This window comes from Amycolatopsis sp. NPDC031561 (genome assembly GCF_055580625.1).
In genome coordinates this window covers 1,031,451-1,087,778 of the sequence record NZ_JBVILA010000001.1, presented here as the reverse complement: position 1 = coordinate 1,087,778, position 56,328 = coordinate 1,031,451, and the positions used below count along the sequence as shown (strand labels likewise).

At 68.4% G+C, this 56,328-nt stretch carries 51 protein-coding genes; 25 read left to right on the top strand and 26 right to left on the bottom strand.

Annotated features, from left to right (window positions below; genetic code table 11):
- The first annotated feature begins 143 nt into the window (after positions 1-143).
- The 5 genes from pqqA to pqqB all read left to right on the top strand — a co-directional run bounded on the left by pqqA (position 144) and on the right by pqqB (position 3,237).
- Positions 144-239, top strand: coding sequence for a pyrroloquinoline quinone precursor peptide PqqA (gene pqqA, locus ACZ5IK_RS05240; RefSeq protein ID WP_101613483.1), 96 nt, complete (start codon positions 144-146; stop codon positions 237-239).
- Positions 240-342: 103 nt separating this feature from the next.
- Positions 343-1,023: a pyrroloquinoline-quinone synthase PqqC gene (gene pqqC / locus ACZ5IK_RS05235; RefSeq protein WP_465486711.1), complete on the top strand. Its 681-nt coding sequence runs from the start codon at positions 343-345 to the stop codon at positions 1,021-1,023.
- Between the two features lie 2 nt (positions 1,024-1,025).
- Positions 1,026-1,298 (top strand): pyrroloquinoline quinone biosynthesis peptide chaperone PqqD, encoded by a 273-nt coding sequence (gene pqqD, locus ACZ5IK_RS05230; protein ID WP_465486632.1) that lies wholly within the window; start codon positions 1,026-1,028, stop codon positions 1,296-1,298.
- The gene (pqqE, locus tag ACZ5IK_RS05225; protein ID WP_465486631.1) at positions 1,289-2,377 is read left to right on the top strand and encodes a pyrroloquinoline quinone biosynthesis protein PqqE; all 1,089 of its coding nucleotides are present in this window, start codon (positions 1,289-1,291) and stop codon (positions 2,375-2,377) included. The genes pqqD and pqqE overlap by 10 nt, the downstream gene beginning before the upstream one ends.
- Positions 2,374-3,237, top strand: coding sequence for a pyrroloquinoline quinone biosynthesis protein PqqB (pqqB, locus tag ACZ5IK_RS05220; RefSeq protein ID WP_465486630.1), 864 nt, complete (start codon positions 2,374-2,376; stop codon positions 3,235-3,237). The genes pqqE and pqqB overlap by 4 nt, the downstream gene beginning before the upstream one ends.
- Here pqqB and ACZ5IK_RS05215 read toward each other — a convergent pair.
- On the bottom strand, positions 3,234-4,208 hold the full coding sequence (locus ACZ5IK_RS05215) for an aldo/keto reductase (protein WP_465486629.1): 975 nt from the start codon (positions 4,206-4,208) through the stop codon (positions 3,234-3,236). The genes pqqB and ACZ5IK_RS05215 overlap by 4 nt on opposite strands.
- Before the next feature lie 108 nt (positions 4,209-4,316).
- Here ACZ5IK_RS05215 and ACZ5IK_RS05210 point away from each other — a divergent pair, with 108 nt between their 5' ends.
- Together ACZ5IK_RS05210 and ACZ5IK_RS05205 are read left to right on the top strand one after the other, a co-directional pair.
- Complete coding sequence (locus tag ACZ5IK_RS05210) at positions 4,317-4,835, top strand: ArsR/SmtB family transcription factor (protein WP_465486628.1); 519 nt, start codon at positions 4,317-4,319, stop codon at positions 4,833-4,835.
- Positions 4,832-6,052, top strand: a complete 1,221-nt coding sequence (locus ACZ5IK_RS05205) for an MFS transporter (protein WP_465486627.1) — start codon at positions 4,832-4,834, stop codon at positions 6,050-6,052. The genes ACZ5IK_RS05210 and ACZ5IK_RS05205 overlap by 4 nt, the downstream gene beginning before the upstream one ends.
- A 43-nt stretch (positions 6,053-6,095) precedes the next feature.
- On the opposite strand, the gene ACZ5IK_RS05200 is transcribed toward ACZ5IK_RS05205, so the two are convergent.
- The gene (locus ACZ5IK_RS05200; RefSeq protein WP_465486626.1) at positions 6,096-7,472 is read right to left on the bottom strand and encodes an amidase; all 1,377 of its coding nucleotides are present in this window, start codon (positions 7,470-7,472) and stop codon (positions 6,096-6,098) included.
- A gap of 7 nt (positions 7,473-7,479) precedes the next feature.
- Positions 7,480-8,409 carry a D-2-hydroxyacid dehydrogenase gene (locus ACZ5IK_RS05195; protein WP_465486710.1) on the bottom strand — a complete coding sequence of 310 codons (930 nt, stop codon included), beginning with the start codon at positions 8,407-8,409 and terminating at the stop codon, positions 7,480-7,482.
- A gap of 160 nt (positions 8,410-8,569) precedes the next feature.
- On the opposite strand from ACZ5IK_RS05195, the gene ACZ5IK_RS05190 reads away from it, so the two are divergent.
- The 3 genes from ACZ5IK_RS05190 to ACZ5IK_RS05180 are packed head-to-tail and all read left to right on the top strand — an operon-like array spanning position 8,570 to position 10,820.
- Positions 8,570-9,310, top strand: coding sequence for a maleate cis-trans isomerase family protein (locus ACZ5IK_RS05190; protein ID WP_465486625.1), 741 nt, complete (start codon positions 8,570-8,572; stop codon positions 9,308-9,310).
- A gap of 43 nt (positions 9,311-9,353) precedes the next feature.
- Positions 9,354-10,124, top strand: a complete 771-nt coding sequence (locus ACZ5IK_RS05185; protein ID WP_465486624.1) for a maleate cis-trans isomerase family protein — start codon at positions 9,354-9,356, stop codon at positions 10,122-10,124.
- Positions 10,125-10,127: 3 nt separating this feature from the next.
- Positions 10,128-10,820, top strand: coding sequence for a GntR family transcriptional regulator (locus ACZ5IK_RS05180; protein WP_101610340.1), 693 nt, complete (start codon positions 10,128-10,130; stop codon positions 10,818-10,820).
- Positions 10,821-10,824: 4 nt separating this feature from the next.
- Here ACZ5IK_RS05180 and ACZ5IK_RS05175 read toward each other — a convergent pair whose 3' ends face one another.
- The 3 genes from ACZ5IK_RS05175 to ACZ5IK_RS05165 all read right to left on the bottom strand — a co-directional run bounded on the left by ACZ5IK_RS05175 (position 10,825) and on the right by ACZ5IK_RS05165 (position 14,400).
- Positions 10,825-11,301, bottom strand: coding sequence for a DUF4262 domain-containing protein (locus ACZ5IK_RS05175; RefSeq protein WP_465486623.1), 477 nt, complete (start codon positions 11,299-11,301; stop codon positions 10,825-10,827).
- Between the two features lie 550 nt (positions 11,302-11,851).
- Entirely contained in the window at positions 11,852-12,940 is a 1,089-nt protein-coding gene (locus tag ACZ5IK_RS05170) for a tartrate dehydrogenase (protein ID WP_465486622.1), read from the bottom strand.
- On the bottom strand, positions 12,937-14,400 hold the full coding sequence (locus tag ACZ5IK_RS05165; protein WP_465486621.1) for an NAD-dependent succinate-semialdehyde dehydrogenase: 1,464 nt from the start codon (positions 14,398-14,400) through the stop codon (positions 12,937-12,939). The genes ACZ5IK_RS05170 and ACZ5IK_RS05165 overlap by 4 nt, the downstream gene beginning before the upstream one ends.
- Before the next feature lie 88 nt (positions 14,401-14,488).
- Between ACZ5IK_RS05165 and ACZ5IK_RS05160 the strand changes: the two genes are divergently transcribed.
- Both ACZ5IK_RS05160 and ACZ5IK_RS05155 read left to right on the top strand, forming a co-directional pair.
- The gene (locus ACZ5IK_RS05160; RefSeq protein ID WP_101610344.1) at positions 14,489-15,739 is read left to right on the top strand and encodes an aspartate aminotransferase family protein; all 1,251 of its coding nucleotides are present in this window, start codon (positions 14,489-14,491) and stop codon (positions 15,737-15,739) included.
- Positions 15,739-16,236 (top strand): DUF3830 family protein, encoded by a 498-nt coding sequence (locus ACZ5IK_RS05155; protein ID WP_038508763.1) that lies wholly within the window; start codon positions 15,739-15,741, stop codon positions 16,234-16,236. Before ACZ5IK_RS05160 ends, ACZ5IK_RS05155 begins: the two co-directional genes overlap by 1 nt.
- A gap of 62 nt (positions 16,237-16,298) precedes the next feature.
- On the opposite strand, the gene ACZ5IK_RS05150 is transcribed toward ACZ5IK_RS05155, so the two are convergent.
- Positions 16,299-17,285, bottom strand: coding sequence for a hypothetical protein (locus ACZ5IK_RS05150; protein ID WP_465486620.1), 987 nt, complete (start codon positions 17,283-17,285; stop codon positions 16,299-16,301).
- Between the two features lie 149 nt (positions 17,286-17,434).
- Between ACZ5IK_RS05150 and ACZ5IK_RS05145 the strand changes: the two genes are divergently transcribed.
- Positions 17,435-20,422, top strand: coding sequence for an AfsR/SARP family transcriptional regulator (locus tag ACZ5IK_RS05145; protein ID WP_465486619.1), 2,988 nt, complete (start codon positions 17,435-17,437; stop codon positions 20,420-20,422).
- Here the strand turns inward: ACZ5IK_RS05145 and ACZ5IK_RS05140 are convergent.
- The gene (locus ACZ5IK_RS05140; protein ID WP_465486618.1) at positions 20,406-21,194 is read right to left on the bottom strand and encodes a Calx-beta domain-containing protein; all 789 of its coding nucleotides are present in this window, start codon (positions 21,192-21,194) and stop codon (positions 20,406-20,408) included. The genes ACZ5IK_RS05145 and ACZ5IK_RS05140 overlap by 17 nt on opposite strands.
- Before the next feature lie 189 nt (positions 21,195-21,383).
- Between ACZ5IK_RS05140 and ACZ5IK_RS05135 the strand changes: the two genes are divergently transcribed.
- Together ACZ5IK_RS05135 and ACZ5IK_RS05130 are read left to right on the top strand one after the other, a co-directional pair.
- Positions 21,384-22,766 carry an FAD-binding oxidoreductase gene (locus ACZ5IK_RS05135; RefSeq protein ID WP_465486617.1) on the top strand — a complete coding sequence of 461 codons (1,383 nt, stop codon included), beginning with the start codon at positions 21,384-21,386 and terminating at the stop codon, positions 22,764-22,766.
- Between the two features lie 12 nt (positions 22,767-22,778).
- On the top strand, positions 22,779-24,332 hold the full coding sequence (locus tag ACZ5IK_RS05130; RefSeq protein WP_410662366.1) for an acetolactate synthase large subunit: 1,554 nt from the start codon (positions 22,779-22,781) through the stop codon (positions 24,330-24,332).
- Positions 24,333-24,400: 68 nt separating this feature from the next.
- Here ACZ5IK_RS05130 and ACZ5IK_RS05125 read toward each other — a convergent pair whose 3' ends face one another.
- From ACZ5IK_RS05125 to ACZ5IK_RS05105, 5 genes are all read right to left on the bottom strand, one after another.
- Positions 24,401-25,828 (bottom strand): MFS transporter, encoded by a 1,428-nt coding sequence (locus tag ACZ5IK_RS05125; RefSeq protein ID WP_101610349.1) that lies wholly within the window; start codon positions 25,826-25,828, stop codon positions 24,401-24,403.
- A gap of 57 nt (positions 25,829-25,885) precedes the next feature.
- Entirely contained in the window at positions 25,886-26,389 is a 504-nt protein-coding gene (locus ACZ5IK_RS05120; RefSeq protein ID WP_465486616.1) for a DUF3761 domain-containing protein, read from the bottom strand.
- Between the two features lie 72 nt (positions 26,390-26,461).
- Entirely contained in the window at positions 26,462-26,605 is a 144-nt protein-coding gene (locus ACZ5IK_RS05115) for a hypothetical protein (RefSeq protein WP_465486615.1), read from the bottom strand.
- A gap of 142 nt (positions 26,606-26,747) precedes the next feature.
- On the bottom strand, positions 26,748-27,635 hold the full coding sequence (locus tag ACZ5IK_RS05110) for an SRPBCC family protein (protein WP_465486614.1): 888 nt from the start codon (positions 27,633-27,635) through the stop codon (positions 26,748-26,750).
- Positions 27,628-28,185 (bottom strand): ArsR/SmtB family transcription factor, encoded by a 558-nt coding sequence (locus ACZ5IK_RS05105; RefSeq protein WP_465486709.1) that lies wholly within the window; start codon positions 28,183-28,185, stop codon positions 27,628-27,630. Before ACZ5IK_RS05105 ends, ACZ5IK_RS05110 begins: the two co-directional genes overlap by 8 nt.
- A 67-nt stretch (positions 28,186-28,252) precedes the next feature.
- On the opposite strand from ACZ5IK_RS05105, the gene ACZ5IK_RS05100 reads away from it, so the two are divergent.
- The 3 genes from ACZ5IK_RS05100 (at position 28,253) to ACZ5IK_RS05090 (ending at position 32,203) form a co-directional block, all read left to right on the top strand.
- The gene (locus ACZ5IK_RS05100) at positions 28,253-29,329 is read left to right on the top strand and encodes a sensor histidine kinase (RefSeq protein ID WP_465486613.1); all 1,077 of its coding nucleotides are present in this window, start codon (positions 28,253-28,255) and stop codon (positions 29,327-29,329) included.
- A complete protein-coding gene (locus ACZ5IK_RS05095) occupies positions 29,326-29,994 on the top strand; it encodes a response regulator (protein ID WP_465486612.1) in 669 nt (222 codons plus the stop codon). The genes ACZ5IK_RS05100 and ACZ5IK_RS05095 overlap by 4 nt, the downstream gene beginning before the upstream one ends.
- A gap of 109 nt (positions 29,995-30,103) precedes the next feature.
- On the top strand, positions 30,104-32,203 hold the full coding sequence (locus tag ACZ5IK_RS05090; RefSeq protein WP_465486611.1) for an MMPL family transporter: 2,100 nt from the start codon (positions 30,104-30,106) through the stop codon (positions 32,201-32,203).
- A 66-nt stretch (positions 32,204-32,269) separates the two neighbouring features.
- Here ACZ5IK_RS05090 and ACZ5IK_RS05085 read toward each other — a convergent pair whose 3' ends face one another.
- The 6 genes from ACZ5IK_RS05085 to ACZ5IK_RS05060 all read right to left on the bottom strand — a co-directional run bounded on the left by ACZ5IK_RS05085 (position 32,270) and on the right by ACZ5IK_RS05060 (position 39,509).
- The gene (locus ACZ5IK_RS05085) at positions 32,270-32,686 is read right to left on the bottom strand and encodes a S26 family signal peptidase (protein ID WP_465486610.1); all 417 of its coding nucleotides are present in this window, start codon (positions 32,684-32,686) and stop codon (positions 32,270-32,272) included.
- The gene (locus ACZ5IK_RS05080) at positions 32,683-34,512 is read right to left on the bottom strand and encodes an ABC transporter ATP-binding protein (protein WP_465486609.1); all 1,830 of its coding nucleotides are present in this window, start codon (positions 34,510-34,512) and stop codon (positions 32,683-32,685) included. Before ACZ5IK_RS05080 ends, ACZ5IK_RS05085 begins: the two co-directional genes overlap by 4 nt.
- A complete protein-coding gene (locus ACZ5IK_RS05075; protein ID WP_465486608.1) occupies positions 34,509-35,051 on the bottom strand; it encodes a TlpA family protein disulfide reductase in 543 nt (180 codons plus the stop codon). Before ACZ5IK_RS05075 ends, ACZ5IK_RS05080 begins: the two co-directional genes overlap by 4 nt.
- 2 nt (positions 35,052-35,053) lie before the next feature.
- On the bottom strand, positions 35,054-35,605 hold the full coding sequence (locus ACZ5IK_RS05070) for a MauE/DoxX family redox-associated membrane protein (protein WP_465486607.1): 552 nt from the start codon (positions 35,603-35,605) through the stop codon (positions 35,054-35,056).
- Positions 35,606-36,115: 510 nt separating this feature from the next.
- The gene (locus ACZ5IK_RS05065) at positions 36,116-38,287 is read right to left on the bottom strand and encodes a 3-hydroxyacyl-CoA dehydrogenase NAD-binding domain-containing protein (RefSeq protein ID WP_465486606.1); all 2,172 of its coding nucleotides are present in this window, start codon (positions 38,285-38,287) and stop codon (positions 36,116-36,118) included.
- A gap of 10 nt (positions 38,288-38,297) precedes the next feature.
- Positions 38,298-39,509 (bottom strand): acetyl-CoA C-acetyltransferase, encoded by a 1,212-nt coding sequence (locus ACZ5IK_RS05060; RefSeq protein WP_465486605.1) that lies wholly within the window; start codon positions 39,507-39,509, stop codon positions 38,298-38,300.
- Positions 39,510-39,665: 156 nt separating this feature from the next.
- Here ACZ5IK_RS05060 and ACZ5IK_RS05055 point away from each other — a divergent pair, with 156 nt between their 5' ends.
- The 5 genes from ACZ5IK_RS05055 (at position 39,666) to ACZ5IK_RS05035 (ending at position 46,041) form a co-directional block, all read left to right on the top strand.
- Positions 39,666-40,856: a TetR/AcrR family transcriptional regulator gene (locus ACZ5IK_RS05055; protein ID WP_465486604.1), complete on the top strand. Its 1,191-nt coding sequence runs from the start codon at positions 39,666-39,668 to the stop codon at positions 40,854-40,856.
- A 38-nt stretch (positions 40,857-40,894) separates the two neighbouring features.
- Positions 40,895-42,100 carry a low temperature requirement protein A gene (locus ACZ5IK_RS05050; RefSeq protein WP_465486603.1) on the top strand — a complete coding sequence of 402 codons (1,206 nt, stop codon included), beginning with the start codon at positions 40,895-40,897 and terminating at the stop codon, positions 42,098-42,100.
- A 261-nt stretch (positions 42,101-42,361) separates the two neighbouring features.
- On the top strand, positions 42,362-43,657 hold the full coding sequence (locus ACZ5IK_RS05045) for an acyl-CoA dehydrogenase family protein (protein ID WP_101610360.1): 1,296 nt from the start codon (positions 42,362-42,364) through the stop codon (positions 43,655-43,657).
- 18 nt (positions 43,658-43,675) lie between these two features.
- Positions 43,676-44,884, top strand: coding sequence for an acyl-CoA dehydrogenase family protein (locus tag ACZ5IK_RS05040; RefSeq protein ID WP_101610361.1), 1,209 nt, complete (start codon positions 43,676-43,678; stop codon positions 44,882-44,884).
- Between the two features lie 92 nt (positions 44,885-44,976).
- Positions 44,977-46,041, top strand: coding sequence for an MASE1 domain-containing protein (locus ACZ5IK_RS05035; protein WP_465486602.1), 1,065 nt, complete (start codon positions 44,977-44,979; stop codon positions 46,039-46,041).
- 3 nt (positions 46,042-46,044) lie between these two features.
- On the opposite strand, the gene ACZ5IK_RS05030 is transcribed toward ACZ5IK_RS05035, so the two are convergent.
- The 7 genes from ACZ5IK_RS05030 to ACZ5IK_RS05000 form a co-directional block, all read right to left on the bottom strand.
- The gene (locus ACZ5IK_RS05030) at positions 46,045-47,100 is read right to left on the bottom strand and encodes an alpha/beta fold hydrolase (protein ID WP_465486601.1); all 1,056 of its coding nucleotides are present in this window, start codon (positions 47,098-47,100) and stop codon (positions 46,045-46,047) included.
- 118 nt (positions 47,101-47,218) lie between these two features.
- Positions 47,219-48,082 (bottom strand): SDR family oxidoreductase, encoded by an 864-nt coding sequence (locus tag ACZ5IK_RS05025; RefSeq protein ID WP_465486600.1) that lies wholly within the window; start codon positions 48,080-48,082, stop codon positions 47,219-47,221.
- 132 nt (positions 48,083-48,214) lie between these two features.
- Positions 48,215-48,727, bottom strand: coding sequence for a GNAT family N-acetyltransferase (locus tag ACZ5IK_RS05020; protein WP_465486599.1), 513 nt, complete (start codon positions 48,725-48,727; stop codon positions 48,215-48,217).
- Between the two features lie 51 nt (positions 48,728-48,778).
- Positions 48,779-49,933: an acyl-CoA dehydrogenase family protein gene (locus ACZ5IK_RS05015; RefSeq protein ID WP_076159909.1), complete on the bottom strand. Its 1,155-nt coding sequence runs from the start codon at positions 49,931-49,933 to the stop codon at positions 48,779-48,781.
- Positions 49,930-51,915, bottom strand: a complete 1,986-nt coding sequence (locus ACZ5IK_RS05010) for an acetyl/propionyl/methylcrotonyl-CoA carboxylase subunit alpha (protein WP_465486598.1) — start codon at positions 51,913-51,915, stop codon at positions 49,930-49,932. The genes ACZ5IK_RS05015 and ACZ5IK_RS05010 overlap by 4 nt, the downstream gene beginning before the upstream one ends.
- A gap of 175 nt (positions 51,916-52,090) precedes the next feature.
- Positions 52,091-53,704 (bottom strand): carboxyl transferase domain-containing protein, encoded by a 1,614-nt coding sequence (locus ACZ5IK_RS05005; RefSeq protein ID WP_465486597.1) that lies wholly within the window; start codon positions 53,702-53,704, stop codon positions 52,091-52,093.
- Positions 53,705-53,865: 161 nt separating this feature from the next.
- Entirely contained in the window at positions 53,866-54,675 is an 810-nt protein-coding gene (locus ACZ5IK_RS05000; RefSeq protein WP_465486596.1) for an SGNH/GDSL hydrolase family protein, read from the bottom strand.
- A gap of 151 nt (positions 54,676-54,826) precedes the next feature.
- On the opposite strand from ACZ5IK_RS05000, the gene ACZ5IK_RS04995 reads away from it, so the two are divergent.
- Entirely contained in the window at positions 54,827-55,417 is a 591-nt protein-coding gene (locus ACZ5IK_RS04995; protein WP_465486595.1) for an SACE_7040 family transcriptional regulator, read from the top strand.
- 57 nt (positions 55,418-55,474) lie between these two features.
- Positions 55,475-55,972, top strand: coding sequence for a hypothetical protein (locus tag ACZ5IK_RS04990; protein WP_101610370.1), 498 nt, complete (start codon positions 55,475-55,477; stop codon positions 55,970-55,972).
- Positions 55,973-56,328 lie beyond the last annotated feature (356 nt).

The following is a 56,328-nucleotide window of genomic DNA, read 5'->3' as shown; positions in this document are numbered from 1 at the left end:
GAAACTTTACAAAATGGCTTCGGAACTTGGTCCTTACGTCTGGTCAGAATCGGTGGCCCGCTTCTAGGGTGGCGGGGCTCGGCCCGGTTCGTTCCCATGTGGACGTTCCGGGGATGAAGGTCAGCGATCCGAGGAGTGAGAAAATGATCGAAGCCATCGAGGTATGGACCACACCCGACTTCGTCGAGTACGAAACTCCCATGGAGGTCACCGCTTACGCGGCCCGCATGGAGGACTGATTTCCCACCCGGTGGTGGGGGCCGTCCCCCACCACCGTGCCGCCGTCCCGATCAGCGAGCCGTTGGAGGCAGCACCGTGTCTCTTCCTCTTTCCGCCGCGCCGATGTCGTCGGCGGAATTCATCGCGGCCTTGCGGGGGCTTTCCCACCGCTACTGGGGCACGCATCCGTTCCACCACCGGATGCACGGCGGCGAACTGTCCGAGCACGAACTGAAGATCTGGGCCGCGAACCGCTGGTACTACCAATGCGTGCTCCCGCAGAAGGACGCGGCGATCATCAGCAATTGCCCCTTGCCCGAGATCCGCCGTGAATGGCTCGATCGCATCGTCTACCACGACGGGACGAAAGCCTGGGACGGCGGAACCGAGCGGTGGCTCCGTTTGTGCACCGCGGTCGGGCTCGACCGTGAAGAGGTTCTCGATCAGCGGCACGTCGCCCCCGGCGTCCGGTTCGCCGTCGACGCCTACGTGAATTTCGCCCGCACGAAACCGTGGCTCGAAGCGGTCGCTTCGGGGCTGACCGAAATGTTCGCGGGGCACCTCATGCAGCGACGCGTCGCCGACATGCTGGCGAACTACTCGTGGATCGCGCGGGAGGACCTCGCCTACTTCACCAATCGCATCGACAAGGTCTCGGGCGAGGGCAAAGGAACACTCGACATCGTCGTGCGGCACGCCGTCACCCGCGAACAGCAGGAGAAGGCGATCGCCGCGCTGTCGTTCAAGACCGACGTGCTCTGGTCCATGCTCGACGCCATCGAGCGCGCCGCGGCCAAGGAGTAGCGATGACCACCATCACCACCGGTTCCGTGCCGCGGCTGCGGCGCGGAGTCCGGCTGAGTTATGACCAGACAAGGGAAACTCACGTCCTCCTGTTCCCCGAAGGCGTGCTCGTCCCGAATCCGACCGCCGCCGCCGTGCTCGGACTCTGCGACGGCGCGGCGGATGTCGCCGCGATCGCGGCCGCGCTGCGCGAGCGTTATTCCGGTGTGCGCGAGCAAGAAATCCTGGACGTCCTGACCCGGCTGGGAGATCGGCGGATCGTCGAATGGACCTGAACACCTCCACCGCCGCGCCGCCCCTGGGCATGCTGGCCGAGCTGACCCATCGCTGCCCGCTGCACTGCCCTTACTGCTCGAACCCGGTCGAAATGATCGCCCGCGACGGCGAACTGTCCACAGAGGAATGGCTTTCCGTGCTCTCACAGGCGCGGGAACTCGGCGTGCTCCAGGTGCACATGTCCGGCGGCGAACCGCTCGCCAGGCCGGACCTGCCCATCCTGGTCGAGCACGCCACGAAACTCGGCTGCTACGTCAACCTGGTGACGTCCGGCCTCGGGCTGACCGAGCCCAGATTGGACGATCTCGTCGAACGCGGTATCGCGCACATCCAGTTGTCCGTCCAAGGCGCGACCGCCGAACGCGCGGACCGGCTCGCGGGTGCCCGGGCCCACGACCGGAAACTGGTCGTCGCCGGGCTGATCAAGAAAGCCGGGCTGCCGCTTTCGGTGAACGTCGTCCTGCACCGGCGGAACCACGACCAGCTCGCCGGGATCATCGACCTGGCCGAGCAGATGGGCGCGGACCGGCTCGAACTGGCCAACACGCAGTACTACGGCTGGGCGTTGCGGAACCGCGACGCCCTGATGCCGACCAGGCGGCAACTCGACGAGGCGGAGCCGATCGTGCGCGCGGCGACCGAACGGTTGCGCGGCAGCATGGAAATCATCTACGTCGTCGCCGACTACTACGAGCGGTACCCGAAGCCGTGCATGTACGGCTGGGGCGCGCGACAGCTGACCGTGGCACCCGACGGGAACGTGCTGCCGTGCCCCGCGTCGACCGCGATCGAGACCTTGACGTTCGACAACGTGCGGGACAAGCCACTGGCGTGGATCTGGTACGAATCCGGTTCCTTCAACGCCTATCGCGGCGAGGACTGGATGCCGGACACCTGCGGCACCTGCGACAGGCGCTCGATCGACTTCGGCGGCTGCCGGTGTCAGGCGTTCCAGTTGACCGGCGACGCGGCGGCGACGGATCCGGTGTGCTCGCGTTCGCCGCGTCGCGACGTCGTCGATCTCATCCTCGCCACGCCCCCGAAAACGGACGAGCTCGTGATGCGGGCGCCGCGATGAGGGTGATCTTGCTCGGCACCGCCGCGGGAGGTGGCTTCCCGCAATGGAACTGCGCCTGCGCACTGTGCACTTCGGACGCACCGCCCCGGACCCAGGACTGTGTCGCGGTGAGCGCGGACGGCGAAGGCTGGTATCTGCTCAACGCGTCTCCGGACATCCGCGCGCAGATCCTGGCCACGCCACCGCTTCGCGCCGGTCCCGGGCCGAGGGAGATCCCGCTGCGCGGCGTGCTGCTCACCGATGCCGAGCTCGATCATTCGCTCGGTCTGCTCCTGCTGCGGGAAGCCGGCGGGCTGCCGGTGTGGGCACCGCAAGCGGTACTCGGCGCGCTGTCGGAGCAGTTCCCCGCGCGGTCGATCATCGACGGCTACGGCGGCTGGGACTGGCTGCCGAACTCGGAGATCGCCATCGACGGACTCCGCGTGAGCGCGCTTCCCGTCAGCGACAAGAAGCCGAAGTACGCGCGTTCGTCCACTGAGGACGGTCCGTGGGTGGTGGCGTACCGGATCGAAGACGTCCAGACCGGCGGGGTGTTCGTGTACGCGCCTTGCCTGAAGAGCTGGCCGGACGGGTTCGACGCCTTCACCGAGGGCGCGAGCCTGGTTCTCTTGGACGGCACCTTTTACGCGCCGGACGAGATGTCGGGCGCCACGGCGGCCGAGGTCGGCGACGGTGCCCAGCTGGCGATGGGGCATCTGCCGATCACCGGCAGTCTCGCGAAGCTCCGGCCCGGCCCCCGGTGGGCGTACACCCATCTGAACAACACGAACCCCGTCGTCGACCCGTCGTCGCCGGAGCACGCCGCCGTACTGGACGGCGGCGCCTCGCTTCCCTTGGACGGCACTGAATTCAAGCTCTAGGCGATACCCTCGGGACTGGCGCCCGAAACGGGAACGGCGTCGGCGGTGAGGCGGTCGATCTCCGCGAGCTCGTCCGCGGTCAGGTCGACGTCGGCCGCGGCGAGACTGGCTTCGATGTTGGCCGCCTTGCGCGCGCCCACGATCGCGACGTGCACACCCGGCTGGGCGAGCGTCCACGCGATCGCGAGCTGACTGACCGAGATCCCCTTGTCCGCGGCGAATTCCTTGAGCCTGTCGACGATGGCGAGGTTGCGCCGGAAGGTCTCCCCGGTGAACGCCGACGAGCGCGAGCGCCAGTCGGTCTTCTCGAACGTCGTCTCCGGCGTGAAGGATCCGGTCAGCAGGCCGCTGCCCAGCGGGCTGTACACGAGCACGCCGATGTCGTTCTCCCGCGCGTACGGCAGAGGATCGGTCTCGATGTCGCGGCGGAACAGGTGGTACGGCGGCTGGAGGGTTTCGATCGGACGGGTCTTGTCGAAGTCGGCCAGACTCGCGGCGTCGTAGTTCGAGACACCGATGTGCCGGATCTTCCCCGCGTCGACGAACTCCTGCAGGATCCCCGCGGTCTCCTCGGCGGGCGCGTCGGAATCGGGCCAGTGGATCTGGTAGAGATCGATGTGGTCGACGTCGAGGAAGCGGAGGCTGTCCTCGATTCCCTGCGTCAGCCACTCGCGCCGTGAGTCGCGCGGACGGTCGGAACGCGGCTTGATGCCGCCCTTGGTGGCGATGACGAGGTTGTCGCGGTCGCGCTTGAGTTCCTCGCGCAACGCCTTCCCGAGCATGGCCTCGGACTTCCCGGAACCGTAGGCCTGAGCGGTGTCGAAGAAATCGACCCCGAGTTCGCGGGCGTGGTGGATCGCGGCGATCGCCGCGTCCTCGTCGAACGATCCCCAGTCCCCGCCGAGCTGCCAGGTGCCGAAGGCGATCCTCGAAACCTCGAGGCCGCTCCTGCCCAATGTCGTCGTACGCATACCTCCAGCAGAACACAGACATCGGACCATCGCACCGGATCTCCCGGCCAACGAAACCCCCAAATAACTGTTTGACGGTTGGCGTCCCGGCAGTCGATACTCACCCTCATGTCCGAGTCCCCCAGCCTCGACGGGCTGCGCGTGCTGGCCCATCCCGTGCGACTGCGCATTCTGTCGCTTTTGACCGGTGTCGCGATGAGTGCGGCCGAAGCCGCGCGCGAACTCGGTGAGACACAAGCGAATATCAGCTATCACCTGCGGCGGCTGCACGAGGCCGGACTGCTCGACGTCGCCGAGGAGGTCCGGATCCGGGGCGGGCTGGCGAAACGCTACCGGCACGATCCGGAGTCCGGCGGGCGGTTCGCGTCGACGAATCCGCAGGAGGACCAGATCCTCATCGCGGCGATGGCCGAAGAACTCAAGCGGCGCGGCGAATTCCGCGTCACCGGACAACGGGGTTCGACGACCGACGCGGAGATCTGGGTCGACCGCGAGACCTGGGAAAAGGCGCTCGAACACGCTCACGAACTGAGCAAGCTCCTCCACTCGGCCGCGCGACCGCCTCGCACCCGGGGCACGATCCCGGTCAGCGCGACGGTTTCGCTGTTCGAAATGACGCGATCGTGACGTCACTGCGCGAACCCCTGCGCCATCACAACTTCCGCTGGCTGATCAGCGGCCGCACGTTCGGGGAGTTCGGCAACGCCGTCGCCCCGCTCGCGCTGGCGTTCGCGGTGATCGACCTGACCGGTTCGGCCGTCGACATCGGCATCGTCGTGGGCGCGCGGTCGGTGGCCAGTGTCGTGTTACTGCTGTTCGGCGGGGTTCTGGCCGACCGGTTGCCGCGATCGGTGATCCTGCAGGGCACCGAACTCGCCGCCACGCTGACCCAGGCGACCATCGCCGCGAGTGTCCTTTGTGGATTCGCGTCGATCCCGCTGCTGGTCGGACTGAGCGTGGTCAACGGCGCGGTGACCGCGATCTCCGCGCCCGCCTCGGCGTCGCTCACCCCGTTGACCGTGCCCGCCACCCTGCTGGCGCCGGCCAACGCGCTGGGCAGGCTGCTTTCGAACTCCGGCCGGATCGCCGGTGCCGGGCTCGGCGGCATCCTGGTCACCGCGGTCGGCCCCGGCTGGGCGCTCGGCGGGAACGCGCTGCTGTTCCTGGGCTCCGCCCTGTCCTATCGGCGGATCCGCCTCAGCCGCCGGGAACGGATCCCCGGCAGCCGCCCGCTGGCGGAACTCGCCGAAGGCTGGCGCGAGTTCCGGTCACGGACCTGGGTGTGGGTCGTGGTCGTGCAGTTCATGGTGGTGAACGCCGTCATCGCCGGCGGGATCGCGGTGCTCGGCCCCTTCGTCGCCGACGGCACCTTCGGGCGCTCCGGCTGGGGATTCGCCATCGCGGCGCAGACGATCGGCTCGCTCGTCGGCGGGATCCTCGTGGCCCGATGGCAGCCGCGGCGCGCGCTGTTCGTCGGTGTCGCGGTGATCCTTTTCGAAGCGCCGCCGCTGATTCTTCTCGGCCAGGCACCGTGGCTGCCGCTGTTGCTGGCGGCCATGTTCGTCTCCGGCATGGCGATCGAGCAGTTCGTGGTGGCCTGGGACGTCTCGCTGCAGGAGAACGTGCCCGAGGACAAGCTCGCGCGCGTCTACTCCTACGACATGCTCGGGTCCTTCATCGCCTTGCCGCTCGGTCAGATGGCGGCGGGACCGGCCGCGCAGCACTTCGGGGTCGGCACGACCCTGATCGCCTGCGCCGCGCTGGTCGTGGCCGCCACCTGCCTCGCGCTGTGCAGCGGCCAGGTGCGCGGCCTGGTGCGGAAGACCCACGCCGCGCAACCCTGACCTCACCGGCGACAGCAAAGGTCCCTTGCTCCCTTTCCGCTGGTCACGGCCAGGGACGGACCTCTTCGAGGAGTTTCGCGACCGCGAGCACCAGGTCGTCGGAGTGCCGCGGGCCGATGATCTGCAGGCCGACCGGGAGGCCACGAGAGGTGCGGCCCGCCGGGACGCTGATTGCGGGCTGCTGGGTCATGTTGAACGGGTAGGTGAACGGCGTCCAGTCCGGCCAGCCGCTCAGCCCGCTGCCCGGCGGCACCTCGTGCCCGGCCTCGAAGGCCGCGATCGGGAGAGTCGGCGTGATGAGCACGTCGTGCCGCGTGTGGAACTCGCCCATCAGGATGCCCAGCGCGGCCCGCTCGGCGTTGGCGCCGAGGTAGTCGCTCGCCGAGAAGGTCTTGCCGAGTTCCCACACCTTCCGCAGTCCGGGATCGACCTTGGTATCCGAGCCTGCCGGGAAGGTGTCGAGCCACTTGGCCGCGCCCGTCGACCACAGGATGTCGAAGGCGGGCTTGGGGTCGGTGAAGCCGGGATCGGTCTCCTCGATGTGCAGGCCCGCGTCGCTCAGCGACTGAACCGCCGACTTGACGATCGCCGCGACCTCCGGATCGACGTCTACATAGCCGAGCGTCGGCGAGTAGGCGGCGTTCAACCCGCGCACGTCCCGGCGTACCGCCTCGCGGAAGGTCGAGACGGGCGGGGCGAGCGCGGCCGGGTCGCGGTGATCGGGCAAGGCGAGGACGTCGAGGAGCAGTGCGGTGTCGTCCACCGACCGCGCCATCGGGCCCGCGTGCGACAGCGGGCCGAACGGGCTAGCCGGGAACAGCGGGATCCGGCCGTGTGTCGGCTTGAGGCCGACGATTCCGCAGAACGAAGCCGGAATCCGGATCGAGCCACCGCCGTCGGTGCCGACGGAGAGTTCGCCCATCCCGGCCGCGACGGCCGCGGCACTCCCACCGCTGGACCCACCCGCCGTCGTCGACGGATCGTGCGGGTTGCGGGTGATCCCGGTGAGCGTGTTGTCGGTGACGCCCTTCCACGCGAGTTCCGGCGTCGTGGTCTTTCCCAGCAGCACCAAGCCGTTCTCACGCAGTCGTGCGGTGACCGGGCTGTCGACGTCCCACGGCTGGTCCGGGTCGATGCACCGCGAACCGCGCAACGTCGGCCAGCCCTGCGTCAGGAACATGTCCTTGATCGAGGCCGGGACACCGTCGAGCCAGCCGATCGGGTTACCGTCCCGCCAGCGGATCTCGGAGGCTTTCGCCTGTTCGAGCGCGCCATCGGCGTCGACGAGGCAGTAGGCGTTGGTCTCGCCGTCGCGTTCTTCGATGACGCGCAACGCGTTCTGGGTGGCCTCGACCGGTGAAAGCTCTCCGGTGGCATAAGCGGCGACGAGCTCACTCGCGGTCAACTTGGTGTCGTTCATCCGGCCCCTAACCTTGGCGAAGCGTCTCCGACGGCACGTATCCGAGCTGCTTGTCCACGACATTGCGCAGTGGCTCCCCCGCGCGCCAGCGACGGAAGTTGTCCGCGAACACCTCTACCAGAGTAGTGCGCCAGCCGACGAAGTCGCCCGACATATGCGGCGAGATCAGCACGTTCTCCATACTCCACAAAGGACTTTCGGCGGGCAGCGGCTCGGTGTCGAAGACGTCGAGCGCCGCACCGCCGAGCGAGCCGTCCCGCAGCGCGCCGACCAGGTCGGAGGTGACGACCAGCTCCCCGCGGCCGACGTTGACGAACCGCGCGCCGGGCTTCATCGCGGCGAAGGCCTCGGCGTCGAACATGCCCTTCGTCTGCTCGGTCAGCGGGGCGACCGCGACGACGTAGTCCGCCTCGGGGAGATGACGAGCCAGGTCCGAGGAGGAGAACACGTCCCCGAAGTCGGGATCGTCTTCACGGGGGCGACGGCCGACGCCGGCCACCGACATCCCGGCCGCCCGCAGCGACCGCGCGATCGACCGGCCGATCGGCCCGGTGCCGACCACCAGGACCCGGCGTCCGGAGATCCGCTCACTCTCACGGTGCTTCCACTGCTTCCGCCGCTGCAGGTCCCACGACCGGACGAAATCCTTGGCGAACGCGAGGACGACCCCGAGGACGTACTCGGCTATCGCCCCGTCGAACACCCCGCGCGAGTTGGTGAGCACGACATCGCTCGCCTGCAGCCCGGGGAAGAGCACCGGGTCGACACCCGCGCTGGCGATGTGCAGCCAGCGCAGCCCGTCGGCCGCGTGCCAGGCACCGGGGACGGCGGTCGAGAGGAAGTCGTAGACGAAGAGGGCGTCGGCTCCGGATAACGCATCGGCCAGCCCGGCCTCGTCGGTGTAACGAACCACCGCTTCGGCTTCGATAGCGCGCATGTCCGGTGGGCGTGCGTCTCCGCAGAGCACCGCCAGCACAGGGGTCTCCGAGGGTTTCACGTTGACACCGTAAAAGTGGCTCGTATGATTGTCAACAATCCGAGGAACGACCCCCGGAGCACCGGACCTGTGACAGCAGAAGTTCTCCGGAGGCTGAAACTTGGATTTCGACTTGTTGGAGTTCGAAGGCCCGTTGGCGCAGCGCGGCATCGGCGTGATCGCTCCCTTCGACCTCGCCCTGGAACGCGAGCTGTGGCGCTGGGTGCCCATGGAGGTCTCCCTCCATCTGGCACGGACGCCGTACGAACCCGTGCCCGTCAGCATGGAGATGGCCCAGCTCGTCAGCGACAGCAGGCATCTCGCCGCCGCCACGAGAGACGTGCTCCACGTGGAGCCCGAAGTCGTCGCCTATCTGTGCACCTCCGGAAGTTTCGTCAACGGTGTGGACTACGAACGCTCCTTGACCAAGGCCATCTGTGACGCGGGCGCGCCGGACGCCGTCACCACCTCCGGGGCGCTGGCCGAGGTCCTGCACCAGCTCGACCTCCACCGGGTCTCGGTGCTGACGCCCTACGACGGCGACCTGACCGGGAAGCTGCACGACTTCCTGGCCGAACTCCACGTGCGCACCGTCTCGAGCGACCACCTCGGCCTGGGCGGCGGCATCTGGAAGGTCAGCTACCGGACCATCGCCGAGCGCATCCTCGCCGCCGACCACGCCGACGCGGACGCCATTTTCGTCAGCTGCACCAACCTCCCCACCTACGATCTGATCGAGCCGCTCGAAACCGCGCTCGGCAAACCCGTCCTCACCGCGAACCAGCTCACGATGTGGGCCTGCCTCCGGCGGATGAACCTGCCGATCGTCGGCCCCGGCAAGTGGCTCCGCGAGGTCGATTGACCTCTTCCCCTACGATTGTCGACAATCTGCCTCCGGAGGTCCCGTGTCCATCTCGCCGCTCACCCCACCTGAGCCGCCGTCCGAGACGACCACGATCGGATTCATCTACCCCGATCACGCGGCCGAAGACGACTACCCGCTCGCGGAACAGCTCCTCGGCGGGGACATGGCCGGGATCAAGCTGCCGGTCGAGCACATCTACGGGACCGATCTGCACGCCGTACCCGAGCTGCTGGACCTCGGCAGCGAAAGCCGCCTCGCCGACGGTGCCGCACTGCTGGCCAAACACGAACCGGACGCGGTGGTGTGGGCGTGCACCAGCGGCAGCTTCGTTTACGGCTGGGAAGGCGCCCGCGACCAAGCCGACCGGCTGGCCGCCGTCGCCGGCGTCCCGGCGTCGAGCACCTCCTTCGCCTTCGTCCACGCCGCCCAGGCCCTCGGCGTCCGGCGGGTCGCTGTCGCCGCCAGCTATCCGGACGACGTCGCCCGGCTGTTCGTCGAGTTCCTCGGCGCCGGCGGGATCGAAGTGGTCTCGATGGGCAGCGCGGACATCGACACCGCCGCCGAGGTCGGGGAACTCAGCCCGGAAGCCGTCGTCGAACTCGCCGTGAGCCGTGACCACCCGGCCGCCGACGCGCTGCTCGTCCCCGACACCGCCATGCGGACGCTCGGCGAGATCAACACACTCGAGATCAGGCTCCGCAAGCCGGTGCTGACCGCCAACCAGGTCACCGTCTGGGAGGGCCTGCGGCTCACCGGGAAGTCCCCGCACGTCCGCACACTGGGCGCGCTGTTCGGCAAGAGAGGCAACTGAACCATGTCCTTGCCGGATATCGAGCCGGTCAGCCGGGAATCGACCGCCGGGATCATCGCGCGCCAGCTGCGGGACGCGATCATGACCGGCGCTCTCCCTCCCGGCACCCAGCTCGGTGAAACCGACCTGGCCTCCCGGTTCCAAGTCTCGCGAGGGCCGCTGCGAGAGGCGATGCAGCACCTCGTCTCCGAGGGGCTCCTGCGCAGCGAGCGTCACCGCGGTCTGTTCGTGATCGACCTCGAACCCGGCGACGTCTACGACATCTACTCGGCACGCTCGGCCATCGAGCGCGCCGCGATGCTGCGAGCCCTGCGCGGCGACCGGGAGAAGGTCGCCACCGAACTCGAACAGGCCGTGGGCGCCATGGCCGTCGCCGCCGACGACGACGATCCGACCGCGCTCTCCTGGGCGGACCTCCGTTTCCACGAGGCGCTGATCGCCGCTTCCGGCAGCAAACGACTCGTCCGCATGGCCCGGACCCTGCTGATCGAGACCCGGATGTGCCTCACCGCGCTGCAGGGGACCTATCAGCGAGTCGAAGAGCGGGTCACCGAGCACACGCGGATCATCGAGGCCCTGCGCGCGGGCGACGAAGAGACCGCGCTTTCGCTGCTGGAAGCCCACATGGAGGACGCGGTGCAACGGCTGGCCCCGGGGACAAGCCTGCGAGAGGGCGAAGCTCCCGCGGTGCCTTAGGGATTCAGCCACGGCCACGCGCCCCCAGCACCGGTTGCCCGCCCGTCCCGCCGCGAAAATCCCTGTCCCACGGCCAATTGCCGTGCTCGTCCTCGTAAACCAGTTGCAGGGCGCGGAAATCGGCGCCGTACAAGAGGACGGCGGTGAGCAGGTGCGCCGACGGCGAGCTCAGCTGAACGACCTCGAGCGCGGGCCATCCCACCGCCGCGGGCAGCACCTCGCCGGAATCCGGCGGCCCCGACCGGACCACCTGCTGGGCGAAATAGTTCAGCAGCTGACCGGATCTTCGCTCCCGCAAGCCGGTGACGACGAGTTCCGGCAGCCCGGCATCGGTGAGCCCGACCGTATACGCGAAGCCGGGTTGAGCGGTTCCCCGCTCGACGGTCTGCACCATCCAGCCGTATTTCCGGATCAGCGGGCGGACCTCCTCGGTGAGGTAGTCGTCGCGGGTCTTCCCGGGGTTGTCGCAATGCCAGCACATCGGCACTCCTCCAGTCGTCGAATCCGATGATCGACACCGTGCACCGGGGCACCGACAAAAACTCACGACTCGGGTGAGCGCTCGTGTGATACGGGGGTCTTTCCGTCTTGGTTTTCCGTTGCGAGGCAGGGAACTTTGCGAATTTTGCTGTTCTGGCCGACTTGAATTCCCCAGGCAAAGGTGTCGTGTTCGAGCGCGGTGCCCGTCACCGGTCCCGTTGCCGGACCGCGCCTCCTCACTGTGTGGATTTTGGGACGTCAGATGACCCGAAATCCACACACCCCCATCCGACGCCAGGCGCGCATCTTCACCTGGCTTTGATCCGCCGACCGGCGCGTACCCGCTACCCGCCGCCGAGCTGTCCTGAAGGCCACCTTTGAGACGTTGATCGTCTCAAAGGTGGCCTTCAGGACACGGGAAGCGCACTGCGGCCACTACGACACTTTTCCCTACCTCTCGACAAGTACGTGAAGGCGACCAAATCACCCCGGGATGTCATGAACGGTCCGTTCATGACTTCCCGGACTTGACACGTCTCTATGCGGATGGTTCAAGATAGAGCGGCGACCACCGCGGACCCGAGTTCGGCGGTGGTGGACTTACCGCCGAGGTCAGGGGTTTGCACGGTCCCCTCCTCGAGAACCTTCTCCACCGCAGCGTGAACATCTTGTGCCGCAGCGGTTTCCCCGAGATGGTCGAGCAGCATCGCACCCGCCAGGATCTGCGCCACCGGATTCGCGATGCCCTGTCCGGCGATGTCGGGAGCGCTGCCGTGCACCGCCTCGAACATGGAAGGGAACTCACCGGTTGGATTGATGTTGCCCGAAGGCGCCATTCCGAGCCCGCCCGTCACGGCCGCCGCCAGGTCGCTCAGGATGTCGCCGAAGAGATTGGAAGCGACCACGACGTCGAGCCGGTCCGGCGCTTGGACCATCCGCGCGGCGAGCGCGTCGACATGGCACTGTTCGGCTCGCACGTCCGGATAGTCCGAAGCGATTTCGAAGAAGATCTCGTCCCAGAACGGCATCGAGTGAATGAGCCCGTTGGATTTGGTCGCCGAGCAAACCCGGCCCGTCCGCGTCTTCGCCAGCTCGAAGGCGTAGCGGATGATCCGCTCCACCCCGACCCGCGTGAACACGGATTCCTGTAAGACGAACTCGTTCGGCAGACCGCGGTTGTGCCTGCCGCCGATCTCCGAGTACTCACCCTCGGAGTTCTCCCGGACGATCACCATCTCCAGCTCTTCGGCGCTCCGGCCCGCCAGCGCCGACGTCGTCCCCGGCAGCAACCGGACCGGCCGGAGGTTGACGTACTGGGTGAACGCGCGCCGCACCGGAATGAGGAGGCCCCACAACGACACATGATCCGGGACACCAGGGAAACCGACAGCGCCGAGAAAGATCCCGTCGAACCGGGAAAGCTGCTCGATACCGTCGTCCGGCATCATCGCGCCGGTTTTGGTGTACCGCTCACAACTCCAGTCGAATTCCTTCCAGGACAAGGAGAAACCGTGTGACGCCGCCGCACGGTCGAGCACCTTGCGGGCCTCGACCGTGACATCGACGCCGATCCCGTCGCCGGGGATGCTGGCGATCCGATAGGAGTTCCCCGTTTGAGAGGTCCCTGCTTGAGAAGTCACAGAGCCACCGCGATGTACTTGGTCTCGAGGAACTCGTCGATGCCGACGGTGCCGCCTTCACGGCCGAGCCCGGACTGCTTGATCCCGCCGAACGGCGCCGCCGGGTTCGAGACCAAGCCCTGGTTGAGGCCGATCATGCCGGCTTCCAACCGTTCCGAAACCCGCAACGCCCGCTTGAGATCGGAGGTGTACACATAGGAAACCAGGCCGAATTCGGTGTCGTTCGCCGCCGCGATGGCCTCGTCCTCGCTGTCGAACGCGGTGATCGGGGCGACCGGACCGAAGATCTCTTCCGAGGCGAGCCTGGCGTCCTTGGGCACGTCGGTGAGCACCGTGGCCTGATAGAAGTTGCCCGGACCGTCCACAGTAGAACCGCCGGTGAGGACGCGTGCTCCTCGCCCGGCGGCGTCGGAGACCAGGCTGCTCACCTTCTCGACGGCGGCTTTGTCGATGAGCGGGCCGACGACGACACCTTCCTCGGTGCCTCGCCCCATGGGCAGGGCCTCCATGCGCTCGGTGAGGCGCCGGGAGAACTCGTCGACGATGCCTCGCTGGACGTAGAAGCGGTTGGCGGCCGTGCATGCCTCACCGATGTTGCGCATCTTCGCGGTCATCGCGCCGTCGATCGCCGCGTCGAGGTCGGCGTCTTCGAAGACCAGGAAGGGGGCGTTGCCGCCGAGTTCCATCGAGGTGCGGAGCACCTTGTCCGCGCACTGTTCCAGCAGCTTCCGCCCGACACCGGTCGAGCCGGTGAAGGACAGCTTCCGGGCACGGCCGTCCCGGATCAGCGGCTCCATCACGCCGCCGGAGTCCGACGTCGTGAGCACGTTCAGCACACCTTCCGGCAATCCCGCCTCGGCGAGGATCGCCGCGAGGGCCAGCATCGAAAGGGGGGTCTGAGCAGCGGGCTTGATGATCATCGTGCAGCCTGCCGCGACCGCGGGCCCGATCTTGCGGGTGCCCATCGCCATGGGGAAGTTCCACGGCGTGATCAGCAGGCACGGCCCGACGGGCTGCTTCGTCACCAGGAACCGGCCCGCCCCGTTGGGCGCGACAGCGTAGCCACCGTCGATCCGGACGGCCTCCTCCGCGAACCAGCGGAAGAACTCGGCCGCGTAGGTGATCTCGCCCTTCGACTCCGCGAGCGGTTTGCCCATCTCGAGGGTCATCAGCAGCGCGAGTTCGTCGGCGCGCTTGATGAGCAGGTCGTACGCGCGGCGCAGGATCTCGCCGCGTTCGCGCGGGGCGACGGTCGCCCAGTCGGCCTGCGCGGCGACGGCGGCGTCGAGGGCGCTGACGCCGTCCGCCGGTGACGCGTCGGCCACCTCGCACAGGGCTTCGCCTGTCGAGGGGTCGAGAACGGGGAAGGTCTTCCCGCCCGCGGCGGGCACCCACTTGCCGCCGATGAACAGTTCCTTGTCGACCGCCTTGACTACGCCGGCCTCACTGATCGAGCTCATCCCAACGCTCCTCCATGTTGTCCCGAACGCCATGCTATGGATATTGTCAACAATCGACAACAGCTCAGCCGACCTAGGAGCGCAGCCCATGGCCCAGCTATCACCGCTGCTCAAGCAGGCAACGCCGGTCGTGGTCGACCACGGTGAAGGGGTGTACCTCTACGACACCGATGGCAAACGTCACCTGGACTTCACCGCCGGTATCGGCGTGACCAGCACCGGCCACTGTCACCCGCACGTGGTGAGCGCCGCGCGGGAGCAGATCGGCAAACTCATCCACGGGCAGTACACGACGGTCATGCACAAGCCGATGCTGGAACTGACCGAGAAGCTGGGCGGTGTCCTCCCGGAAGGACTGAACTCCCTCTTCTACTCGAACTCGGGCAGCGAGGCGGTCGAAGCGGCACTCCGGCTGTCGCGGCAGGCGACCAAGCGGCCCAACGTCATCGTCTTCCAGGGCGGCTTCCACGGCCGGACCGTCGCGGCGGCGACCATGACGACGTCGGGGACCCGGTTCAGCGCCGGGATCTCGCCGCTCATGTCCGGTGTGCACGTCGCGCCCTTCCCCTACGCGTTCCACTACGGCTGGGACGAGGAGACCGCGACGAAGTTCGCCCTCCGCGAGCTCGACTACCTGTTCGCGACGGTCTGCGCGCCGAACGAGACGGCCGCGTTCTTCATCGAGCCGGTGCTCGGCGAAGGCGGCTACGTCCCGGCGAACCCCGAGTTCCTGGCCGGGCTGCGGGAGCGCGCCGACAGGCACGGGATCCTGCTGGTGATGGACGAGATCCAGACCGGCTTCGGCCGGACGGGCAAGTTCTGGGGGCACGACCACTTCGGGGTGAGCCCGGACATCGTGCTCATCGCGAAGGGACTCGCGAGCGGGTTCCCGATCTCGGGCATCGCCGCGTCGGAAGAGTTGATGGCGAAGGCGCTCCCCGGTTCGCAGGGCGGGACATACGGCGGTAACGCGGTGGCCTGTGCGGCGGCGGTCGCCACACTCGAAGTGATCGAGCGGGAGGGCCTGGTCGAGAACGCCGCCGAACGCGGACGCCAGCTGCTCGAAGGCGTGCGGGTGATCGCGGACAAGTCGCCGTCGATCGGCGACGTCCGCGGGCTGGGCCTGCTGGTCGGTTCCGAATTCACCACGCCGGACGGCGAGCCGGACACCGCGAAGGCACAGGCGGCCCAGAAAGCCGCTTCCGCCAACGGGTTGCTGCTGTTGACCTGTGGGGCGTACATGAACGTCGTCCGGATGGTTCCGCCGCTGGTCGTCGACACCGAACAGGTCGACGAGGCGCTGCGGATCTGGGGTGACGTCGTGGCGGGGGTCGAGTGATGGCCCGCTACATCACGATCACCCTCGACAAGCGCGGGGTGTCCTGCCGCGCCCGGCTGCTCGACGCCGAAGCCCCGCGGACCTGCCGCGCGGTGTGGGACGCGTTGCCGCAGAGCGGTTCGGCCTACCACGCGAAGTACGCGCGCAACGAGGTCTACACCCTCGTTCCGCCGTTCGCCGAGCCGAAGCCGGGCCGCGAGAACCCCACGGTGACCCCGATTCCCGGGGATGTCGTGTACTTCGGGTTCGAGGCGTGGGAGATCGGCAACCCGGCGTACGGCTACGACGAAGACAGCGAGGCCCACAGCGATCAGGGCGCGACGGATCTCGCGATCTTCTACGGTCGCAACAACCTGCTGATCAACGGCGACGCGGGCTGGGTGCCCGGCAACGTGTTCGCGACGATCGAAGAGGGGCTGGCCGAAATGGCCGAAGCGGCGCAAGACCTTTGGCTGCGAGGTGTCGAGGGCGAGACGCTTTCGTTCGCACGCGCGTGAAAACCCGTGGGCGACGAGGGTTCCCCACCCTCGCCGCCCACGGGCCGGCACCCCTCCCTGGCTTACTGCCGTTCGGCCGCCAGCCGGTATTCGACGCCACCGACCTCTTCGCCGCGCTGGTCGACCTGGGTCACGTGGACGGTGTACTGCCCACCGGCCGCCTCGGCACCGGCGGTGAAGCTCAGCCGTGCGTCGATCTGCTCGCCTGCCTTGAACGCCAGCCCGCTGATCCGGGCCCGCTGCGGGTTCACGATGGCCAGTTCGGTCTCGCCGACCCGTTCGATGCCCTCACCCTTCGCGCCGCCTGCCCGCCACCGCGCGGCGAGGTCGGGGCCGAGGTCGATGGTGATCCGTCCCGGGCCGGTGAACGGCTTGCCGGGCTGGGTGAAGACGATGTCACCGACCGCCGTGGGGTCGGGACCGTGCCAGCCGAACACGATCGGCCGGATCACCGGCACCTTGATCTTGAACGGGACCGCGTTCACGTTGTGCCAGGCGATGTTGTTGTTGTTCCGCGTGTTGAGGGACGTACTGACGCCTTCCGTCGGCAGGTCGGTCGGCGAGAGCCACCGGGCCAGCAGGCAGAAGTGCGAGCCGATCGGGACCTTCCACGGGATGACGACCGTCTTGGTGCCGTAGGGCACCGCCACGTTGGCTGCCGTGCCGATGTAGTTCCACTGGTTCGGCCACTGCGCCACGGTGCCCTGCTTGGTGTACCAGACCTGCAGGTTCCCGTTTTCGAGTCCGTCGCCGTACGGGCCGGGACGGTTCAGGGTGACGTGGATGAAGGCGTTGCCGCCCTGGACGATCGGGTCGTCGGTGGCGCACAAGACCGTCGCCGAGAAGCACACCCGGATGTCCGGACTGGAGTAGAGCGAGCCGGACGAGGCCTCGTAACCGTAATCGGATCCGTTGTCCCGGATGAAGACGTCACTGCGTGCCTCCGGTGCGGCCTGCACCGCCGGTGCCACACCTGCGAACAAGGTCGCGACGGCCACTGCGGCCGCGGCGATCAAGGTTCGGCGGCGTCGCGGGTTCCTGCTGATCATGTTTCCCTCCTTGGGCGAAACATTCGACCCGTTGACCGTCGGTCAGGCCGGTTGTGGCGGGGTTGTAGAGATCGTGTGCCCTAATTGGCCGATTTCGGTGGGTCTTCGCCCGGATACGCTCACCGAGATCACATTCCGGAGGGAGCAGCGTGCCCGGGCCAGGGGAACTACGGGTGCTGGGCGCGGTCGAAGCGATCGGCCCCACCGGGCGGGCGGAGTTGCACGGCGCCCGCCAGCGAGCCGTGCTCGGCGTGCTCGCGCTGCACGCGGGCTCGGTCGTCCCGATCCCCCGGCTGGTCGACGTGCTCTGGGGTGAGGATCCGCCCCGCACCGCGGTGAAGACCCTGCACAGCCACGTCGCCAGGATCCGGCAGGCGCTGGAGGACTGCGGCTTCCCGCCGGTCCTGCTGACCCGCAAACCCGGGTACGTCCTGACGGTCGCACCGTCCTCAGTCGACGCTCTCCGCTTCGAAGAAGAGCTTCGTGCCGCCAAACGGAGCAACCCCGGCCAGGCGGTGGCGGCCTTGCGCGAGGCGTTGCGGCTCTGGCGCGGCGAAGCCTTCGCGGACGCCGAACTCGACGGCTGGGGGCCGCGCGAGGTCGAGAGGCTCCAGGAATTGCGGCTGTCCGCTTGGGAAGAACTCTGGGACGCCGAGCTCGAACTCGGGGAACACGAGGAGGTCCTCCGGGAACTTCCGCGGCTGCGGGCCGGGCAGCCGTACCGCGAACGGCTCGCCGCGCTGCACATGCTCGCCTTGCACCGCTGCGGAAGGCACGCCGAAGCCTTGGAGACGTTCCAGGCCGTACGCCGGGGGCTGGCCGACGAGTTCGGCGTCGACCCCGGCCCGGAACTGGTCGAACTGCATACCGCGATCCTGCGCCGCGCGCCCGAACTCGACGCGCCCGCGCGGGGCACGGCACCCGCGCAGCTCCCCGCCCGTGTCGGGCATTTCACCGGACGGCAGCAGGAACTCGCCTCATTGGACCTGCTCCTCGAAGAACCCGAGCCGCCGGTCGTGGTCATCTCCGGCGCGGCCGGGATGGGCAAGTCCGCGCTCGCCGTGCAATGGGCGCACCGCATCGCGGACCGCTTCCCCGACGGCCAGCTCTTCCTCGACCTCGCCGGGCACGACCCGCACGAAGCGGTGTCACCGGGCGACGCGCTCGCCCATCTGTCGCGCGGGCTCGGCCTCCCCGACGACCGGCTGCCCGACGCGACGGCCGAACGCGCGGCGCTCTACCGCTCGCTGCTGCACGGCAGGCGTTGTGTGATCGTCGCCGACAACGCGGGCAGCGTCGACCAGATCCTTCCGCTCGTTCCGGGGACGGCGAAGGCGATGCTGATCGTGACCAGCAGGCAGACCCTGGCCGCGCTCGGCAGCAGGCACGCCGTCCGCGTGTTCGCGCTCGACGCGCTGGCCGACCCGGAATCGATGGCCCTGCTCACCCAGGTGCTGGGCGCCGATCGGGTCAGCCGCGAACCCGGGCAGGCGGCGCGGCTGGCGCGGCTCTGCGACGGGATGCCGCTGGCGCTGCGGATCGCCGCCGCGCGCCTGACCGGTGAACCGAACCGTCCGATCGCGGAGCTCACCCGCGAGCTCACCGGCGTCGGACGGCTGGAAACCCTTGCGGTGCAAGGAGATTCCCGGACCGTCAAAACCGTCCTCGCGAGCGCCTACCTGCCGTTGGACCACGCCGCGGCACAACTGTTCCGGCTGTCGGGAACGACCCCGGGGACGTCGTTCAGCTCGGCGCTCGGGAGCGCGCTGTGCGGGGTGCCCGCAGAAGCGGGCCGGACCGCGGCCGCCGCGCTGTCCGCCGCGCATCTGATCACCCCGGCGGGTCCGGATCGCTATCGCCTCCACGATCTGATCCGCGAATTCGCCGTCGCGTGCGCCCGCGCCGACGAGACGACGGCGAGCCGAGCCGAGGCGGCGGACCGGCTGATCGACTGGTATCTGCACGTCGCCGCCGAGGCGAACCGGATCATCGACCCGAACCGCGATCTGGTCACCCCGGCACTGCGTCACCCTCCCCCGGAGCGGCCGTTCCCGACGGAAAGACGTGCGGCGCTCGCGTTCCTGGGCGCCGAACGCGCGAATCTGCTGCCGGTGGTGCGGTTCGCGCGTGAACACGGCCGCAACACCGCCGCCTGGCAGCTCACCTACCTGCTCACCAGCTTCTACGACACCACCGGTGGCTGGAACGAGCGGATCGGGCTCTGCCGTGAGGGGGCGGCCGCGGCGGCCGAGCTCGACGATCCCTTGGCGGAGGCGGAAATGCTGCGCGCGCTGGGCGCGGCCTACTTCATGACCCGCAGGCTCACCGACGCGCTCGAAACCAACGCCCGCGCGTTGAAGGCCGCCCGCGCGGCGGGTGATCTCGAAGGCGAAGGCCATATCTACAACAACACCGCGAACGCCTACGCCGCCTTGCGCCGGTTCGACGAGGCCATCACCGCGTATCAGCTGGCGGTGGAGCGGTGCACGTCGGTGGGCAACCGGCTCGGGCGAGCGCTGTCGCAGCGCAACCTCGGCCACGCCTACATCCGCCGCGGCCAGCCGATGGACGGCCTCAGCCCGCTGACGGCCGCGCTGGAGACGTTCCGTGAGCTGGGCAACGCCCGGCTGGAGGCCGCCACGCTGGACACGCTCGGCGAGGCCTATGAGGAACTCGGCGATCACGAAGTCGCACTGGAGCATCTCGGTAAGGCGCTGGCCGCGTCGCGAGCGATCGGCGACCGGTGGCAGGAGTGGGAATCGCTGCTGCACGCCGGTCAGGTCCATCTCTCTCGCCGCGACTACCCGGCCGCCCGCGACGATTTCGACCAGGCACTGCTGATCAGCCGGGACGTCGGGAACCGGCACAGTGAGGCGGCGGCGCTCGACCGGCTCGGCCGCGCTCACCTGGGGCTCGGCGACCTGGTCGCGGCGCGGGAGAACCTCGAGCGCGGCCTCGCGGTCCGGGCGGGGGTCCCGGATCCGTACGAGGAGGCTCACCTGCACCGCGACCTCGGTGACCTCGAAGCGAGGTGCGGCGACACGGCCGCCGCGGCCGCCCACTGGGCTCGAGCGATCGAGCTGTACCGGCGGGCGAACGCGACGGCCGACGCCGACCTCGTCACCGGGCGGGGGTGATCACCACGGTCGAGGTCGCGTACACGAGCCTGCCCTGCGACGGCTCGAAGAACTCGACCCGCGCCTTCCCCGGTTGACCGGGCAGGAGCGTGAATTCGGCGTAGCCCCTCGTCTCACCGCGCTGGAAGGTGACGACACCGTCCTTCACCGGGACGTGGCCGGAGCCCTCGGTGCGATAGCGGACCGTGAGCGGCCCGGCCCACGGCCGGGAGAGCACGAGCGGGACCTTGCAGGTGGTTCCCTGCGAGAAGTTGGGCGGGATCGACCAGCAGATCTCACCTTCCTGGGTCGTCCCCACCTGCGACGTCTTGGCCGCGTCGTCGTCGGCCACCCAGGCGACGCCGACGCTGTGCCCGATCCGCAGGCCCTTCTCGCCGTAGAGCCGGAGGGAGAACATTTCGTCGTTCTCGACGAGTGAATCGGCGCGGACCTTGACCGCGACGGTCTGCGGATCCGTCCTCCCGGACCAGGTCAGCGTGCCGGCGCCCGGCAGGTAGTCGACGCCCTCCTTGGCGGTGAACGCCGGATCGACCGGCGAGCCGTTGCCTTCGATCGTCCGGTAGTCGACCGAGCCCTGCGGCGCGCAGCCGCCGTCGTCGAGGGAGACGGTGAAGAGAAGGGTGGTGTATCCGGCGCTCGTTCCCTCGCCCTGGCTGACGCCGCTGACGTTCACCACGGGCGCCGTGCAGCCCGCTTCCCCGCCTTCGGCCACCGGTGCCGCGAGCCCGAACGTGATCGCGAACGCCGCCCCCAGCGTCGCGATCCGTTTCATTCTTGGTCCCATCGAGCGTCCACCCCTTCCGGCGGGCCGCCGCGGCCCGTTGCGACATGGGTAACCGAGTGAGGTTGTCGTGAGGTTGTGACAGCCGGACGACAAACATGAAAATGATTCATGGCCATCGCCGCCCGCGACGTACTACGCTTCGGTAACCAGGCAAAGACGCGTGAGGAAGGGCAGTCGATGGGCGATGTTGCGGCACGGTTCGCCGAGATCGTCGGGGACACGAATTTGCTGGCAGGCGAAGCGATCCCCGACGACTACGCACACGACGAGGCATTGACCACCTCTCCGCGGCAGCCCGCCTTCCTGGCGAAACCGGGGACCGCCGAGGAGGTCGCGGAGCTGCTCAAGGCGGCGGGCGAACACGGTGTGCCGGTCACCGCGAGAGGATCGGGCACCGGGCTTTCGGGCGGTGCCACACCGCGCGAAGACAGTCTGGTGATCTCTTTCGAACGAATGAACGCGGTACTGGAGATCGACACGGAGAACCACGTCGCCGTCGTCCAGCCGGGTGTCACGTTGTCCGATTTGGACGAAAAGACCACCGCGGCCGGCCTCGGCTACACCGTTTACCCCGGCGAACTGAGCGCGAGCGTCGGCGGCAACGTCGGCACGAACGCGGGCGGGATGCGCGCGGTCAAGTACGGCGTCACGCGGCACAACGTCGTGGGCCTGCAGGCCGTGCTGCCGACCGGCGAGATCATCCGGACCGGCGGCAAGACCTCGAAGGTGTCGACAGGGTACGACCTGACCCAGCTGATCATCGGCTCGGAAGGCACCCTCGCGATCGCGACCGAGGTCATCGTGAAGCTGTACCCGCGCCTGCCGCACGGCGCCACGGTGTTCGCCCCGTTCGAGACCTTCGACGAGGTGATGACCGTCGTCCCGAAGATCATCTCCAGCGGGCTCGCGCCGCACATCCTCGAATACATCGACAACCTGACGCTCGCCGCGATCAGCTACAACGAGAAGCTCAGCCTCGGCGTTCCGGACGCCATCCGTGACTCCGCGCAGGCGTATCTGGTGGTGGCGCTGGAAAACCGCGACAACGACCGGCTGCACGCCGACATCGAAGAGCTCGGCGGGCTGTTGGCCGACGTCGGGGCGATGGACGTCTACGTGCTTGAGGGCAATTCGGCGCGCAAGCTCATCGAGGCCCGCGAGAAGGCGTTCTGGACGGCCAAGGCGGCCGGGGCCGACGACGTCATCGACGTGGTGGTCCCGAGGTCCGCGATGCCCGAGTTCCTGCGCAGGGCCAGGGAAATGGCGCTGTCGCGCGAGGCGGGCGCACTCGGCTGCGGGCACGCCGGCGACGGCAACGTCCACCTCGCCATCTTCTGCAAGGACCCGGAGAAGCGGAAGCAACTGCTGACCGACATCTTCGCGCTCGGCATGGAACTCGGCGGCGCGATCTCCGGCGAGCACGGCCTCGGGCAGGCCAAGTCCGGCTACTTCCTCGACCTGGAGGACCCGGCGAAGATCGCGCTGATGCGCCGGATCAAGGAAAGCTTCGACCCGGCCGGGATCCTCAACCCCGGCGTTCTTTTCGCTGAGAGGGCTTGAAAAGTGAGTGAGATGAACGGCGCCCAGTCCCTGATCCGCACGCTCGTCGACAGTGGCGTCGACGTGTGCTTTTCGAATCCGGGCACCTCGGAGATGCACTTCGTGGCCGCGCTCGACACCGTGCCCGAGATGCGCGGCGTGCTCGGCCTGTTCGAAGGCGTCGTCACCGGTGCCGCGGACGGGTACGCGCGCATCGCCGACAAGCCGGCCGCGACGCTGCTGCACCTCGGCCCCGGCCTCGGCAACGGGCTGGCGAACCTGCACAACGCGCGCCGCGCGCACACCCCGATCGTCAACGTGATCGGCGATCACGCGACCTACCACAAGCAGTACGACGCCCCGCTCGAATCGGACATCGAAGCCGTCGCCGGTTCCCTCGAAGGCTGGGTCCGCCGCTCCGAGCACACGAAGGACGTCGGCGCCGACGCCGCCGCGGCCGTCGCGGCCTCGCAGGACGCCCCTGGGCAGATCGCGACCCTGATCCTCCCGGCCGACGCGTCCTGGGGCGAGGGCGGCGAACCGGTCGCCCCCATCCCTCCGCGGATCCCGCAGGCCGTCGACGCGACGACGGTGAAGAACATCGCCGAGATCCTGGCGAGCGGTGAACCGGTCGCGCTGCTCGTCGGCGGCAGCGGCTGCCGCGAGGCCGGACTGCTCGCGACCAGCAGGATCGCCACCGCGACCGGGGTGAAGGCGTTCGTCGAGACGTTCCCCTCCCGGCTCGAGCGCGGCGAAGGCCTGCCGACGATCGAGCGGCTGGGCTACCTCGCCGAGCAGGTCGCGTACCAGCTCGACGGGATCAAGCACGTGATCGTCGCCGGGACGAAGGCGCCGGTGTCGTTCTTCGCCTACCCCGGCAAGGCGAGCAACCTGGTGCCCGAAGGCGCGCAGGTCCATGTGCTCGCCGAAGTCGGGCAGGACGTCCCTCGCGCGTTGAACGACGTCGCGGCCTTGGTCGCCGCCGAGACGGAGCCGGTGCTGCAGGAAGCCGCCCGGCCCGCGCTGCCGTCCGGACCGCTGACGCCGCAGAACTGGGTCGAGGTGATCGGCGCGCTGCTGCCGGAGCGCGCGATCATCGCGGACGAGGCGAACACCTCCGGCCTGCTGCTGCCCGCCGCAACCGCCGGTGCGCCGCGGCACGACGTGCTGACCCTGACCGGTGGCGCGATCGGCTACGGCATGCCCGTCGCGACCGGGGCGGCCGTCGCCGCGCCGGACCGTCCGGTGATCAACCTGCAGTCCGACGGCAGCGCGCTGTACACGATTTCGGCGTTGTGGACGCAGGCTCGGGAGAACCTCAACGTCACCACGGTCCTGCTGAACAACCGCGCGTACGCGATCCTGCGGCTGGAGTTGCAGCGCGTCGGCGCGGACGCCAGCGGTCCCAAGGCGAACGAACTGCTCGACCTTTCGCGGCCGGACATGGACTTCGTCAAGATCGCCGAGGGCCTGGGTGTCCCGGCGACCCGGGCGACGACCGCGGAGGAGCTGGCCGAGCAGTTCCAGCGCGCGCTCGCCGAGCCGGGGCCGCACCTGATCGACGCGATCGTTCCGACCCTGTTCTGAGGATGTGCAAGGAAAGTCCCCTTCATTGCACATTTCGCAATGAAGGGGACTTTCCTTGCAAATTGGGGCTAGTGGACCGAGGCGACCAGCGGTTCGGGTTGGCGTTGCTTCGGGACGAAGGCGGTCAAGGCGAGACCCAGGAGCGCGGCACCGGCGGCGACCGCGAAGCTCAGCCGGAACCCGGTCGCGGACGGAACGGAAACCCCGCCGACGGTGATCGCCAGCGACGCGAGCATGGTCGCCATCACCGCGCTGGACGTCGACGTGCCGACGGATCGCATCAGCGAGTTCAAGCCGTTCGCGGACGCGGTTTCGGTGACCGGGACCGAGCCCATGATCAGCGCGGGCATGGCCGCGTAGGCGATGCCGACGCCGCCACCGATGATGATCGACGCCGTGATCAGCTCGAAAGCGTTGTCCATCAACACGGTCGCGAAGATGTACCCGATCGCGATGGTGACGGCGCCGGTCATCAGCGTCGTCCGCGGGCCGTAGCGCTCGATGAGCCGGGCCGAAACCGGTGACAGCATGAACATGACCAGCCCGTTCGGCGCCAGGCAGAGCCCTGCCTGCACCATCGTCAAGCCGAGGCCGTAGCCGGTCGAGGCGGGCGCCTGCAGCAACTGCGGGAACGACAACGCCATCGAGTACAGCGCGAACCCGATCATGATCGACGCGAGGTTGGTGAACAGCACCGGACGCCGCGCGGAGACCCGCAGGTCCACCAGCGGATCGCGGCGCCGCAGCTGATAGGCGCCCCAGACCAGCAAGATCGCGACCGCGGTCCCGGCGAAGCCGAGCGTGCGGCCGCTGCCCCAGCCCCATTCGCCGCCCTTGACGATCGGCAGCAGCAGGCAGACCAGCCCGGCTGTCAGCCCCAGCGCGCCGAGGTAGTCGAACGGCGCGGGTGTCTTCACCGGCGACTCCGGCACCACGAACAGGATCAGCAGGCCACAGACGAGCCCGAGCCCCGCCGACGCCCAGAAGAGGACGTGCCAGTCCGCGTTCTGCGCGACCAGCGCCGATACGGGAAGCCCGATGGCGCCGCCGACGCCCAGCGTCGAACTCATCACCGAGATCGCCGCGCCGACGCGTTCGGGCGCGAGTTCGTCGCGCATGATGCTGATCCCCAGCGGGATCGCGCCCATCGCGCAGCCCTGCAGCCCACGGCCCACGACCATCAGCGCGAGCGAGCTGGTCAGCGCGGAGACCACCGAACCGGCGACCAGGAAGCCCAGGCTGATCAGCAGCAACCTGCGTTTGCCGTAGAGATCGCCGAGCCTTCCGCTCACCGGCATCACCACGGCACCGGCGACCAGGGTCACCGTCACCACCCACGACGCGTCGGACGGGGTCGCGTTGAGCAGCCGGGGGAACGACGGGATCAGCGGGACGACGAGCGTCTGCATGAACGAGGCCACCAGCCCGCAGGTGGCGAGCACGACGACGAAGACCCGGGGCGAAGGTGCCCGGCCGGCCGGTTTCACCATTCGCATCCCATGATCCGACCTTACACAGCACCTCCCTTCGTCGTGAATGGTTGACCGACGGGATCACAACCAGGTTCGGACCCCACCGTGCCCGGAGCAGGTTCCGCGGCGATTCTGGCTGTAGCTATAGGAACCGTCCTTGCACAGGGCCGTCGCGCCGTCGGCCGCTCCCGGTCCGGTCGCCGGCCGGTGGACGCAGACGCCATCGGTGTTGCGGTAGTAGTCGCTTCCGCACGCCGCCAGGTTCGGCGCCTTCGCGGTGGGTGTCGTCTTCGGACGCGCCTTCGACGGCGGCGGCTCGACCTGCTTCGGGACCTCGACCGCGGCCGTCGTCGGCGGGACGAACTGCTGGGGCGTCGGTGTCGGTGTCGGCACAGCCGTGCTCGTGGTCGTGGGCGGCGCCCAGCTGCTGGTCGGCGTCGGCGGCATCGAGAACGTCGAGGATGTCGACACCGAGCCGGTCTTCGGCGTGACCCGCCCGGTGGGCACGGTCTCCACCCCACAGCCCCCGGCGACCAGAAGCCCGATCGCCAGTGCCATGCCCAGCTTCGTCGTTCTCTTCGGCATAACGGCCTCCCCGGCACGTGGTGGTGCCGCGTAGTCGGGAGATCGTTCGCCTGTGTTACCGCCGAAGAGAGGTCAGTCGACCATCGTGCCGCAACTGATGTTCAGTGCCGTCGCCGTCATGCTGCGCGCATGGTCCGGAGCGGCGAAGGCGGCGACCCGGGCGACGTCCTCCAAGAACGCCGTCCGGACCGGCCTTTCGAAGTCCGCCAACGACATCTCGACCAGCGGCGTGTTCGTCGATGGCCGCTTCGTCGAGCGCGTCGAACTGCGCGGTCTCGACTTTCCCGCCCGCCGACCGGATTCCGCCGGCCGCCCCGTAGACGATCGCGTTCCGGCCTTCGAGCAACATCGGATCCTCCTACTTCCCGTTCAGCGCGATGAGCCCTTCGGGCATTCCGTCCAGGTGGACGTCGACCCAGATCGGGAGCCACATGTCGACCTCGTGGAACCGGCGCAGCTCGGCCAAACCACTGAGCCAGCCCATCCAAGAGCCATACGGCGGCTTCTTGTCAGAGAATCCACTTTGGACGAACGTCAGCTTGGTACCACCGCCGGAGTCCTCGAGTTCCCAGGAAGTCACGATGCCTTCCTCGTACGCGAGCGTCATTCTCCCGTCGGGCACCAGATCGACGATCTTCGCCGGGTCCGGATCCAGCTCCAGCGAGCCCATCGCCCAGCGTCCGCCGACGCGCATCTCGGCTTCGATCCGCGCGCCGAACCAGCGCGTGAACTCGGCGGGATCGGTGATCGAGCGGTAGACCTCCGGTCGCGCCGCGCCGATGCGCACTTCTTCCCGCATCACCGGGGAGGTGAGATCGCAGCGGGCGGTGATCGGACGTCCCTCGACGTGATCGACCAGGTTCGCGACCGCCAGCGCCCAGAACGTGTGCATCATGCCGAGCGGCGAGTCCGAGTCCGCCATCAGCTCGGCGAAGTCCGGCAGGCCGGTCTGGCTGTACGACAAAGAGGTCCCGTCTCCGTCTTCCGCCAGCTTGAGTTCGACGACGGTCTCCGTACCGTCGACGGTCCAGGCGAACCGCAGGACGTTGTCCTCGGCCAGTAACAGCCGCTGACGCGGGACTTCGCCGTCCGGCGTGTACCGGCCCCAGAATTCGTAGCGGGACGGCAGGTCGACTTCCGCGTGTTCGGAAAACCACGTTCGCAGCGCTCCGGGGTCGATCAGCGCTTGCCAGACGTCGTCGATCGGTGCGCGCACACGCACCTGGAAGCTCGCCGGTTCAGTCACGAGCCTCTCCTTTCGGGTAACAGGCCACGGCGAGTTTGAAGGCGTCGCCTTCCGCTCCGCCGTAGCGGGTGAACAGATCCTGCAAAGTCGTCTTCAGTTCGTCGAGGAACTCCTGGCGGCGCTCCGGCTCCACCCGGATCTCGCCGGAGACGCCGATCGACGGCAGTTCCGGCGCGGCCCGGTCGAGCGCGGCGACGTCCGCCTGGACCTCCTCCATGAGGTCCACCAGATAGCCGAGGCTCAGTTCGTCCCGCACCGCTCGCGGGCCGATCCGGCCGACCAGGCCCGGTGACAACCAGTACGAACGCGCGCTCGCCTGGTACACGCCCTCACTGATGCCGCGCACCCTGCGTTCCGACACCTGCGTAACGAGATCGGCTTCCACCAGCTTTTTCACGTGGTAGTAGACCCGTTGCGGAGTCTGGCCCAGCACCGTCGCCACCTCGGTGCAGGATCGCGGCTCCGCCAGTTGCCGCAGGACGTCCACACGCTGGGGCTTCAGCAACGCCTCCGCCTGATCCAGCCGCTCCAGGTACGCCACATCCTTCATCACGAAAATAATCTTGAACGTAAAAATCCATTTTGTCAATCGAGCCGGGTCGCGCTACTCTCGTGGTGTGGCGATCCTGCGGCGGTATCTGGCAGAGCTCGCGATCACCGTGGTGGTGCTCGCGAGTTCCGTCGCGGTCTCGCTCGGCGCGAGCGCGGAACAGCCGCGCAACGCCGTGATCGGCTGGGTCTGCGTGATACTCGCCTGCGCCGCGCTGTTCCTGCGCCGCCGTCACCCGCTCCCCGTCGCGATCTTCACCGCGGTGTGCTGCGCGATCTACTACCCGTACACCGATCCCGACGGGTTCGTGCTGCTCGCGTTCGCCTTCGCGCTGTACAACAACGCCTCCACCGGGCGGATCCGCAGCGCGGCGGTCGTCGCGGCGGCCTCGATGGGCGGCGTCGCGTTCGGCGAGGCGAGGGGCGGCGCCTCGCGACAGGTGGACAACTTCGCGTTCCTGCTGATGGCGGGCTGGTTCATCGCTTTGGTCGCGGTCGGAGCGGTGACGTACTACCGCCGCGAAGCCGAGCGCACCAAGGAGTCCGAAGCACAGCGAAGGGCCACCGGCGAACGCCTCCGGATCGCGCGCGAACTGCACGACGTCCTCGGGCACAACCTCGCGCTCATCAACGTCCAGGCCGGTGCCGCGCTGCACGGCAAGGATCCGGCGAAATCCGAGGAAGCGCTGGTCACGATCAAACGGACCAGCAAGGACGCGTTGCGCGAGCTCCGCTCCACCCTCGGCATGCTGCGGCAGGCGGACACGCCGAGTCTGGCGAGGGTCGCCGAACTGGCCGAGTCGGCGGGCGCGCACGGGCTGACCGTCCGCACCGAGATCGACGGCACGGCAAGGGATCTGCCGCCCGACGTCGAGCACGCCGCCTTCCGCGTCGTCCAGGAGGCGCTGACCAACGTCGCGCGGCACGCCGCGGCGGACACCGTCGTGGTCCGGATCGGCTACACCGACCATGATGTGTCCGTGCAGATCGACGATGACGGCCGGGGTGGTGCCGCGAAACCCGGCAACGGGATCCGCGGGATGGCCGAACGAGCCGAAGCGCTCGGCGGCGAATTCGCCGCGGCCGCGCGCGAGGACGGCGGCTTCCGCGTCCGCGCCCGGCTCCCCCTGCGGGCGGCGCGATGATCCGGGTCCTGCTCGTCGACGACCAACGGCTGGTCCGCGCCGGGTTCAAGTCCATTTTGGACGGTGAGGCCGACATCACGGTCGTCGCGGAAGCCGCCGACGGACGGGAGTCCCTCGAAGCCGCGCACGAGCACAAGCCGGACGTGGTCCTGATGGACATCCGCATGCCGGTGATGGACGGGCTCACCGCGACCCGGCATCTGCTCGAAGACCCGGCGCTGGCCGGGATCAAGGTCGTCATCCTCACCACCTTCGACCTCGACGAGGACGTGTACGGCGCCCTGCGCGCCGGTGCCAGCGGATTCCTGGTCAAGGACACCGAACCGGAGGAACTGATCCACGGCGTCCGGGTGGTCGCGAGGGGCGACGCGCTGCTCGCGCCGTCGATCACCCGCCGCCTGATCTCCGAATTCGCGGGCCGGGTGGCGCGGCCGGGGCCGTCGCCGGTGCTGAACCGGCTCACCGAACGCGAACGCGAGGTGATGAGCCTGGTCGCGGCCGGTCTGTCCAACGACGAGATCGCGAAGGAACTCGTGCTCAGCCCCGCCACGGCGAAAACGCATGTCAGCCGGATCATGACCAAGGTGGACGTCCGCGATCGCGCGCAACTCGTCGTGCTCGCCTACGAATCGGGCATGATCACCCCTCGCTGGTTGACCCCGTGACCACAACTCCGGTAGTACGGGAAGCGCCTTAGGGGTACCCAGAAGTTGTGGCCGGAGTGCCCGCCGGAGCCCGACGCCCCGCGGCACGGAAAAGCCGATGCTTTCCGCCATGGACACCATCAAGCTTTCCGAAAGGCGGCCTGGGGGCAGCCTTTCGAGGCTGGCAGGCTGGTCACAGCGCCATCGCTGGCTCGCCGTTTCGCTCTGGCTGCTCACCCTTCTCGGCGTCACCCTGGGCTCACAGGTGGCGGGCAGCGCCTACCACGACGACCATTCCCTGCCGGGCACCGAATCCCAGCAGATCATGGACCTGTTCAAGGCACAGGCTCCCGCCCGGACCGGCGCGACGGCCGAAATCGTCTTCAAGACCGGCACCGGACTGGCCACCGCCCGCGGCCCGATCGACTCGATGCTCGCCGAAGTCCGGAACCAGCCCCACGTCAAAGCGGTGACGAGCCCGTTCGACAATCCGTCCGCGATCTCGCGCGAGGGAACGATCGGTTACGCCGCCATCGCTTTCGACCTGGAGTCGAACGACCTGCCGTACGACGACATCGTGCGCGTCGCCGACACCGCGAAGAAAGCGGAATCGGCCGGGCTCCAGGTCGAACTCGGCGGTGAACCGATCGAACGGACCAACGAGAGCGGCGGGCCGTCCGAAGGCGTCGGATTGCTGGCCGCGCTGGTGGTCCTCGTCTTCCTGTTCCGCTCGATCCTCGCCGCCGGGCTCCCGGTGATCACGGCGATCTTCGCCGTCGGCAGCACGCTCGGCGTGATCGTGCTGGTCAGCCGGTTCGTCGACATCGCCGGCTACACGGCGCCGCTGATGATGCTGGTCGGGTTCGGTGTCGGCGTCGACTACGCGCTGCTGATCTTTTCCCGCTACCGCAGTGAAATACTCGGCGGTCTCGACCGCGAACAAGCGGCGCGGCGCGCACTCGACACCGCCGGCCGGTCGGTGCTGTTCGCCGGCGGAACGGTGATCATCGCCCTGCTCGGCCTGCTCGCGCTCGGTCTCGGTTCCCTGCGGGGAGTCGCTCTCGCGGTGGCGCTGACCGTCCTGGTGACGATGCTCGCGTCGGTCACCCTGTTGCCCGCGCTGCTCTCACTTTTCGGCCGGCGACTGGAGAAGGGCATTCGCAAGCACGCCGCGAAACGGGACCACGGCAAGACCTGGGGCAAACTCGGTGACGCGGTCCAGCGGCGGCCGATGGTCCCGCTCGCGATCGGACTGCTCGTCCTCATCGGACTTTCGCTGCCGGCACTCGGCATGCGCCTCGGATTCGCCGACGCGGGCACGAATCCCGAGGCTTCGACCACCCGCAAGGCCTACGACCTGATGTCGGAAGGCTTCGGCCCGGGCTTCAGCGAACCACTGATCATCGTCACGGAGAACGGCGACGGCGTCGCGCTGCAACGGAAACTCGAGGCCACCCCCGGTATCGCCAAGGCGACGCCGCCGATGGGGCAGGGTGTCACGACGGTCCTCGCGTTCCCCACGTCTTCGCCGCAGGACGAGGCGACCGGTGAACTGGTCGAGCGGCTGCGGACCGAGGTGCTGCCGAGCCTGCCCGGCAAGTACCTCGTCGGCGGCTCGGTCGCGGCGGCGGTGGACTTCGCGGACGCCGTCGGCGACCGGTTGCCGCTGTTCGTGTTGGTGGTCGTCGGGCTGTCGGCGCTGCTGCTGATGGTGGTCTTCCGGTCGATCCTGATCCCGCTCAAGGCGGCCGTGCTGAACCTGCTGAGCATCGGCGCCGCGCTCGGCGTGATGACGGCGGTGTTCGGCGACGGCCTGTTCGGAGCGCAGCCGGGGCCGATCGAGGCGTTCGTGCCCGTGCTGATCTTCGCGATCGTGTTCGGGCTTTCCATGGACTACGAGGTGTTCCTGGTGTCCAGGATGCACGAGGAATGGCGGCGCACCGGCGACGCGCGGCACGCCGTCCGCGAAGGGCTCGCCTCCACCGGAGGGGTGATCACGGCGGCGGCGGTGATCATGATCCTGGTGTTCGGCGCCTTCCTGCTCAACCCCGACCGGATGCTGGCGCAGTTCGGCCTCGGGCTGGCGGTGGCGGTGCTGGTGGACGCGTTCGTGATCCGCTGTCTCGTGGTGCCCGCGGTGATGCGGCTGCTCGGGGAGCGCGCCTGGTGGCTGCCGCGGTGGCTGGACCGGCGGCTGCCCCACGTGGCGCTCGAGCCTTCGTCGCGCTGACCCTCCGGGACGCTAGGAAAGGCCCGTTACTTGCAAATTTTGCAAGTAACGGGCCTTTCCTTGCACTCAGCCGAGACGGCGAAGCGCCAGGCCGAAGACCCGGTCCACGGGAAAGTACCCGTGGTGCCGCGAATCCGCGCTGAGCGCCCGGTTGTCGCCCAGCACCACCAGATGCCGCGGCGGCACGACCGCACCGGCCGCGACCCGGCCCGCCGCTTCCTCGGGGACCGTGTCCCCGCCGACCGCGACCACCCGTTTGACGGTCCATCGCACCGGCAGCGGACCCGATCCGGGATTCTCGAGCACGACGACGTCCCCCACCGCGATGGCCTTGGGGCGTTGCCGCGCCAGTATCCGGTCGCCCTCGTGGAACGTCGGCGTCATGCTGGAACCCGTCACCGCGATCACCGCCCAGCGGCGCTTCACCCAGCGCAGCACCAGCAGACCGGAAGCCGCCGAAGCCGGCAGGGCCAGGATCTTCACGAGACTTCCTGAACGTATCCGTTGGCCTGCAACCGGAAGAGCCGCGAATAGGTGCCGTCCAGCGACACCAGTTCGTCGTGGGTGCCCAGCTCCGCGACCCGGCCGTCGACGAGCACGGCGATCCGGTCGGCCGCCCGGACGGACCCGAGCCGATGCGAGATGAGCACACTCGTGCGGCCGGCTCGATGCTCGGCGAGCGAAGTGTGGATTTCGTGTTCGGCTTCGGCGTCGAGCCCCGACGTGGGCTCGTCCAGGATGAGCAGATCCCGCTGGTCCCGCAGGAACGCCCGCGCGAGCGCGACCCGCTGCCATTGCCCGCCCGAAAGCAGGACTCCGGTTTCCGGATCGTCCTTGTCCTCCTCGCTGACGAAACTCCGGGAAAGAAGCGTCCGGTAACCGCGCGGCAGCTTCGCGAGCGTGTCGTGGATTCCCGCCCGCTCGGCCGCGGCCGTGAGCCGCTCGTCGGCGGGGCCCAGTTCGCCCGCGCCGTCGACGTCGCCGAGCGCGATGTTCTCCGCCGCGCTCATCTCGTAGGTCATGAAATCCTGGAACACCGCGCCGAGTCTGCGTCTCAGTTCGTCGACCGGCAGGTCGCGCAGATCGGCACCGTCCCAGAGGACGGCTCCACGGGTCGGGTCGTAGAACCGGCACAACATCTTGACCATCGTGCTCTTCCCCGCCCCGTTGTGCCCGACCAGCGCCATCGACTCTCCACAAGGGATGAACAGGTTCACCCCGCGCAGCACCCACGGATGCCCCGGGCCGTAGCGGAACCAGACATCGCGGAACTCGATCCCCTGCCGCAGCGGCGAAACCGTTCCCGGCTCCGGCGGAACGGGGAGATCGGAGTCTTCCGTCGTCACGGTGCGGTAGTGCTCGAACAGCAGCAGGGCGTTGTGCGCCGCGCCGATCCGGCCGATCAGGTTGGCGAGTGAACCCTGCACGCCCGCGACGGCCGCGGTGAAAACCGCGATGTCGCCGACGGTCAGCTGACCTCGGCCCGCGGCCAGCACCGCCCAGATCAGCCCGGCACCGGCGACGACGGCGCTGAGCGCGCCCAGCATCCCCTGGACGCGCAATTCACGAAGATCGGCAAGGCGTCGTTGCGTGTTGGCCTTGCCGAGCTCGGCCAGCATCCGGCCCCGGAACAGCCTGCCGAGCCCGAGCAACCGGATCTCCTTGGCCGCGTCGAGGCCGGTCATCAACTGCATGTAAAAGAACTCACGCCGCTCGGTGGGGCTGAGACCGGTCAGCACCTGCGCACGGCGCTTGCTCAGTTTCAGTTCCGCGATGAGCGTCGGGACCGCGGCGACCATCACGACCGCGGTGACCGGGAGGCTGACCGCCGCCAGCGACACCAGGAATCCGACCGTGGTCAGCACGGCCTGGACACCGCCGACGACCGAATCCAGGATCACGCCGGGACCGGAGTAGCTGTGCTGCTGGGCCAGGTGCAACCGGTCGCGGTAGGCGGGCTGTTCGAGGCGGGCGAGGCCGGCCAGCCGCCCCGTCGCGAGATACAGCCGGTCCCTGGTGAGCAGGGTGACCCGGCGGGTGAGCTCACCCGACAGGTACCGCCCGGCCTCGCTGAGCAACGCGACCGACACTCCCGCGACAGCGAGACCCACGGCGAGCAAGGTCAGCTCGTCCAGCCGGACCTCGGCGGCGACCACCCGGTCGAGAACCAGCTTGGTCAACCACGCGACGAGCACCGGCAGCACGCCCGTCAGCACGCTGATCGCGAGACTGCCCAGCAGGATCAGCGGCGCGGCGGTCCAGGCGACGCCCAGCGCGACGACGGCCGACCGCGGGCCCGGAGAGTTCACCTGACCGCCAGGCGCGGCAGCACTTCCGGCTGGAAACCGGCGGCCACGACCCGCCCACCGGGGCCGAGCATCGCCACCACGGGTGTTCCGCGTACCTCGAAGGCCTTACTGACCACGCCCCCGACCGGCTCGACGACGACACGGGCCACCGGTGCCAGCCTGGCGACGAACTCGGCCGCGCCGTCGGCGTCTCCCTGGACCACGGCGAGAACGTGATCCCGGGGATGGTCTTTCGCGTGCTCGACGAAGTCAGGAAGCTTCTCGATGCACGTATCGCACTCGACGGCGAAGAAGCCCGCGAGCGTCTGCTCGGTGAAGCCGGACCGCGACACTTCGGCACCGTCGACGGTCCGCGCGGTGAAGTCCGCGACCAGGTTCCCTTCGGCCACCATGACCGGCCCCGCGGGAACGCGGTTCTCGAGCGCCTTGCCGATCAGCTCGGAGTGGGTGCGCAGCCTCTTGATCACCCCGAACGTCAGCACCAGATCGAGCACGAGCAGAGCGCCGACCAGGACGAGAACGGCGATCAGGATCCCCATACCTACTCCTTGACGAGTTCCGGGACGTCCCGGAAAAGTTCCACGATGTCGTCGAAGCGCACGGCGACGAAGCCGGCGACGAGACCGGCGCAAAGCGCGACAGCCGTTCCGGACAGAGCTCCGCGCGGTGATTCGACGAGGGAAGCCACCGAGCCGATCAGCGCGATGCCCAGCAACAGGACGTTGCGCACCACCTGGGGTACGCCGAGTGGCGCCGCGCTCCGGCCGAAGCAGTGACACGGCGCGCGTTCTCCGCGCGACAGCGACAGCGTGATCGCCGCGGTGAACACCGCGAGAAGCGCCGCCGCACCGATGAACGCCGGGAAGAGGACACTCCACGACCGGACGGCCGAACCGGTGATCAACGCCGCCACGATGAAGAATTCACCCGCGACTACCATTCTCGCGACAATGGCGCGTCGGGCGCGCGGAATCAGCCCCAGTGGCCCCGCGGACGCCACAAAGGAACGAAATCTTTCGCCGCCGAATTTACCGGCGACCGAGATACCGAATACGAGAGTCAGCGCGGCGGCGCAAGCGATCGACAAGTACATGCGTTCCCCCAGCCCCAGAAAGGGAAGACGACGGCCGGAGCCGCCGTCTTCCGGCACTTCTCAGCAGCGGGTGCTGACCTGGTAACAGAGGCAGCTCACGCAGTCCTTGTAGAAATGCCACCTGCGCCCGGCCTCGTCGGGCCAGCACCCACAGAACTCGTGTGCCGCGGCCGGCACTTCGGGCACCACTTTACCCAAAAGCCGATCACCGAGTTTCTGAACCAATTCGAGCATGACAAATACCACCTTCCCCAGTTCCAGTGAATTTGACGTGCATCAGCGGGAGAATGGACGAACAAAGGAGTTCGCGAAGACAGACCCTAAGCCAAGGAAATCATTACTCCAACCCCCAGTCGGTCGGCCCCCACCGATTCGGTCACGATAGCGGGAGAAATTCGGCAAGGCAACAGGCTGCGGACGCGCCACCCCTTTGCCGTACGGAGAAGGGGCCGTTCAGGACGATGTCTGTCCTGAACGGCCCCTTCGTGTCACGCCTGGCCGGGAAGTGGCCTACTCGTAGATCTCGCCCTTCGCGGCCTTCTCGACCAGCGAAGCGGGCGGGGTGAAGTGGTCGCCGTAGCGCTCGGCCAGCTGGCGCGAGCGGTCGACGAAGCCCTGCAGGCCACCCTCGTACTGGTTGATGTACTGGATGACACCGCCGGTCCACGCCGGGAAACCGATGCCGAAGATCGAACCGATGTTGGCGTCGGCGATGGTGGTCAGCACACCCTCGTCGAAGCACTTCACGGTCTCGAGCGCCTCGGCGAACAGCATGCGCTCCTTGAGGTCCTCGAAGGGAACCTCGGCGCTGCCCGACTTGAACGCGTCGCGCAGGCCCGGCCAGAGACCGGTCCGCTTGCCCGCCTCGTCGTAGTCGTAGAAGCCCGAGCCGGTGGAGCGGCCCTTGCGGTCGAATTCCTCCACCATCCGGTCGATGACACCCTCGGACGCGTGCCCGTTCCAGGTGCCGCCGGCGGCCTCGATCGCTTCGCGCGTCTCCTTGCGGATCTTGCGCGGCAGCGTCAGGGTCAGTTCGTCCATCAGCTGCAGCGGCGGCGCCGGGTACCCGGCCTGCGCACCGGCCTGCTCGATCGACGCGGGCTCGACACCCTCGCCCAGCGCGGCGACGGCCTCGTTGATGAACGTGCCGATGACGCGCGAGGTGAAGAAGCCGCGGCTGTCGTTGACGACGATCGGGGTCTTCTTGATCTGCAGCGTGTAGTCGAAGACCTTCGCCAGCGTGGCGGGCGAAGTCTTCTCACCGCAGATGATCTCGACCAGCGGCATCTTGTCCACCGGCGAGAAGAAGTGGATCCCGATGAAGTCCTCGGTCCGCTGGACGCCCTCGGCGAGCGAGGTGATCGGCAGCGTGGAGGTGTTCGAGCCCAGCACGGCGTCCGGGTTGACGAAGCCCTCGATCTCCTTGAAGACCTTGTGCTTCAGCTCGACGCTCTCGAAGACGGCCTCGATCACGAAGTCGACGCCGGCGAAGTCCTCCGCCTTGTCGGTCGGCTTGATCTTGGCCAGCAGCGCGTCGGACTTCTCCTGCGTGGTCTTGCCGCGGGAGAGAGCCTTCTCCTCGAGCTTGACCGCGTAGCCCTTGCCCTTTTCGGCGCCTTCGAGCGTGACGTCCTTGAGCACGACGTCGATACCGGCCTTCGCCGAGACGTACGCGATCGCGGCGCCCATCATGCCCGCGCCGACGACGCCGACCTTCTTGGCCGTGTACTTCTCGAAGCCGTCCGGCCGCGAACCGCCGGAGTTGATGCTCTGGAGGTCGAAGAAGAACGCCTTCGTCATGTTCTTCGAGACCTGGCCGGTGGCGAGGCTGATGAAGTAACGGGTCTCGACGGTGATCGCGGTGTCGAAGTCGACCGTCGAACCCTCGATGGCCGCGGCCAGGATCGCCCGCGGGGCGGGCATGTTCGCGCCCTTGATCTGCTTGCGCAGGTTCGCCGGGAACGCGGGCAGGTTCGCCGCGAAGCTCGGGTTCGACGGGGTGCCGCCCGGGATCTTGTAGCCCTTGACGTCCCACGGCTGCACGCCGCCCTCGGGGTTGGCCTTGATCCACGCCTTCGCGGCCGGGACCAGTTCCTCGACGGTGCCGACGAGCTCGTGCACGAGGCCGAGTTCCTTGGCCTTGGCCGGGCGGTGCCGCTGGCCCTGCAGCAGGACGTTCAGCAGCGCGCTCTGGATGCCCAGCAGGCGCACGGTGCGGACCACGCCACCGCCGCCGGGGAGCAGGCCGAGGGTGACCTCGGGGAGACCGATCTGGCTGCCCTTGACGTCGGCCGCGATGCGGTGGTGCGTCGCGAGCGCGATTTCGAGGCCGCCGCCGAGCGCGGCGCCGTTGATGGCGGCCACGACCGGCTTGCCCAGCTGCTCGAGCCGTCGCATCTGGCCCTTCATCAGGGCGCTGCTCTCGGTGATCTCGGCCGCGTTCTCCGGCTTGGCCTTGATCAGGTCGTTGAGGTCACCACCGGCGAAGAAGGTCTTCTTGGCCGAGGTGAGGACGACACCGGTGATGCCGTCCTTCTCCGCCTCAAGGCGGTCCACGACTACGCCGAGCGACTCGCGGAAGTCGGCGTTCATCGTGTTGGCGGACTGCTTCGGGTCGTCCAGGGTGAGCACGACGATGCCGTCGGCGTCCTGCTCCCAGCGGATGGTCTTCGCTTCAGTCATTGTCTCTTCCTCAGACCCGCTCGATGATGGTCGCGACGCCCATGCCGCCGCCGATGCACAGGGTGACCAGGGCGCGGCGCGCCTGACGACGCTCCAGCTCGTCCACGACGGTGCCGACCAGCATCGCGCCGGTAGCGCCCAGCGGGTGCCCCATCGCGATGGCGCCGCCGTTGACGTTGACCTTCTCCTCGTCGAGGTGCAGGTCCTTGATCCACTTGAGGACGACCGAGGCGAAGGCCTCGTTCAGCTCCCACAGGTCGATGTCGTCCGGGGTGAGCCCGGCGATCTTGAGGACCTTCTCGGTGGCCGGGGTCGGGCCGGTGAGCATGATCGTGGGCTCGGAGCCGACGGTCGCGGTCGCCACGATGCGGGCGCGCGGGGTCAGGCCGAAGTCCTTGCCGATCTGCTCGTTGCCGACCAGCACCACCGCGGCGCCGTCCACGATGCCGGACGAGTTGCCGCCGGTGTGAACGTGGTCGATGCGCTCGACCGAGTGGTACTTCTGCAGCGCGACAGCGTCGAAGCCGCCCAGCTCACCGATTCCGGCGAAGGCGGGCTTGAGCTTGCCGAGGCCCTCGACGGTGGTGCCCGGGCGACGGTGCTCGTCGTGGTCGAGGATCGTGACGCCGTTGATGTCCTTCACCGGGACGACGGACTTCGCGAAGTAGCCGCCGGACCAGGCCGCTTCGGCCTTCTCCTGCGAACGCACGGCCCACGCGTCGACGTCCTCGCGGGAGAAGCCCTCGATGGTCGCGATCAGGTCGGCGCCGGTGCCCTGCGGGACGATGTAGTTGTCGTACGCGGTGGCGGGGTCCATGAACAGCGCGCCGCCGTCGGAGCCCATCGGCACGCGCGACATCGACTCGACGCCACCGGCGATGATCAGCTGGTCCCAGCCGGAGCGCACCTTCTGCGCGGCGGTGTTGGTGGCTTCGAGGCCGGAGGCGCAGAAGCGGTTCAGCTGTACGCCCGCGACCGTTTCCGGCAGGCCCGCGTTCAGCGCGGCGGTGCGCGCGATCACGGCGCCCTGCTCGCCGACCGGGGACACCACGCCGAGGACGATGTCGTCGATCACGGCAGGGTCGAGGTTCGGGTGCCGGACCTTCAGTTCCTCGATGAGGCCGACCACGAGATCGACCGGCTTGGTGCCGTGGAGGGCACCGCCCTTGTTCTTGCCGCGAGGCGTACGGATCGCCTCGTAGATGTAGGCCTCGCTACTCACAGAAAAACTCCTCCGCGTACGGCGCTGTATCAAGGATGAACACAGCCGGATCGTACCGGCCAGTAGCCATGCTAATGGTCATTAACATAAACCGCGATAACCCCATGGTGTCAATGGGTTGCGATGCACGCAACCCGCGCTATCGTGGGTTCACCTATGGATCACCCGACCGAGCGTTCAGCCCGACCGCGCGACCGCAAGGCCCAGCTGGCCGGCCTCGCCGCGGAGCTGTTTCGCGCCCGCGGGTTCCACGGGGTCGGCATCAACGACATCGCCGCCGCGGCCGGGATCACCGGGCCCGCGTTGTACCGCCATTTCGCGGACAAGCAGGCGGTGCTGTCCTACGTCGTGCTGTCCGGCATCGACGACATGGAGGCGGCCACCCTCGAGACACTCGCCGACCTCGACACACCGGTCCCCGCCCAGGTCAACGCCCTTTTGGGCACCCTCGCCGCGCAGGCCGTGGAGCGGCGTGAGGTCGCCGCGCTGTGGCGTTGGGAGGGCAGGCATCTGCCGAAAGAAGGCCGCCGGGAGATCCGCCGCCGGTCCGGCGCGGTGCTCGCGGCGTGGTCCAAGGCACTGCTCGCGCTGCGGCCCGAACTGACCGCGGACGACGCCGAGCTGTTGTGCTGGGCGGGGCTGAGCGTCTTCGGCAGCGTGTCCGTCCATCACACGTCCGTGGCGAAGAAACGCTTCGCGCAGATCCTGGTGCAGCTGGCGGAGTCGGTGCTGCATGTCACACTGCCCGAGCCCGCCGAGCCGTCCCCCGAGACGCCGTCGATCGCGCTCGGCGAGCCGTCCCGGCGCGAGCAGATCCTCGCGGCCGCGACCGAGCTGTTCGGGCAGCGCGGCTTCCGCGCGGTCAGCATGGAGGAGATCGGCGCGGCCGCCGGGATCGCCGGGCCCAGCGTTTACCGGCATTTCCCCAGCAAGGCCGCGCTGATGGTGGCGATCGGGCACCGCGCCGCCGACAGACTGGCGCTCGCCGCGGAACGCGCGCTGCGGACCGACGACGAACGCGACGCGCTGCGCAGGCTGGCGGCGTCCTATGTGCACACCCTGCTGCGCACCCCCGAGCTGCTGGTGTCGTTCTCCGGCAGCCCCATGGAGTTGCCGGAACGCGACAAGGCGGACCTGATCCGGGTCCAGCGGGACTACGTCGCGCGCTGGATCGCGCTGGCTTCGGAAGTCCGTCCGGAACTGAGCCTGCGCGAAGTGAAGATCACCGTCCACGCGGCACTGACCATCGCGAACGACCTCGCTCGCACCCGCCGGGTCAACGGCCGCCCGAACATCGAGGCCGAGCTGACGACACTGATGCACGCTGTCCTGAAAGTCAGCTCTTAGCAAACTCGCGTGTACCGCAAAGGAGTGAAGGGCACGATGTGCGCGTGCCCCTGCATCTGGTGACCCGGGACGAAGACCACAAGGTCTCCCCGCTGGAGCTCTTCTTCGATCTGGTCTTCGTCTACGCCATCACCCAGACCACTCAGCTGATGGCCGATCATCTCAGCCCGCTCGGCATCGGGCAGGGGGTGGCCATGATCGCCGTCCTGTGGTGGTGCTGGTGCGCCTACGCCTGGCTGGCCAACACCCTGCACGTCGACCGGGGCATCGCCCAGCTGGCGATGTTCGCCGCGATGGGGACGATGTTCCTCGTCTCGCTGACCATCCCGGAGGCGTTCACCGACCTGCCCGGCGGCCTGTACGCGCCACTGATGTTCGTCGGCTGCTACTTCGTCGTGCGGCTGCTGCACCTGGTCGCGTACTTCGGCGCCGCCCGGACGGATCCGGGCCTGCGCAAGGTGGTCCTGAAGATGTTCGTCGGACTGCTGCCGAGCGTGGCACTGCTGACCGTCGCGGCGTTCTTCTCCGGCTGGGTCCAGCTCGGCATCTGGGCCGTCGCGATGCTGGCCGACTACGTCAACGTCTTCCGGACGCGCTCCTCGGACTGGCGGCTGCACCAGCCGGGCCACTTCGCCGAGCGGTTCGGGCTGATCGTGATCATCGCGCTCGGCGAGTCGATCGTGGCGATCGGCATCGGGATCAGCTCGTACCCAATGTCCTGGCCGATCACGCTGGCCGCCGTTTTCGGGCTGACGCTGGCATCGGCGATGTGGTGGATGTACTTCGCCGTCGTCGCGCACGTTTCCGAGCACAACCTCAAACGCGCGGAGGGCGTGGAGCGGGTGCGGATCGGGACGGACACCTACACGTTCCTGCACCTCCCGCTCATCGCCGGGATCGTGCTCGTGGCGCTGGGACTGAAGAAGTCGCTGCTGTACGTGTCCGACACGGAGCACCACAGCCTTTCCGACGGACTGCACGGGACGCCGATCTGGGCGCTCACCGGCGGGCTCGCGCTGTACCTGATCGCGCTGAGCGGGCTGCGGCGGCGGAACCTCGGCTCCTGGAACGTACGGCGGCTGGTGCTCGCGGTCGTCCTGCTGGCGGCGACGCCGTTGCTGGAACTGGTGCCGGCGATCGTGTTCGTGGGTGTCGTGGCCGCGGCGGCGGTGGGACTGGTGCTCGTCGAGCGTGCGGGCGCGGCCCGGGTGCGGCTGCTGGCCGAGACGCCGGACCTGGGCTGAAGGGGCCCTTCGCCGAGTGCGACGCGACGAAGGCGCCCTTCACCGAGTGGGATGCGGGGAAAGTCCCCTTCAGCCCCCACCGGCCTCCACGCCCCCTCACCTCGTTGAGCAATCCGGGCGCCCTCACCACCCAAATCACTCACGAGCGTGACGTTCGCCTCCCCCCTAGTAGCGCATCGGCCCCAAGGGAGTTAACCTACTCACGAGTAGGTAAGCGAGGCAGGGAGACTCACCGTGGGTGCGCCTAGGAAACGAGATGCGATGGGCTTCGGCCTGTCCGCGCTCACCCGGCTGGCCGGGAGCAAGGTCATTGAACGGGCCGGACTTCGGAAGCCCGTGCAGAACCTGGTCAGTGCCGGGACGCGCAACGGCTTCCGGGTCGCGGGCGCGGCGGGACGGACGTTCAAGTCCGCCCAGAAGCTCGGCAAGCCCGCGCGGCTCGCGCCGGCCGAGGACACGGGACTGTTCGACCTCACCCCGAGTGAGGACCAGCAGCTCATCGTCGAGACCGTGACGGAGTTCGCGGCCGAACAGCTGCGGCCCGCCGCGGCCGACGCCGACGCGAAGCTCCAGGCCCCCGAAGGCCTGCTGAGCCGCGCCGCCGAACTCGGGATTTCGCTCGTCGGCATCCCCGAGGAGCTGGGCGGCATCGGCACCGAACGGTCGGTCGTCACGAACGCGCTGGTCGCCGAGGCCCTCGCGCACGGCGACCTCGGGCTGGCGGTCGCGGTACTCGCGCCGTCCGCGGTCAGCACCGCGCTGGTGTCCTACGGCGACGAGCAGCAGCAGGCGGACTACCTGCCCGCGTTCGTCGGCGAGAACGTCCCGGCCGCGGCGCTCGCGCTGCAGGAGCGGACGGCCTTGTTCGACCCGTTCAAGCCCGCCACCAAGGCCCGCCGCACTCCGAAGGGCTACCAGCTCGACGGCGTGAAGTCGCTGGTCCCGCGTGCCGCGGACGCCGAACTGTTCATCGTGTCGGCCGACCTCGAAGGCCGCGGTCCCGCGCTGTTCCTCGTGGAGTCGTCCAACGCGGGCGTCACCATCGAGACCGAACCGGCGATGGGCCTGCGCGGTGCGGCGACCGGGAAGCTGCACCTGGAGAAGGTCGCCCTGCCCGCCGGAGCACTGCTCGGCGGCGGCAAGGCCGAGGTCTTCACCGAGGTCGTCCGGCTCTCGCGCCTCGGCTGGGCCGCGCTGGCCGCCGGTACCGCGAAGGCCGTCCTCGACTACGTGGTGCCTTACGTCAACGAGCGCAAGGCGTTCGGCGAACCGGTGAGTCACCGGCAGGCCGTCGCGTTCTCGGTGGCCGACATCGCCATCGAGCTGGAAGGACTGCGGCTGGTCGCGTTGCGCGCCGCCGCTCGCGCCGAACAGGGCAAGCCGTACGCCCGCGAGGTCGCGCTGGCCCGGAAACTGGCCGCCGACAAGGGAATGCAGATCGGCAGCGCCGGAGTACAGCTGCTCGGCGGACACGGCTTCGTCAAGGAGCACCCCGTCGAACGCTGGTACCGCGACCTCCGCGCGATCGGCGTCATGGAAGGCGCCGTCCTTCTCTAGGACTTTCGAAAGGCAATCATGATCAACCTTGAGGTTCCGAAGAAGGCCGGCACCCTGATCAACCAGGCGTACCAGGCCGCGGCCGAGGTGTTCCGGCCGATCTCGCGCAAGTACGACCGCGCCGAGCACACCTATCCCGCCGAGCTCGACATGTTCGCCGCACTGCTGGACGGGCTGAACTCCTCCGGCGAGGGCGGCGCGGGCGCGGCGGGTGTCCGCCGGTCCGAAAAGAACGAGAAGCCGGGCAACCGCAACGGGTCCAACCTGAACATCGTGCTCGGCACGATCGAGATGTGCTGGGGCGACGTCGGTCTGCTCCTGTCGATGCCGCGTCAGGGCCTCGGGAACGCCGCGATCGGTTCGGTCGCCACGGACGAACAGCTCAAGAAGTTCTCCGGGCTGTGGGCCGCGATGGCGATCACCGAACCGGACTGCGGCTCGGACTCGGCCGCGATCACCGCCACCGCGCGCCTCGACGGCGACGAGTACGTGATCAACGGCGAGAAGATCTTCGTGACCGCGGGCGAGCGCGCCGACGCCGTCGTCGTCTGGGCCACTCTGGACAAGACGAAGGGCCGCGCGGCGATCAAGTCGTTCGTCGTCGAGAAGGGCACGCCCGGTTTCGAGGTGGTGCGCGTCGAGCACAAACTCGGCATCCGCGCCTCCGACACCGCCGTGCTGCGCTTCGAGAACGTCCGCGTGCCCGTGGAGAACCTCCTCGGCACACCGGAGATCGACACCGCCAAGGGTTTCGCCGGGGTCATGCAGACCTTCGACAACACCCGCCCGCTGGTCGCCGCCATGGCCATCGGCGTCGCCCGCGCGGCGCTGGAGGAGACGCGGAAGATCCTCACGGACGCCGGAGTGACCATCGACTACGACAAGCCCGTCCACAGCCAGCACGCGGCGGCGGCCACATTCCTGCAACTGGAAGCCGACTACGAAGCGGCGTACCTGCTGACCATGGAATCGGCGTGGATGGCCGACAACCGCAAGCCGAACTCGCTGCAGGCCTCGATGGCCAAGGCGAAGGCGGGCCGGTCGGTCGTCGAGATCACGCTGAAGTGTGTCGAGCTGGCCGGAACCTTGGGCTACACCGAGGAATCGCTGCTGGAGAAGTGGAGCCGGGACGCGAAGATCCTGGACATCTTCGAGGGTACGCAGCAGATCCAGCAGCTGATCGTGGCTCGCCGGATCCTGGGCAAGACGAGCTCCGAGCTCAAGTAGAACCCGAAGTGCCGTGAAGGGGCCCGTGCAGCTGCACGGGCCCCTTTCCTGTTTATTCCCAACAAACTCCATCATCACGACAACACCATCAAGTGAACCGCCCCGACGTCCGGGCGGAGGTACTCTCGTACCTTCCCCCGCCCGCCAAGGCCGGAGTCGCGATGAGACTCGCCGCTCGACAGTTCTCCCCTGCCGCACAGTGGTGCCTCATCGTCCTCGGCGTCACGATCTGCTACTTCGCGGCGGGCCAGATCGGCATCCAGTGGGCGATCGTGCGGGACCAGATCTCACCGCTGTGGCCGGCGGCCGGCGTCGCGCTGGCGGTGCCGATCTTGCTGGGGCCGCGGTTCTGGCCGGGGATCTTCCTCGGCGCCCTCCTGACGAACATCGCCCTCGGCCCGTCTCTCCTCACGGTCCTGGTGATCTCCACGGGGAACACGCTCGGCCCGATGCTGGCCTACGCCGTGATGCGCCGGCTGGGTTTCCGCAAGCAGCTCGACCGGCTCCCCGACGCCGTCCTCCTGGTGGTGGTCGGGGCGTTCGGGGGCACGACCGTCAGCGCCGTGCTGGGCACCGGCGTGCTGGTCCTCGACGGCGCGCTGAGCCCCGCGGACTTCTGGGCCACGGCGCTCGTGTGGTGGACCGGCGACGCGATGGGTGTCCTGACGGTCACTCCCCTGTTGCTCCTGGTGCCGAGGTTCCGACTGCCGACGCGAGTCTCCCCGGCGCGCTGGGGCGAAGCGATCGCGTTGGCGATCGTGGGCACCGGCACGGCGCTCCTCGCGTCCACCACCCCGGCCAAGCTGTTCCTGGTCTTCCCGGTGCTCGTCTGGGCCGCGCTGCGTTTCCGGCAGGCAGGGGCGATGCTGTGCTCCTTGTGCGTCTGCACCTTCACGATCTTCGCCGCCGTGAACGGGCTCGGCCCCTACGGTTCGTATGCGCTCGTCCCTCGCATGCTGCACGTACAGGCCTTCGACGCCACCGTCGGGATGACGGCGCTGGCGCTGTCCACGATCGTCCTGCAACGCGACCGCGCGACCGCCGAGATCACCGACGCCTGGCGCCAGATCACCGAAATGGTCGACATGATCGCGCCGCGCCAGTCGATGCGCAGCGCGATGACCACCCAGCGCAAGGACGAGGAGCTCGCGGACTGAGACTCAGGCGGCCTGTTCGTCGAGGAAGCGGTCGAGGTAGCGCCACGTGGTCCCGCGGGCCTTCCGGCCGGTGAGGACGCCCAGGTGCCCGCCTGGCGCCGTCTTGAAGGTCACCGACGGCGAGTTGTCCAGCAGTCCGGTGAGCCGTTCGACGGCCGCGCGCGGGGCGATCGTGTCGTTCTGCCCGGCGATGATCAGGGTCGGCACCTTGACGCCGGACAGCGCGATGATGCGGCCGTTGAGGTCGACGGTGCCCTCGGCGAGGTCGTTGGCGCGGAAGAACCGGTGGTAGATCTGGCCGAACGTGCGCCCGGGGTAGGCGATCATGTTGTCCATGAAGTGGTCGACGGCCTCGATCTGCGCCAGGTAGTCCCGGTCATCGAGATTCTTCAGGATGGCCAGCGGCTTGGTGATCTCCTTGCTGATCCCGGTCGCGCGGAAGACCCTGCTGACCAAATAGGACGGTGCGCCGCCGAGCACGCGGTAGATCGGGGTCAGCAGGTGCCCGCCGGTGAGGTCCACCAGCGGGCGGAACGGGGCGATCAGCGGGATCGCGGTGAAGTCGAACGGCGACGCGATGGTCGCGATCGACTCGATCGGCAGGTCGGGCTGGTCGGCCGCGGTCAGCAAGGAGAAGATCCCGCCGAGGCACCAGGCGATGACGTGGACGGGCTGGCCGCCGGCGTCCTCGCTGACCTTGCGGATCGCGCGCGGGAGGACCTCGTCGATCCAGTGCTCGATGCCCAGGCGCCGGTCGGAGAACGCGACGTTGCCGTAATCGACCAGGTAGGTGTTGCGGCCTTCGTCGACCAGGTGCTCGGCGAGGCTGCAGCCGCGCCGCAGGTCGAAGCACAGGGCGGGCGCGGCGAGCGGCGGCACCAGCAGCACGGGCGGGCCGGACGCCGGGGCTTTGCCGTTCGTCAGCCGGTACACCGAGCGGTTGGGACCCTGGTCGATCAGGACCCGCGGCACCGGGCGGAGATCGGCTACACCACCGTTCAGCACCTTCCCGACGACGTTCGACGCGGCGGCGGCGAGCCGTGCCGGGGGTGTTGCCATGAGGTGCCTCCTGGAGGGATGAACGCGGTAATGGGCAATCTTGCCGCGTACGGGCGCACTACTCAACACCGTCGCCGCCCCAGGCCGTCCACTTCGGACGGTTGTTAGGCCGTCCGAGCTAAGAACCGGCGCCCTTTTCCGCCGCCGGGGCACTCCTCGCGGCACGCGATTCGTACTCCTCGCGAGCACTGGAATGCGTTGCGGAGGACAAAATCTTGTCGCCACCCAGGGCACGGAGCAGCCCTTCGCCGAAGCGGCGCGGGAGCAGTCGTGTGATCCTGCCCATGGCGTCCAGCGACGCGGGAACGAAGACGTCGAATTTGGGACGTCGCAAGGCATCGACAATGGCGTACGCCACATCTTCCGGCTGGACCGATTTGAAGAACTTCGCCTCGCCGAGCCCGCTGGCCAGCTCCGTGCGCACCACGGCGGGCATCACGCACGAGACCAGCACGCCCGTTCCGTGCAGTTCCAGATGCACCGATTCCGATAAACCGACGACGGCGTGTTTCGTGGCGCAGTAGGTGGCGGCGCCGGGGAATCCGGCCTTACCGGCCATCGAAGCGATGTTGACGATGTGGCCGGTGCCACGCGGGCGCATGCGCTTGACCGCTTCCCGGGTGCCGTGGATGACGGCGTGCAGGTTGATCTCGAGCAGTCGCCGGGTGGCCGCGTCGTCCTCTTCGTCGAGCGGCGCGAGCGGCATGATGCCCGCGTTGTTGATCAGCACGTCGATCGGGCCGACGCGCCGCTCGACCTCGTCGAGGAACTCGGTGAAGCCCTTCGTGTCGGTGACGTCGAGCGGCAGCGCCTCCGCGCCCAGCTCGGCCGCGGTCTTCTCCGCGAGGACCTGGTCCAGGTCGCCGATGACCACCTTGGCGCCGAGCCCGGCCAGTGCCTTCGCGGTACTCGCCCCGATGCCCTGCGCCGCTCCGGTGATCACGACGACCTTGCCTGCGAGGGAACGTTCACGCTTGGCCATGGGGGCTCCTCTGCGACTCCGCTGTCCGGGCACTGTTGGCGATATGTCAACTATGGTGCACCCGAAGCCGCGAGGACGCCATCCATCCATGCCCCCGCCACCACCCTCAACGGAGGAGCTGCGCTCCCGAGCCTAAATCAGCGGCCGCTGCTCGAAGACCTGGCCGATCCAGCCGTTGACGTCGAAGCGCTCGGTCGGCTTGAAACCCTGGCTTTCGTAGTAACGCTGCAGGTCACCGTCGCCACCGGCCCAGCAGTCGACCCGCACCAGCCCGATCCCGCGCTCCCGCGCCTCGGCCAGCGCGAACTCGACGAGCCGCGAGCCGACCCGGTGACCGGCGAACCGGCGCGAGGTCAACAGCAGGCCGAGGTAGATCTCGGGCTCGTCGACCGGCGGGACGTGCGGGAACCGGTCACCGAGGACGATCGCCCCGGCCGCCTCGCCGCCGACCTCGGCGACGTACAGGCCCGTCCCGTCCGCGATCCCGCGCACCCGTTCGATCCGCTTCGGGATCGTGGACCACGGCTCGGTCCCCCACTGACCCTCACTGCCCCGTTCGACCAGCCACGCGACGGCCTCGTCGAACATGTCCAGCAACGCTTGGAAGTCCCCAGAACCACCCTGCCGGATGATGAAATCGCTCATCCTTCCGTTCTACAACATCGCGCGGACGCGCGTGGCTGGTGTCAGGGATCGTCAGGCGACGCCGAGGTGCCGCGCGATCAGCATCCGCTGCACCTCCGAGGTCCCTTCACCGATCTCCAGGATCTTCGCGTCCCGGTAGAACCTGCTCACCGGGAACTCGTTCATGAAGCCGTACCCGCCGAAGATCTGCGTCGCCTCGCGCGCGTTGTCCATGGCGGCGTTCGACGCGACGAGCTTCGCGATCGACGCCTCCTTCTTGAACGGCTCACCGCGCAGCATCTTCGACGCCGCCGCGTAGTACGCCAGCCGCGCGGTGTGCGTGCGCACCTCCATGTCGGCGATCTTGAACTGGATCGCCTGGTATTCGCCGATCTTGTGCCCGAACGCCTCGCGCTCCTTGACGTACTTCAGGCATTCGTCCACACAGCCCTGCGCGAGCCCGACGCTCAGCGCGGCGATCGCGACCCGGCCTTCGTCCAAAATGGACAGGAACTGGGCGTACCCGCGGCCGCGTTCGCCGACGAGGTTCTCGGCCGGGACGCGGACGTCGTCGAACGAGAGCTCGTGGGTGTCCGAACAGTTCCAGCCGACCTTGGAGTACTTCGGCGCCACCGCGAAGCCCGGGGTGCCGGACGGGACGATGATCGCCGAGATCTCCTTGCGCCCGTTCTCCTTCACGTCGGTGACGGCGGTGACCGTGACCAGTTTCGTGATGTCGGTGCCGGAGTTGGTGATGAACGACTTGCTGCCGTTGATCACCCAGGTGTCGCCGTCGAGTTTCGCCCGCGTGCGGGTGGCGCCCGCGTCCGAGCCGCCACCGGGTTCGGTGAGCCCGAAAGCGCCGAGCGCGGTCCCGGCGCACAGCTCCGGGAGCCACTTTTCCTTCTGCTCCTGAGTGCCGAACCGGTGGATCGGCATGGCGCCCAGCGAGACCCCGGCCTCGACGGTGATCGCGACCGACGAGTCGACGCGCGCCAGTTCTTCCAGCGTCAGGCACAGCGCGAAGTAGTCGCCGCCCATGCCGCCGTACTCCTCGGGGAAGGGCAGCCCGAACAGGCCCATCTCAGCCATCTTCGCGACGATCTCGTACGGGAACTCCTCCCGTTCGTACAGGTCGCCGATGACCGGGGCGACCTCGGAGCGCGCGAATTCCTCGACCGTCTTGCGCAGCGCCTCGTACTCGTCATCCAGCCGAAAGTCGATCATTGGCCATCCTTTTGGGGTGTCACAACGGCTACGGTTTCGTCCAGCGCGACCTGTTGGCCCGCTCGGACGGGGAGTTCGCTGACCACGCCGTCGATCGGCGCGGTGATCGTGTGCTCCATCTTCATCGCCTCGACGACCACGAGCGGCGTTCCCGCGCTCACGACGTCGCCCGCGGCGACCTTGACCACGAGCACGGTGCCGGGCATCGGGCTGGTGACCGGTCCGGCGCCGCCCGCGGCACCGGCGGCCGCCCGCAGCCTTTCCCGCTCACCGATCGCGAAGCTGTGGCCGTCCCGCGCGAGCCAGACGGTCTTCCCGCGGCCGGCGGCGTGCCGGTAGCGGTGGAAACCGGTGGGGTGCCGGACTTCCAGCAGGTCGCCCTCGCGCCGCGCGGAAACCCGCACGGCCTCGGCGCCGTCGACGCTAACGAGCGCGTTCGCCGGGGTGCCCTGCACCCGCACGACGGCTTCGGAACTTCCCGACTTCAAAGCGAAGTCGATCCCGCCGGACGCGCCGAGCCGCCAGCCGTCGGGAACGTCCCAGGGGTCGATGACCGATCCCTGCGGCTGCAAGGAAAGCAGCCTGTCGAGCGCGGCGGCCACGAAGAACTCCGGCGGCACCTCTTCGGAGACCAAAGTGGACAGTTGCCGGTCGACGAGGCCGGTGTCGAGCTTGCCGTCGCGGACGTCGCCGTCGGCGAGGAGCCCGCGCAGGAACGCGACGTTCGTGCCGAGGCCGAGCAGCGCGGTGTCGGCGAGCGCCAGATCGAGCCGGTGCAGCGCGGCCGCGCGGTCCGGTCCCCAGGCGATGACCTTGGCCAGCATCGGGTCGTAGTTCGAGCCGATGACCGCGCCCTCGCTCATCCACGAGTCGACGCGCACGCCCTCACCGGACGGTTCGTGGACCGCGAGCACGGTCCCGCCCGTGGGAATGAAGCCTCGAGCGGGATCCTCGGCGTAGACACGGGCTTCGATGGCGTGGCCGTCCAGCCGGACGTCGTCCTGCGACACGGTGAGCACGTCGCCCGCGGCGATCTTGACCTGCCATTCGACGAGATCGAGCCCGGTCACCAGTTCGGTCACCGGATGCTCGACCTGCAGCCGCGTGTTCATCTCCATGAAGAAGAACTCGTCGGGCGCCTTGGCCGACACGATGAACTCGACCGTTCCCGCGCCCACGTAGCCGACAGACCGGGCGGCCTCGACCGCGGACGCGCCCATCTTCGCGCGCGTCGCCTCGTCCAGCAGGACCGATGGGGCTTCTTCGATGATCTTCTGATGCCGCCGCTGCAGGCTGCACTCGCGCTCGCCGAGGTGGATCACGTTGCCGTGGGTGTCGGCGAGCACCTGGATCTCGATGTGGCGCGGCGTGGTGACGAACCGCTCGATCAGCAGGGTGTCGTCACCGAAGGAACCCTTGGCCTCACGGCGAGCGGATTCCACGGCGGCGTCCAGTTCGGACGTCGCGTTCACCAGCCGCATGCCCTTGCCGCCGCCACCGGCGGACGGCTTGATCAGCAGGGGGTAGCCGACCCTCTCCGCGGCGGCGGCGAAACCACCCTCGGGAATGTCCACATCGGACGCGCCGGGTACCACCGGGACGCCGGCCTTGGACACCGTCGCCTTGGCGCGGATCTTGTCGCCCATGGCGTCGATGGCCTCGACCGGCGGGCCGATGAAGACCAGCCCGGCTTTCGCGCAGGCGCGGGCGAATTCCGCGTTCTCCGCGAGGAAACCGTAGCCGGGGTGCACCGCCTGCGCGCCCGTGTCGAGCGCCGCCTGGACGATCGCCGGGATGGACAGATAGCTTTTCGCCGCTTCGGCGGGGCCGATGCGGACCGCGGTGTGCGCCTCGCGGACGTGCCGGGCGTCGGCGTCCGCGTCGCTGTACACCGCGACCGAGCGGATGCCGAGACCCCGCAGCGAACGGATCACGCGGACGGCGATCTCCCCGCGGTTGGCGACCAGAACCGTGTCGAACATGCTCACATCCTGTGTTTTCCGGCGGCGCGCGATCGCGAACGCGTAGCCAGGCCGCTCGCTGTCGATTCGCACTCAATTCGCGTGATCAGGGCGGCCTGCCTCCACGTTCGCGAGTCCTGCGGACGGGGTGCGCGCCGGCTTCGGCCGGGTCGGGCGATCCTCTGCATCGTCGCGCTCACATCCGGAAAACGCCGTAGTTGACATCGGAAAGTGGCGCGTTGGCCGTCGCGGACAGCGCGAGGCCGAGCACCGTGCGGGTGTCCGCCGGGTCGATCACACCGTCGTCCCACAGCCGCGCCGTCGAGTAGTACGGGCTGCCCTGCGCCTCGTACTGCTCGCGGATCGGGTCCTTGAAGGCCTCTTCGTCCTCCGTGGACCATTCGCCGCCCCGGGATTCGATGGCGTCCCGGCGGACGGTCGAAAGCACCGACGCCGCCTGCTCACCGCCCATCACCGAGATCCGCGCGTTCGGCCACATCCACAGGAACCGGGGCGAGTACGCGCGGCCGCACATCGAATAGTTGCCCGCGCCGAACGAGCCGCCGATGACGACGGTCAGCTTCGGCACCCGCGCGCAGGCCACCGCGGTGACCATCTTCGCGCCGTGCTTGGCGATGCCGCCGGCCTCGTAGGCCCTGCCGACCATGAAACCGGTGATGTTCTGCAGGAACAGCAGCGGGATCGAGCGTTTGTCGCACAGTTCGATGAAGTGCGCGCCCTTCATCGCGGACTCGGCGAACAGCACGCCGTTGTTCGCGATGATGCCGACGGGGTGGCCGTGGATCCGGGCGAACCCGGTGACCAGCGTCGAGCCGTACTCCTTCTTGAACTCGCCGAACCGGCTGCCGTCGACGATCCGCGCGATGACCTCGCGGACGTCGTAGGGCACGCGCGGGTCGGTCGGGACGACGCCGTACAGCTCGTTCGGGTCGGCGACCGGGACCTCGGTCGGGAGGACGTCCCACGGGCGCGGCGCGCGCGGCCCCAAAGTAGACACGATCGAGCGAACGATGCGCAGGGCATCCGCGTCGTCCTCGGCCAGATGGTCGGTGACACCGGACTGGCGCGAGTGGACGTCGCCGCCGCCGAGTTCCTCGGCCGTGACGACCTCGCCGGTCGCGGCCTTCACCAGCGGCGGGCCGCCGAGGAAGATCGTGCCCTGGTTCCGCACGATGACCGCTTCGTCGCTCATCGCCGGGACGTACGCGCCACCCGCGGTGCAGGATCCGAGCACCGCCGCGATCTGCGGGATCCCGCGCGCGGACATGGTCGCCTGGTTGAAGAAGATCCGGCCGAAGTGTTCACGATCCGGGAAGACCTCGTCCTGCCTCGGCAGGAACGCGCCGCCGGAGTCCACCAGGTAGACGCACGGCAGATTGTTGTGCAGCGCGACCTCTTGGGCGCGCAGGTGCTTCTTGACGGTCATCGGGTAGTAGGTGCCGCCCTTGACCGTGGCGTCGTTGGCGACGATCACGCATTCGCGGCCCGAGACCCGCCCGATCCCGGTGATGATCCCGGCCGACGGCGCCTCGTCGTCGTACAGTCCGGTGGCGGCCAGCGGGGACAGCTCCAGGAACGGCGATCCCGGGTCGAGGAGGGTGTCGACCCGGTCGCGTGGCAGGAGTTTCCCCCGTTCGACGTGCCGGGTGCGGGACTTCTCCGGGCCTCCGAGCCGGGCCGCGTCGAGACGCTTGTGCAGGTCCTCGACCAGTTCGGCGTGGGAGGTGACGCTGCGGGCGTATTCGTCGCTGCCGGGGTCGGCGGAAGTGCTCAGTACGGGTGTGTCCATGGCTCCTCGTCGCCAAGTTAGCCGTCGTTAACTCGCTCCCGTAGGTTAACGGCCACTAACCTCACTTGTCCACCGCACCCCGGATGCGCGTGAAGGCCCCCTTCCCTCGGCCATGGGTTTGAATGATCAGCCGAGGGAAGGGGGCCTTCACGCGCAAAACGTCAGCCGATCGCGGAGACCAGCGGGTTGTAGTAGCCACCGCGCTGACCGGTGGCCGTCGGGTGGTACGAGTTCACGATCGGCCAGGTGAGGCTGTGCAGGTAGTCGTTGGCCGACGAGCAGATGTTGTGCCCGGTGAAGGCACCCCGCACGTCGACGAACTTCGCACCGTGCGCGGAGGCACGGGCCGAGAGCACCGACGCCAGCGCGTCGGAGCCCGAGTTGATCGCCGAGCGCTTGGTGTCGCTCAGCCCGACCGAGCACGAACCCGGCACCGTGTAGAAGCGCGGGTACCCGAGGACGACCAGCTTCGCGCTGGGCGCCTTCGACTTGATCGTGCTGTAGACGTTGTTCAACAGCCCCGGCAGCGTGTTGTTGACGTAGTTCTTCGCGGTGTTGACCCGGTTGATGCAGGTCTGGTCGCTGCCGGTGGTGCAGGTGGTCATGACGTCGGCGAACCCGGCGTCGTTGCCGCCGACCGACACCGTCACCAGCGTGGTGCCGGACGTGACGTTGGCGGCCTGGCTGAGTACGTCGCCGGTGCGCGCCCCCGAGCACGCGACGAACTTGAACGAGGTCCCGGCGTGGGCGTTGGCCCACAGCTGGGGGTAGGAGTTGGCACTGCGCATGCAGTCGCCCGAGTTCCCGTAACTGCCGGCACCGACGCCGGACGAGTACGAGTCACCGAGCGCCACGTAGTTGGTCGCCGCTTGAGCGGTACCGGCGAGCCCGAACGTGGCAAGGACAGCGACCCCCAGGGCCGCACCTAAACGAGTGAAGGAAAGAGCTTTGATCCGAGCAGGGACGGCCATGGTCACTCCTTCGTGACAAGTTAACGAGACACAGCATTACCAGGTGGTAGCTCGACACAAAAGGGTCATTTCCCCAGGTAACCCGCTTGGCCCAGGCTGGAAGTACGGCCGCGTGTTAGCGCTCGCTAACACGCGGCCCTAATATGGCCAGATGCCGGCGAACCCCACCCCACTCGTGAACGGCGAGAAGGCGAACAGGCGCGAACAGATCATGGCCGCCGCCGCCGAACTCTTCGCCCACCACGGTTTCCACGGTGTCGGCATCGATGACATCGGCGCGGCGGTCGGCATCTCCGGTCCGGCCCTGTACCGGCATTTCCGCAGCAAGGACGCCATTCTCGGCGAGATGCTGAACTCGATCAGCCGCTACCTCCTCGACGGTGGGACTGCCAGGGCAAGCCAGCGGGACGAGCCGGGTGAGGTTCTCGAAGCACTCGTGAATTTTCACGTGGACTTCGCGCTCGCGCATCCCGCGCTGATCACCGTCCAAGAGCGGAATCTCGCCAATCTCACCGACAGTGACCGTAAGCAGGTCCGCGCCATGCAGCGTCAGTACGTCGAGGTCTGGGTGCGCGCGATCAGCGACGCCGTCCCCGGGATCGGTGAGCGCCAGGCGCGCTCCGCGGCGCACGCGGTCTTCGGGCTGATCAACTCGACGCCGTACAACCGCCATCTCGGTGACAGCGAACTGGCCGAAATGCTCTGCCGTCTCGCGCTGGGTGCACTGCACTCCGCGAAGTGACCACGTCCGGGTTTCGGCCTATCCCCACTTTTCCGTCCTCTGGTGTTTGATAGGCACGTGGAGCCGGACAGGAGCGAGTACGAGCGGAGGCTCGTCGAAAAGGCGCAGCGTGCGCTCGTGGCGATCAGCCTCGGGGAGGACGCCGAGGCGCTCGACGAGCTCGCGCCGACTGCCGTCGAGCCGCAAGCCCGGTCCGAAGAGACCAAAGAGCTCGTGATGATGCTCTTCGGCGAATGCAGCGCCATGGTGTCGACACTGGGTGATGGAGGAAGTGCGCCGGTCAAGGTGCAGGTGTTCGACGAGGACGGTGAAGAGGTCTCGATCGACCAGGCCGATCCTCCCGTGCGGACCGCCGTGCGCACCCTGCTGGCCGAGGTGCACGGCAACAGCGAGGCCGCGCAGGAACAGGTCGAGATCGCGCTCGCCAACGCCGCGCCGGACGAGGTCGACAGCCTGGTGCTGCAGGCGCTGCGCTGGACGATCCGACTGTCGGCGGAATGCCTGGACCGGGACCTGCCGGTGGCGCCCTGGATCTCCGACGCCGTGGCGGACTAGACGCCGGCCAGGTTGGTTGACTGTCCACTCGGGACACTTTGAAGCGACCAAATGTCTGATTGATGCCCATATGCGCGCTTTGCGACGGGGGGTCGTGAGTGGCGATGCGGGTTCTATTGAGGAGAAGAGCAAACGTGGCGTGCTCGTGCCGTTTTCGGCGTCGGGCGTGGGGCGGATGTTGTGCTGGGTGACCCTGTTCCTGGCCGGGGCTGAAGGTTCAGGCCGTGTGGGTCGGGTTGGTCGTGGGGGGGGGGGGGGGGGGGGAAAAAAAAAAAACACCACCCCCCCCCCCCCCCCCACCCACCACCCCTTTCCCTCCCCCCCCCCCACGGACGACCGAGCCGACCAGGAAAGGG

Excerpts from the sequence above, each read along its gene's own strand:
- ACZ5IK_RS05020 (WP_465486599.1), bottom strand. The coding sequence starts at position 48,727 with ATGAGCGATTTCATCATCCGGCAGGGTGGTTCTGGGGACTTCCAAGCG.
- ACZ5IK_RS05075 (WP_465486608.1), bottom strand. The coding sequence starts at position 35,051 with ATGGGGATCCTGATCGCCGTTCTCGTCCTGGTCGGCGCTCTGCTCGTG.
- ACZ5IK_RS05195 (WP_465486710.1), bottom strand. The coding sequence starts at position 8,409 with ATGCGCGCTATCGAAGCCGAAGCGGTGGTTCGTTACACCGACGAGGCC.
- ACZ5IK_RS05135 (WP_465486617.1), top strand. The coding sequence starts at position 21,384 with ATGGGCGATGTTGCGGCACGGTTCGCCGAGATCGTCGGGGACACGAAT.
- ACZ5IK_RS05005 (WP_465486597.1), bottom strand. The coding sequence starts at position 53,704 with ATGGACACACCCGTACTGAGCACTTCCGCCGACCCCGGCAGCGACGAA.
- ACZ5IK_RS05095 (WP_465486612.1), top strand. The coding sequence starts at position 29,326 with ATGATCCGGGTCCTGCTCGTCGACGACCAACGGCTGGTCCGCGCCGGG.
- ACZ5IK_RS05155 (WP_038508763.1), top strand. The coding sequence starts at position 15,739 with ATGGCCCGCTACATCACGATCACCCTCGACAAGCGCGGGGTGTCCTGC.
- ACZ5IK_RS05165 (WP_465486621.1), bottom strand. The coding sequence starts at position 14,400 with ATGAGCTCGATCAGTGAGGCCGGCGTAGTCAAGGCGGTCGACAAGGAA.
- ACZ5IK_RS05180 (WP_101610340.1), top strand. The coding sequence starts at position 10,128 with ATGTCCTTGCCGGATATCGAGCCGGTCAGCCGGGAATCGACCGCCGGG.
- ACZ5IK_RS05000 (WP_465486596.1), bottom strand. The coding sequence starts at position 54,675 with ATGGCCGTCCCTGCTCGGATCAAAGCTCTTTCCTTCACTCGTTTAGGT.
- ACZ5IK_RS05115 (WP_465486615.1), bottom strand. The coding sequence starts at position 26,605 with ATGTCGTTGGCGGACTTCGAAAGGCCGGTCCGGACGGCGTTCTTGGAG.
- ACZ5IK_RS05090 (WP_465486611.1), top strand. The coding sequence starts at position 30,104 with ATGGACACCATCAAGCTTTCCGAAAGGCGGCCTGGGGGCAGCCTTTCG.
- ACZ5IK_RS05025 (WP_465486600.1), bottom strand. The coding sequence starts at position 48,082 with ATGGCCAAGCGTGAACGTTCCCTCGCAGGCAAGGTCGTCGTGATCACC.
- ACZ5IK_RS05130 (WP_410662366.1), top strand. The coding sequence starts at position 22,779 with ATGAACGGCGCCCAGTCCCTGATCCGCACGCTCGTCGACAGTGGCGTC.
- pqqB (WP_465486630.1), top strand. The coding sequence starts at position 2,374 with ATGAGGGTGATCTTGCTCGGCACCGCCGCGGGAGGTGGCTTCCCGCAA.
- pqqC (WP_465486711.1), top strand. The coding sequence starts at position 343 with ATGTCGTCGGCGGAATTCATCGCGGCCTTGCGGGGGCTTTCCCACCGC.
- ACZ5IK_RS05045 (WP_101610360.1), top strand. The coding sequence starts at position 42,362 with ATGGGCTTCGGCCTGTCCGCGCTCACCCGGCTGGCCGGGAGCAAGGTC.
- pqqA (WP_101613483.1), top strand. The coding sequence starts at position 144 with ATGATCGAAGCCATCGAGGTATGGACCACACCCGACTTCGTCGAGTAC.
- ACZ5IK_RS05105 (WP_465486709.1), bottom strand. The coding sequence starts at position 28,185 with ATGAAGGATGTGGCGTACCTGGAGCGGCTGGATCAGGCGGAGGCGTTG.
- ACZ5IK_RS05140 (WP_465486618.1), bottom strand. The coding sequence starts at position 21,194 with ATGAAACGGATCGCGACGCTGGGGGCGGCGTTCGCGATCACGTTCGGG.
- ACZ5IK_RS05210 (WP_465486628.1), top strand. The coding sequence starts at position 4,317 with ATGTCCGAGTCCCCCAGCCTCGACGGGCTGCGCGTGCTGGCCCATCCC.
- ACZ5IK_RS05030 (WP_465486601.1), bottom strand. The coding sequence starts at position 47,100 with ATGGCAACACCCCCGGCACGGCTCGCCGCCGCCGCGTCGAACGTCGTC.
- ACZ5IK_RS05125 (WP_101610349.1), bottom strand. The coding sequence starts at position 25,828 with ATGCGAATGGTGAAACCGGCCGGCCGGGCACCTTCGCCCCGGGTCTTC.
- ACZ5IK_RS04995 (WP_465486595.1), top strand. The coding sequence starts at position 54,827 with ATGCCGGCGAACCCCACCCCACTCGTGAACGGCGAGAAGGCGAACAGG.
- ACZ5IK_RS05070 (WP_465486607.1), bottom strand. The coding sequence starts at position 35,605 with ATGTACTTGTCGATCGCTTGCGCCGCCGCGCTGACTCTCGTATTCGGT.
- ACZ5IK_RS05040 (WP_101610361.1), top strand. The coding sequence starts at position 43,676 with ATGATCAACCTTGAGGTTCCGAAGAAGGCCGGCACCCTGATCAACCAG.
- ACZ5IK_RS05120 (WP_465486616.1), bottom strand. The coding sequence starts at position 26,389 with ATGCCGAAGAGAACGACGAAGCTGGGCATGGCACTGGCGATCGGGCTT.
- ACZ5IK_RS05175 (WP_465486623.1), bottom strand. The coding sequence starts at position 11,301 with ATGTGCTGGCATTGCGACAACCCCGGGAAGACCCGCGACGACTACCTC.
- ACZ5IK_RS05160 (WP_101610344.1), top strand. The coding sequence starts at position 14,489 with ATGGCCCAGCTATCACCGCTGCTCAAGCAGGCAACGCCGGTCGTGGTC.
- ACZ5IK_RS05215 (WP_465486629.1), bottom strand. The coding sequence starts at position 4,208 with ATGCGTACGACGACATTGGGCAGGAGCGGCCTCGAGGTTTCGAGGATC.
- ACZ5IK_RS05055 (WP_465486604.1), top strand. The coding sequence starts at position 39,666 with ATGGATCACCCGACCGAGCGTTCAGCCCGACCGCGCGACCGCAAGGCC.
- ACZ5IK_RS05015 (WP_076159909.1), bottom strand. The coding sequence starts at position 49,933 with ATGATCGACTTTCGGCTGGATGACGAGTACGAGGCGCTGCGCAAGACG.
- ACZ5IK_RS05010 (WP_465486598.1), bottom strand. The coding sequence starts at position 51,915 with ATGTTCGACACGGTTCTGGTCGCCAACCGCGGGGAGATCGCCGTCCGC.
- ACZ5IK_RS05065 (WP_465486606.1), bottom strand. The coding sequence starts at position 38,287 with ATGACTGAAGCGAAGACCATCCGCTGGGAGCAGGACGCCGACGGCATC.
- pqqD (WP_465486632.1), top strand. The coding sequence starts at position 1,026 with ATGACCACCATCACCACCGGTTCCGTGCCGCGGCTGCGGCGCGGAGTC.
- ACZ5IK_RS05200 (WP_465486626.1), bottom strand. The coding sequence starts at position 7,472 with ATGAACGACACCAAGTTGACCGCGAGTGAGCTCGTCGCCGCTTATGCC.
- ACZ5IK_RS05150 (WP_465486620.1), bottom strand. The coding sequence starts at position 17,285 with ATGATCAGCAGGAACCCGCGACGCCGCCGAACCTTGATCGCCGCGGCC.
- pqqE (WP_465486631.1), top strand. The coding sequence starts at position 1,289 with ATGGACCTGAACACCTCCACCGCCGCGCCGCCCCTGGGCATGCTGGCC.